The sequence below is a fragment of the Rhodococcus sp. T2V genome (assembly GCF_029269925.1).
Lineage (GTDB): Bacteria > Actinomycetota > Actinomycetes > Mycobacteriales > Mycobacteriaceae > Rhodococcus_F > Rhodococcus_F koreensis.
In genome coordinates, this window is record NZ_JARJBD010000006.1 from 55,454 (window position 1) to 112,412 (window position 56,959).

General features: G+C 68.6%; 56 protein-coding genes (2 of these 56 cut by a window edge). 30 read left to right on the plus strand and 26 right to left on the minus strand.

What is annotated here, in order from left to right:
* A protein-coding gene (locus P3H15_RS07775; protein ID WP_276136685.1) for a hypothetical protein crosses the window boundary here: on the plus strand, positions 1–205 show its 3' portion. It extends 143 nt beyond the left edge of the window; only the last 205 of its 348 coding nucleotides appear in the window; its start codon lies off the left edge, out of view; its stop codon occupies positions 203–205.
* Between the two features lies 1 nt (position 206).
* Here the strand turns inward: P3H15_RS07775 and P3H15_RS07780 are convergent, their stop codons facing one another.
* The 5 genes from P3H15_RS07780 to P3H15_RS07800 all read right to left on the minus strand — a co-directional run bounded on the left by P3H15_RS07780 (position 207) and on the right by P3H15_RS07800 (position 5,281).
* On the minus strand, positions 207–554 hold the full coding sequence (locus P3H15_RS07780; RefSeq protein ID WP_276136686.1) for a UBP-type zinc finger domain-containing protein: 348 nt from the start codon (positions 552–554) through the stop codon (positions 207–209).
* On the minus strand, positions 547–1,995 hold the full coding sequence (locus P3H15_RS07785; RefSeq protein ID WP_276136687.1) for an ATP-binding protein: 1,449 nt from the start codon (positions 1,993–1,995) through the stop codon (positions 547–549). The genes P3H15_RS07780 and P3H15_RS07785 overlap by 8 nt, the downstream gene beginning before the upstream one ends.
* Positions 1,996–2,008: 13 nt before the next feature.
* On the minus strand, positions 2,009–3,685 hold the full coding sequence (locus tag P3H15_RS07790) for an FAD-dependent oxidoreductase (protein WP_276136688.1): 1,677 nt from the start codon (positions 3,683–3,685) through the stop codon (positions 2,009–2,011).
* 82 nt (positions 3,686–3,767) lie between these two features.
* A complete protein-coding gene (locus P3H15_RS07795) occupies positions 3,768–4,472 on the minus strand; it encodes a TMEM165/GDT1 family protein (RefSeq protein ID WP_276136689.1) in 705 nt (234 codons plus the stop codon).
* Positions 4,473–4,753: 281 nt separating this feature from the next.
* Positions 4,754–5,281: a peptidase gene (locus tag P3H15_RS07800; protein ID WP_072938714.1), complete on the minus strand. Its 528-nt coding sequence runs from the start codon at positions 5,279–5,281 to the stop codon at positions 4,754–4,756.
* A gap of 201 nt (positions 5,282–5,482) precedes the next feature.
* On the opposite strand from P3H15_RS07800, the gene P3H15_RS07805 reads away from it, so the two are divergent.
* Positions 5,483–6,832 carry a hypothetical protein gene (locus P3H15_RS07805; RefSeq protein WP_276136690.1) on the plus strand — a complete coding sequence of 450 codons (1,350 nt, stop codon included), beginning with the start codon at positions 5,483–5,485 and terminating at the stop codon, positions 6,830–6,832.
* Between the two features lie 3 nt (positions 6,833–6,835).
* Here P3H15_RS07805 and P3H15_RS07810 read toward each other — a convergent pair whose 3' ends face one another.
* Entirely contained in the window at positions 6,836–8,275 is a 1,440-nt protein-coding gene (locus tag P3H15_RS07810) for an amidase (protein WP_276136691.1), read from the minus strand.
* 117 nt (positions 8,276–8,392) lie between these two features.
* Positions 8,393–9,016, minus strand: a complete 624-nt coding sequence (locus P3H15_RS07815; protein ID WP_012691075.1) for a superoxide dismutase — start codon at positions 9,014–9,016, stop codon at positions 8,393–8,395.
* A gap of 258 nt (positions 9,017–9,274) precedes the next feature.
* On the opposite strand from P3H15_RS07815, the gene P3H15_RS07820 reads away from it, so the two are divergent.
* Both P3H15_RS07820 and msrA read left to right on the plus strand, forming a co-directional pair.
* Positions 9,275–10,468 (plus strand): acyltransferase, encoded by a 1,194-nt coding sequence (locus P3H15_RS07820; protein ID WP_276136692.1) that lies wholly within the window; start codon positions 9,275–9,277, stop codon positions 10,466–10,468.
* Positions 10,428–11,138 carry a peptide-methionine (S)-S-oxide reductase MsrA gene (gene msrA / locus P3H15_RS07825; protein WP_276136693.1) on the plus strand — a complete coding sequence of 237 codons (711 nt, stop codon included), beginning with the start codon at positions 10,428–10,430 and terminating at the stop codon, positions 11,136–11,138. Before P3H15_RS07820 ends, msrA begins: the two co-directional genes overlap by 41 nt.
* Before the next feature lie 9 nt (positions 11,139–11,147).
* Here msrA and P3H15_RS07830 read toward each other — a convergent pair whose 3' ends face one another.
* Both P3H15_RS07830 and P3H15_RS07835 read right to left on the minus strand, forming a co-directional pair.
* Positions 11,148–11,615, minus strand: coding sequence for a DUF1772 domain-containing protein (locus tag P3H15_RS07830; protein WP_276136694.1), 468 nt, complete (start codon positions 11,613–11,615; stop codon positions 11,148–11,150).
* Between the two features lie 2 nt (positions 11,616–11,617).
* Complete coding sequence (locus P3H15_RS07835) at positions 11,618–12,448, minus strand: NmrA family transcriptional regulator (protein WP_276136695.1); 831 nt, start codon at positions 12,446–12,448, stop codon at positions 11,618–11,620.
* A gap of 80 nt (positions 12,449–12,528) precedes the next feature.
* Here P3H15_RS07835 and P3H15_RS07840 point away from each other — a divergent pair, with 80 nt between their 5' ends.
* Both P3H15_RS07840 and P3H15_RS07845 read left to right on the plus strand, forming a co-directional pair.
* Positions 12,529–13,470, plus strand: coding sequence for an AraC family transcriptional regulator (locus P3H15_RS07840; protein WP_276136696.1), 942 nt, complete (start codon positions 12,529–12,531; stop codon positions 13,468–13,470).
* A gap of 108 nt (positions 13,471–13,578) precedes the next feature.
* A complete protein-coding gene (locus P3H15_RS07845; protein WP_276136697.1) occupies positions 13,579–14,172 on the plus strand; it encodes a hypothetical protein in 594 nt (197 codons plus the stop codon).
* A gap of 7 nt (positions 14,173–14,179) precedes the next feature.
* Here the strand turns inward: P3H15_RS07845 and P3H15_RS07850 are convergent, their stop codons facing one another.
* The gene (locus P3H15_RS07850; RefSeq protein ID WP_072938686.1) at positions 14,180–14,491 is read right to left on the minus strand and encodes a DUF3303 domain-containing protein; all 312 of its coding nucleotides are present in this window, start codon (positions 14,489–14,491) and stop codon (positions 14,180–14,182) included.
* 141 nt (positions 14,492–14,632) lie between these two features.
* A complete protein-coding gene (locus P3H15_RS07855) occupies positions 14,633–15,562 on the minus strand; it encodes an LLM class F420-dependent oxidoreductase (RefSeq protein ID WP_276136698.1) in 930 nt (309 codons plus the stop codon).
* A gap of 41 nt (positions 15,563–15,603) precedes the next feature.
* Here P3H15_RS07855 and P3H15_RS07860 point away from each other — a divergent pair, with 41 nt between their 5' ends.
* Positions 15,604–16,470: a S49 family peptidase gene (locus P3H15_RS07860; protein WP_276136699.1), complete on the plus strand. Its 867-nt coding sequence runs from the start codon at positions 15,604–15,606 to the stop codon at positions 16,468–16,470.
* Here the strand turns inward: P3H15_RS07860 and P3H15_RS07865 are convergent, their stop codons facing one another.
* Positions 16,471–18,252: a hypothetical protein gene (locus P3H15_RS07865; protein WP_276136700.1), complete on the minus strand. Its 1,782-nt coding sequence runs from the start codon at positions 18,250–18,252 to the stop codon at positions 16,471–16,473. It lies immediately after the preceding gene.
* A 457-nt stretch (positions 18,253–18,709) separates the two neighbouring features.
* Here P3H15_RS07865 and P3H15_RS07870 point away from each other — a divergent pair, with 457 nt between their 5' ends.
* The 3 genes from P3H15_RS07870 to P3H15_RS07880 are packed head-to-tail and all read left to right on the plus strand — an operon-like array spanning position 18,710 to position 21,423.
* Complete coding sequence (locus P3H15_RS07870) at positions 18,710–19,714, plus strand: DUF4328 domain-containing protein (RefSeq protein WP_276136701.1); 1,005 nt, start codon at positions 18,710–18,712, stop codon at positions 19,712–19,714.
* The gene (locus P3H15_RS07875) at positions 19,711–20,475 is read left to right on the plus strand and encodes a glycerophosphodiester phosphodiesterase (protein ID WP_072938670.1); all 765 of its coding nucleotides are present in this window, start codon (positions 19,711–19,713) and stop codon (positions 20,473–20,475) included. The genes P3H15_RS07870 and P3H15_RS07875 overlap by 4 nt, the downstream gene beginning before the upstream one ends.
* A gap of 33 nt (positions 20,476–20,508) precedes the next feature.
* A complete protein-coding gene (locus tag P3H15_RS07880) occupies positions 20,509–21,423 on the plus strand; it encodes a DUF5926 family protein (RefSeq protein ID WP_276136702.1) in 915 nt (304 codons plus the stop codon).
* A gap of 68 nt (positions 21,424–21,491) precedes the next feature.
* Here the strand turns inward: P3H15_RS07880 and P3H15_RS07885 are convergent, their stop codons facing one another.
* On the minus strand, positions 21,492–22,037 hold the full coding sequence (locus tag P3H15_RS07885) for a ferritin (protein ID WP_124390723.1): 546 nt from the start codon (positions 22,035–22,037) through the stop codon (positions 21,492–21,494).
* A 224-nt stretch (positions 22,038–22,261) separates the two neighbouring features.
* Between P3H15_RS07885 and P3H15_RS07890 the strand changes: the two genes are divergently transcribed.
* Positions 22,262–23,452 carry a lipase family protein gene (locus P3H15_RS07890; RefSeq protein ID WP_276136703.1) on the plus strand — a complete coding sequence of 397 codons (1,191 nt, stop codon included), beginning with the start codon at positions 22,262–22,264 and terminating at the stop codon, positions 23,450–23,452.
* A gap of 9 nt (positions 23,453–23,461) precedes the next feature.
* On the opposite strand, the gene P3H15_RS07895 is transcribed toward P3H15_RS07890, so the two are convergent.
* The 4 genes from P3H15_RS07895 to P3H15_RS07910 form a co-directional block, all read right to left on the minus strand.
* Entirely contained in the window at positions 23,462–24,013 is a 552-nt protein-coding gene (locus P3H15_RS07895) for a ferritin (RefSeq protein WP_276136704.1), read from the minus strand.
* A gap of 23 nt (positions 24,014–24,036) precedes the next feature.
* Entirely contained in the window at positions 24,037–25,245 is a 1,209-nt protein-coding gene (locus P3H15_RS07900) for an LCP family protein (protein WP_276136830.1), read from the minus strand.
* A gap of 261 nt (positions 25,246–25,506) precedes the next feature.
* Complete coding sequence (locus P3H15_RS07905) at positions 25,507–26,325, minus strand: CPBP family intramembrane glutamic endopeptidase (RefSeq protein WP_072938656.1); 819 nt, start codon at positions 26,323–26,325, stop codon at positions 25,507–25,509.
* A 37-nt stretch (positions 26,326–26,362) separates the two neighbouring features.
* Positions 26,363–27,127, minus strand: a complete 765-nt coding sequence (locus P3H15_RS07910) for a DUF2470 domain-containing protein (protein WP_276136705.1) — start codon at positions 27,125–27,127, stop codon at positions 26,363–26,365.
* Between the two features lie 114 nt (positions 27,128–27,241).
* Between P3H15_RS07910 and P3H15_RS07915 the strand changes: the two genes are divergently transcribed.
* From P3H15_RS07915 to P3H15_RS07930, 4 genes are read left to right on the plus strand one after another with little or no spacing between them, the layout of a single operon-like run.
* Complete coding sequence (locus tag P3H15_RS07915) at positions 27,242–27,934, plus strand: hypothetical protein (protein WP_276136706.1); 693 nt, start codon at positions 27,242–27,244, stop codon at positions 27,932–27,934.
* Positions 27,935–27,989: 55 nt separating this feature from the next.
* Entirely contained in the window at positions 27,990–28,907 is a 918-nt protein-coding gene (gene pheA, locus P3H15_RS07920) for a prephenate dehydratase (protein WP_276136707.1), read from the plus strand.
* The gene (locus P3H15_RS07925) at positions 28,904–29,575 is read left to right on the plus strand and encodes a histidine phosphatase family protein (protein WP_276136708.1); all 672 of its coding nucleotides are present in this window, start codon (positions 28,904–28,906) and stop codon (positions 29,573–29,575) included. Before pheA ends, P3H15_RS07925 begins: the two co-directional genes overlap by 4 nt.
* A gap of 55 nt (positions 29,576–29,630) precedes the next feature.
* Positions 29,631–31,034: a lipase maturation factor family protein gene (locus tag P3H15_RS07930; RefSeq protein ID WP_276136709.1), complete on the plus strand. Its 1,404-nt coding sequence runs from the start codon at positions 29,631–29,633 to the stop codon at positions 31,032–31,034.
* Position 31,035: 1 nt separating this feature from the next.
* On the opposite strand, the gene P3H15_RS07935 is transcribed toward P3H15_RS07930, so the two are convergent.
* From P3H15_RS07935 to P3H15_RS07955, 5 genes are all read right to left on the minus strand, one after another.
* Complete coding sequence (locus tag P3H15_RS07935) at positions 31,036–31,830, minus strand: ESX secretion-associated protein EspG (protein WP_276136710.1); 795 nt, start codon at positions 31,828–31,830, stop codon at positions 31,036–31,038.
* Positions 31,827–33,023, minus strand: a complete 1,197-nt coding sequence (locus P3H15_RS07940) for a PPE family protein (protein WP_276136711.1) — start codon at positions 33,021–33,023, stop codon at positions 31,827–31,829. The genes P3H15_RS07935 and P3H15_RS07940 overlap by 4 nt, the downstream gene beginning before the upstream one ends.
* A 34-nt stretch (positions 33,024–33,057) precedes the next feature.
* Positions 33,058–33,363, minus strand: a complete 306-nt coding sequence (locus tag P3H15_RS07945) for a PE family protein (protein WP_276136712.1) — start codon at positions 33,361–33,363, stop codon at positions 33,058–33,060.
* A gap of 150 nt (positions 33,364–33,513) precedes the next feature.
* A complete protein-coding gene (locus tag P3H15_RS07950) occupies positions 33,514–33,864 on the minus strand; it encodes a metallopeptidase family protein (protein ID WP_009477115.1) in 351 nt (116 codons plus the stop codon).
* A 1-nt stretch (position 33,865) separates the two neighbouring features.
* Complete coding sequence (locus P3H15_RS07955) at positions 33,866–34,972, minus strand: septum formation family protein (protein WP_276136713.1); 1,107 nt, start codon at positions 34,970–34,972, stop codon at positions 33,866–33,868.
* Between the two features lie 81 nt (positions 34,973–35,053).
* Between P3H15_RS07955 and P3H15_RS07960 the strand changes: the two genes are divergently transcribed.
* The 4 genes from P3H15_RS07960 to bfr all read left to right on the plus strand — a co-directional run bounded on the left by P3H15_RS07960 (position 35,054) and on the right by bfr (position 37,616).
* Positions 35,054–35,473, plus strand: a complete 420-nt coding sequence (locus tag P3H15_RS07960; RefSeq protein WP_072938635.1) for an ankyrin repeat domain-containing protein — start codon at positions 35,054–35,056, stop codon at positions 35,471–35,473.
* A 33-nt stretch (positions 35,474–35,506) separates the two neighbouring features.
* On the plus strand, positions 35,507–36,763 hold the full coding sequence (gene serS / locus P3H15_RS07965) for a serine--tRNA ligase (protein WP_072938633.1): 1,257 nt from the start codon (positions 35,507–35,509) through the stop codon (positions 36,761–36,763).
* Between the two features lie 94 nt (positions 36,764–36,857).
* Positions 36,858–37,040, plus strand: a complete 183-nt coding sequence (locus P3H15_RS07970) for a bacterioferritin-associated ferredoxin (protein ID WP_012691106.1) — start codon at positions 36,858–36,860, stop codon at positions 37,038–37,040.
* A 90-nt stretch (positions 37,041–37,130) separates the two neighbouring features.
* Positions 37,131–37,616 (plus strand): bacterioferritin, encoded by a 486-nt coding sequence (bfr, locus tag P3H15_RS07975; RefSeq protein WP_072938629.1) that lies wholly within the window; start codon positions 37,131–37,133, stop codon positions 37,614–37,616.
* A gap of 91 nt (positions 37,617–37,707) precedes the next feature.
* Here bfr and P3H15_RS07980 read toward each other — a convergent pair whose 3' ends face one another.
* Positions 37,708–39,255: a Rieske 2Fe-2S domain-containing protein gene (locus P3H15_RS07980; RefSeq protein ID WP_276136714.1), complete on the minus strand. Its 1,548-nt coding sequence runs from the start codon at positions 39,253–39,255 to the stop codon at positions 37,708–37,710.
* A gap of 99 nt (positions 39,256–39,354) precedes the next feature.
* Positions 39,355–40,182 (minus strand): hypothetical protein, encoded by an 828-nt coding sequence (locus P3H15_RS07985; RefSeq protein WP_276136715.1) that lies wholly within the window; start codon positions 40,180–40,182, stop codon positions 39,355–39,357.
* A gap of 89 nt (positions 40,183–40,271) precedes the next feature.
* Here P3H15_RS07985 and P3H15_RS07990 point away from each other — a divergent pair, with 89 nt between their 5' ends.
* The 3 genes from P3H15_RS07990 to P3H15_RS08000 are packed head-to-tail and all read left to right on the plus strand — an operon-like array spanning position 40,272 to position 42,636.
* Complete coding sequence (locus P3H15_RS07990; RefSeq protein ID WP_276136716.1) at positions 40,272–41,027, plus strand: 1-acyl-sn-glycerol-3-phosphate acyltransferase; 756 nt, start codon at positions 40,272–40,274, stop codon at positions 41,025–41,027.
* An 11-nt stretch (positions 41,028–41,038) separates the two neighbouring features.
* Positions 41,039–41,770: a 1-acyl-sn-glycerol-3-phosphate acyltransferase gene (locus P3H15_RS07995; protein WP_276136717.1), complete on the plus strand. Its 732-nt coding sequence runs from the start codon at positions 41,039–41,041 to the stop codon at positions 41,768–41,770.
* Between the two features lie 44 nt (positions 41,771–41,814).
* Positions 41,815–42,636: an HAD family hydrolase gene (locus P3H15_RS08000; RefSeq protein WP_276136718.1), complete on the plus strand. Its 822-nt coding sequence runs from the start codon at positions 41,815–41,817 to the stop codon at positions 42,634–42,636.
* A 31-nt stretch (positions 42,637–42,667) separates the two neighbouring features.
* Here the strand turns inward: P3H15_RS08000 and P3H15_RS08005 are convergent, their stop codons facing one another.
* A complete protein-coding gene (locus P3H15_RS08005) occupies positions 42,668–44,809 on the minus strand; it encodes an N-acetylmuramoyl-L-alanine amidase (RefSeq protein WP_276136719.1) in 2,142 nt (713 codons plus the stop codon).
* A gap of 234 nt (positions 44,810–45,043) precedes the next feature.
* Between P3H15_RS08005 and P3H15_RS08010 the strand changes: the two genes are divergently transcribed.
* Positions 45,044–46,624, plus strand: a complete 1,581-nt coding sequence (locus P3H15_RS08010) for a SpoIID/LytB domain-containing protein (RefSeq protein ID WP_276136720.1) — start codon at positions 45,044–45,046, stop codon at positions 46,622–46,624.
* On the opposite strand, the gene P3H15_RS08015 is transcribed toward P3H15_RS08010, so the two are convergent.
* Positions 46,621–47,745 (minus strand): glycosyltransferase, encoded by a 1,125-nt coding sequence (locus tag P3H15_RS08015; protein WP_276136721.1) that lies wholly within the window; start codon positions 47,743–47,745, stop codon positions 46,621–46,623. The two genes, P3H15_RS08010 and P3H15_RS08015, sit on opposite strands and share 4 nt — an antisense overlap.
* Before the next feature lie 147 nt (positions 47,746–47,892).
* Here P3H15_RS08015 and glf point away from each other — a divergent pair, with 147 nt between their 5' ends.
* The 7 genes from glf to P3H15_RS08050 form a co-directional block, all read left to right on the plus strand.
* A complete protein-coding gene (glf, locus tag P3H15_RS08020; RefSeq protein WP_276136722.1) occupies positions 47,893–49,110 on the plus strand; it encodes a UDP-galactopyranose mutase in 1,218 nt (405 codons plus the stop codon).
* Complete coding sequence (locus P3H15_RS08025; RefSeq protein ID WP_276136723.1) at positions 49,107–51,023, plus strand: glycosyltransferase; 1,917 nt, start codon at positions 49,107–49,109, stop codon at positions 51,021–51,023. Before glf ends, P3H15_RS08025 begins: the two co-directional genes overlap by 4 nt.
* Positions 51,004–51,522, plus strand: a complete 519-nt coding sequence (locus P3H15_RS08030; protein ID WP_012691118.1) for a phosphatase PAP2 family protein — start codon at positions 51,004–51,006, stop codon at positions 51,520–51,522. The genes P3H15_RS08025 and P3H15_RS08030 overlap by 20 nt, the downstream gene beginning before the upstream one ends.
* On the plus strand, positions 51,519–52,424 hold the full coding sequence (locus P3H15_RS08035; RefSeq protein ID WP_012691119.1) for a decaprenyl-phosphate phosphoribosyltransferase: 906 nt from the start codon (positions 51,519–51,521) through the stop codon (positions 52,422–52,424). Before P3H15_RS08030 ends, P3H15_RS08035 begins: the two co-directional genes overlap by 4 nt.
* Position 52,425: 1 nt before the next feature.
* Positions 52,426–54,345, plus strand: a complete 1,920-nt coding sequence (zomB, locus tag P3H15_RS08040; protein WP_276136831.1) for a flagellar motor control protein ZomB — start codon at positions 52,426–52,428, stop codon at positions 54,343–54,345.
* Between the two features lie 337 nt (positions 54,346–54,682).
* Positions 54,683–55,693, plus strand: a complete 1,011-nt coding sequence (locus tag P3H15_RS08045; protein ID WP_276136724.1) for an alpha/beta hydrolase family protein — start codon at positions 54,683–54,685, stop codon at positions 55,691–55,693.
* A 291-nt stretch (positions 55,694–55,984) separates the two neighbouring features.
* Positions 55,985–56,959: the 5' portion of an alpha/beta hydrolase family protein gene (locus P3H15_RS08050; protein WP_276136725.1), read on the plus strand. It continues 21 nt past the right edge of the window; 975 of the gene's 996 nt are visible here — the first part of the coding sequence; the start codon lies at positions 55,985–55,987; its stop codon lies off the right edge, out of view.

The window sequence follows — 56,959 nt, forward strand, 5'->3', positions numbered from 1 at the left end:
CCACCTGCCGTCGGCGGCGGAACTGGCCGCGCGGTTCCGGGCGACGGCGATCGGCGGCCCGGGCGTCGCGGAAGAGAATTCGGCGGTCGGGACGTTCGCCGCGCACGAGCGTTACGCCCTGGATCTGAAGGCGAAGTTCGAAGCGGCGCTGGCCCGGTACGACGAGCGGGACGCGGCGACGGCACAGCGTTTCGCGCAACTCTGAGTCAGTGAATGTGAGCCTGCCAGTCCGATGGAACCCGGGGGCCCGGACCTGGGACGGTCTGGTCGATCGGATGATGTTGCGGCGGCGCCAGTTCGGGACCTTCGAACGCCGTCTCGGTGGCGTAGTTCCAGAACCAGGCCTCGCCCGGTTCGAAGCTCCGCACGACGGGGTGCCCGGTGTCGGCGGCGTGTTTGGTGGCGTGCTGTTCCGGGGAGGAGTCGCAGCACCCGATGTGACCGCACTGCGCGCAGCGGCGCAGGTGCACCCACCACCCGCCGGCGCTGTCGCATTCGGCGCATCCGTCTCCGCTCGGCGGCACGCTCGGGTCGATTCCGTCCAGCTCACCCATCGGTGACTCCTTCTGCTGCTGCGACTTCGGGTTCGATCGGAATGCGGACCTGGAACCGGGTGTCGCCCGGTTCGGATTCCACACGCAGGTCGCCGCGATGCTTCTTCACGACGATGCGCCAGGAGATGTCGAGGCCGAGCCCGGTTCCCTCGCCCACGGGTTTCGTGGTGAAGAACGGTTCGAAGATGCGTGACCGGATCTCTTCGGGCACACCCGGTCCGGTGTCGCCGATCTCGATGAGCGCCATGTCGCCGTCGCGCCGGGTGCGAACGGTGAGGGTGCCGTGGCCGTCCATGGCGGCGACCGCGTTGTCGATGAGGTTTGTCCACACCTGATTGAGTTCCGCGGCGTACGCGGGGATCTGCGGCAGCGTGGGATCGTATTCCTTGACCACCGCGATCGAGTCGCCGATCTTGCGGGCGAGCATCACCAGCGAGCTGTCGAGCAGTTCCCGCAGGTCGATGCGCTGGTAGGGGGCACGGTCCATCTGCGAGTACTGCTTCGCGGCGTTCACGAGCGTGGAGACCCGGGCGGTGGAGTCGGCGATCTCGTTCATCAGCAGTTCGGTCTCGATGGTGTAGTTGAGCCAGCGGATCGCGCTCTCGACCATCGCTGCGTCGTCGACACTGGCGACGATCCGCTCCAGCCACGGCACGTCGAGCCCGGCCTGCACGAACGTGGGCGCCAGGTCCCAGCCCCCGGAGACGCCGTGGTCGTCGAACCAGTCGCCGAGCTCGTCCTCGCGGTCGGACGCCTCGAGGGGAGTGAGCGTCGGCGCCTTCGCCACGAGTTCGGCGGTCTCCTCCTGCAACCGGATCAACGTGGCCAGCGCCTGCCGGTCGTACACCCCCGACGCGATGACACCGAGTTTCTGCCGCATGTGCGACACCCGGTCGCGTAGCGACGCCGTCGCCCGGACCGCGGCCGCCGCCGGGTTGTTCAGCTCGTGCGTGAGCCCCGCCGACAGCGACCCCAGCGCCAGGAGGCGCTCCCGCTGGTCGACGACCTGCTTCGCGTTCTGGTTGCCGAAGAACAGCCCCTCCAGCAGGTGCACGGCCATCGGGAACCATTCGCGCATCAGCTGCCCGAACCGGTCGGCGTCGAGGACGAAGAACTTCGACGGCGCGGTGACGCGCATCGACGCGGTGTACGTCTGGGGTGCGCGGTCGCCGAGGTACGACTGCCAGGCCCCGGAGTACACGCCGCGCTGCGACGTCCGGTTGAACTCGATCTCCTCGCCGCCCGACAGCTTGCTCAGCACGAGTTCGCCCTCGATCAGCACGTAGAAGCACGTCGCGATCTCACCCTCCGCGAACACCGGGCCGGGTTCGATCAGCTCGACGTGCCCCTTCTCGCAGAGCTGTTCGAGCTGGTGGTCGGTGAGCTTCTCGAAGAGGAACAGCGTCCTCAGCTCGGGGGGATCGCACGGAAGTCGGCTCATGGTCTGCCTCTGGTCATGGTTGGCCGATGTAGCGGTGGACGAGCATCACGGCCATGGCGCCTTCGCCGACCGCCGACGCCACCCGCTTCGCCGACTCCGAGCGCACGTCCCCGGCGGCGAAGATCCCCGGAATACTGGTCTCGAGGTGGTGCGGGAGGCGGTCGAGGGGCCAGCCGCGCGGCGGCTTGCCGTCGACGACGAGGTCGGGGCCGGACACGACGAACCCGTTCTCGTCCCGCGCGACGACGCCGTCGAGCCAGTCGGTCCGCGGGGCGGCGCCGATGAACAGGAACAGGAATCCGGCGTCGACGGTCTGCTCGTCGCCGGTCGCGTTGTTGCGCAGCCGGATCTTCTCGAGGTGCGCGTCGCCCTCGACGCCGATCACCTCGGTGCACGGTCGCACGCGGATGCGCGGGTTCCGTTCGATCTGCTGGACGAGGTAGTACGACATCGAATCCTCGAGCGACTGTGCCCGCACGACGATGGTGACCGTCCGGGCGCCCCGTGACAGGTAGACGGCGGCCTGTCCGGCGGAGTTGGCCCCGCCGACGATGTACACGTCCTGGTCGGTGCAGCGGGCCGCCTCGGTGACGGCGGAACCGTAGTAGACGCCGCGGCCGGTGAGGTCGTCGACGCCGGGCGCGGGATGACGGCGGTACGAGACACCGGTCGCCAGGATGATCGTGTGCGCGTCGACGGTGTCGCCGTCCGCGAACCGGACCGTCCGCGCCGAGCCGTTGACCTCGAGCGCCACGACGTCGCGGGTGGTGATCAGTTCGGCCCCGAACCGGGTGGCCTGCCGACGGGCCCGTTCGGCGAGTTGCGCGCCGGACACGCCGTCGGGGAACCCGAGGTAGTTCTCGATGCGCGAACTCTGCCCCGCCTGGCCACCGGTGGCCGTCCGCTCGATCAGCGCGGTGCGCAGCCCCTCCGAGGCGCCGTACACGGCGGCGCCGAGACCGGCCGGGCCGCCGCCGACGACGACGAGGTCGTAGAAGTTCTCCGACGGGTCGGTCCGCAGTCCGAGATGCCGGCCCAGTTCGGTGTCCGACGGTTCCACCAGGCATTCGCCGTCGGCGCAGATCACGACCGGCAGGCGACGGCCGTCCAAGCCGGCGGCGCTGAGCAACCGCCCGCCCTCCGGCTCGTCCGACATGTACCAGCGGTACGACAGCTGGTTGCGGGCCAGGAACTCGCGCACCTCCGAAGACCGCGGCGCCCAGCGATGCCCCACGACCTTCGTCTCCTCGGCGGGGTGGTGATCGGACGACGCCCACGCCTCGAGCAGGGCGTCGACCACCGGGTACAGCTTCTCTTCGGGCGGATCCCACGGTTTGAGCAGGTAGTGGTCGAGGTCGATGACGTTGATCGCCTCGATGGCCGCGTCCGTGTCGGCGTACGCGGTGAGCAGCACCCGGCGCGCGACCGGGTACAGGTCCATGGCCTTCTCCAGGAACTCGATCCCGCTCATCGCCGGCATGCGGTAGTCCGCGAGGATGGCCGCGACGGGATCGCCGCGCAGCTTCATCTGCTTCATCGCGTCGAGCGCGGACTCGCCGGATTCGGCGCGGATGATCCGGTATTTCTCACCGTATCGGCGCCGCAGATCGCGGGCGACGGCGCGCGACACCCCGGGGTCGTCGTCGACGGTGAGAATCGCAGGCTTGCCGCTCGCTACGGGATGGTTCACACACGCCCTCTCGTCCGTGAGAACTGCGAGGTACTCCAAGGACTCCGAGTATTGCCCCGGGGCGCGTCTTTGTCGACCGGGTTCAGTCCTGGTGCTGCATCTGTTCGGGCTCTGCCGCGGCCGCGCGGCGGCGCCGCGACCACACGGTGCGTCCGGCGGCACCGGCCAGCGCCAGAACGACGACGGCGGCCCCGGCGATCGGACCGGCGATGTTGCCGGGGAACAGGCCCTCGAGCAGCAGCCAGGCGCCGAACGCGAAGAACAGCACGGCCGCGCCGATGCGGATGACGGCCTCGGGCAGATGCTTGCCCAGGACGGCGCCGACGACGATGGCCAGGGCATCGGCCGCCACCATGCCGACGGTCGAGCCGATCCACACGCCGATCGTGTCGTGGTCGGTGGCGAGGGTGATGGTGGCGAGCATGGTCTTGTCGCCGAGTTCGGCGAGGAAGAACGCGGAGGTGACGGCCAGGAACGCGGAGCGGGTGGCGCGGCCCGCCTTGAGTTGCTCGTCTTCGCTGAGGTTGTCGCCGCGCAGCGTCCACGCGCCGAAGATCAGGAAGGCGATACCGCCGACGACGCTGATCGCCGCGGTCGGCAGCGCGACGCCGAGGTAGTGGCCGACGGCCACGGACACCAGGTGGACCACGGTGGTCGCGACGGTGATGCCGGCGATGACGACCCACCAGCGGTAGCGCAGGGCGAACGTCATCGCCATCAGCTGGGACTTGTCTCCCAGTTCGGCGACGAAGATCACGCCGAAACTCAGCAGCGCGGCGGTCAGCACGGCACATCCTCCTCCAGTAGTGGGTCGGAGGATGGAATGGATTCCTCCGGCCTGGCAGACGCGGCGATGCGTCTGTCGGCCGAAGGTCTCGCCCACCGGTGTGGACACCGGTCCGCCAGGCCGGGCCCGGAACCTCGCAGTGCGAGATTGCCGCGCCAGTATGTCGACACAGGCGATTGGGGGCTACTCCCCTTCGTTGCGACCCACGTTAGCGAGGGCGGAACGAAAAGGCAAAAGCGACAAGAAGTTTGGGGTCCCGGGGGCTCAAACTTCGGGTACCCTCACGAGGCCAGCAGCATGGCCAAAACAGCGGTGTCGGGATCGCTGATCGGGTCGATGCCGACCCGGCTGACCATGGACGTCACCGTCCCGTCCGCCTCCGCCTCCACCCACGCCGCCCGGTGTTCGAGCCCGAGATGGGGGAGACCCGGGAGCAGAACACAGCCCGAGGCCGCGCCCGCGCACTCGGGGAGCGACGGGGTGGTCTCCGACGGCGGGTGCAGCATCATCAGTGCCGGCGGCAGATGATCCGCGAACCGGCCCGGAGCGAGCGCGAACTCCCCGAGGACCGTGCCCTCGGCCACCACGAGACCGACCGTCTCGGGCTCGGGTTCCTCGGGCAGGTCCTCGTGCGCGCCGAAGACCGTGGTGGTGCGGAGCAACCCCGGAACGCACGCCACCCGCACGGCGAGCGCGAGGAGCTGAGCCCACTCCTTGGTGGTGTCGGGCCAGCGCCCGGAAATGACGAATCCCCGCAAGGTACCCGCGGCCTGGAAGGGCGAGATGCCGATGTAGCCGTCCCTGTTCATCTCTGCCTCCTCGGTGTGTGATGACACGCTTCGAACATGATTCGTTCTGCACACCTCGTTGGGTACTTGAAGAATGCGCCCGACAGTGCCTGGCACACAAGAGCATGGGAGTGCTAACTGCCTCAGGTGAACCCGGACGTCTCAGAGAATCCTCAGAATCGTCACAATCTGCCGCTACGAAAGCCACCTACCCTCACCGGAATGACCTCTGAGCGCACACGGAATCCCGCGAATCACGCCCGAACCGAGTCGACGCGAAAGGTCCTCACGCCGCGGCGGGTCGCCGCGGCCGCCACGGCAGGTCTGGTCCTGGCATCCGCAGGCGGGCTCGGATACGTGTTCCTCGGCGACGGCTCGGCCGACAGCCGGACCGTGGCGATCGTCAACACCGACGCCGGCGCGACCGTGGACGGAAAACCGGTGCGGGCGAGCGACACCCTGATCGCGAAGCTCGAGGCGAACGAGGCGTTCGACTGGCAGGTGGTCGACGCGGGCGCGGCGGCGGGCGGCGACTGGTTCGCCACGGTGACCGTGCCCGAGGACTTCAGCGAGGCCGTCTCCTCGGTGTGGGGTGCGAAGCCGCGGCAGGCGACCCTCGACCTCGACGTCGCGGGTTCCGACTCCGCGGCGTCCGAGGAACTGTCCGGGGTGGTGTCTTCCCAGATCGGCGCGGACGGCATCACGGATCTGCTGGCGGACATGTCCTCGTCGCGGACGCGGTTCCAGCAGGCGGGAATGACGGCCGGGTTCCTCGCGGCCGGGACCGCCGCGGCGGACGATGCGGCGCAACAGCTCACCGAGGGCGCCGACACCCTGCTCCCGTATCTCGAGACGGCCCGAGCCGGCTCGGTGCAACTGCTGGAGGTGGCCGATCAGGTGGCGGGCGTGGTCGGTGAGACGTCGGGAACGGCCAACGGCCTCGCGGACCGGCTGAGCGCGCTGGGGCTGACCCTGGGCGAGGCGAACGACAGCGCCACCCGGATGCGTACCAGGATCGACGACGCGATCCGCGTCCTCGACGGCACACCCGTTGCACCGGACGTGGTCCCGTCGCTCCGGCAGGTCGGCGCCGACCTCGACCTGCTCTCCGCTCAGCTGGGTTCGGTGCCCGGTCTGCTCGGCGGACAGGTCGACCCGGACACCGACCTCGGCGAACTCGTCCGGGTGGCGATGGGTCAGCTCACCGACGCCAGTGATCAGCTGAGCAGCGGGGCGCGGCAGTTGAACGACGGCATCGTCCCGATCGCCGATCAGGCGCCGGAGATGCTCGAGGGCGCCACCGCGCAGATCGTCGACGGGTTCGCGAAGCTGAAGACGCTGTCCGGGCAGCTGTCCACGGACCTCAACAACGGGGTCGCGGCGATGCCGGTGCGCACGGCGGCCCAGCAGAACCAGCTGGCGACGGTGCTCGCCGAACCGGTCGCGGTGACACGCACGCTGTCCGGGCCCTCGCCGATCCTCACCGCCGAGCACCTCGCCGTCGGCTTCGGGATCACCACCGTGCTGCTCGCCGGCGCCGTCGTGTGGATGGGCCTGCGCCGCAGGGCCTGACCGTCAGCCGGCGTCCTGGATCCGACGCCACGGAGCCGCCTGCTCGAGTTCGAACGCCAACTCGAGCAGGGTCCGCTCGTCGCCGTGGTCGGCCGAGAAGTGCGACGCCAGCGGCAGACCGCGGGACGTCTCGTGCATCGGCAGCGAGATGGCGGGCCCGCCCGACGCGTTGTTCAGCGGCGTGAACGCCGTGTAGGTGATCAGCTTGTCGAACAGTTCCTCGAAACTCTGTGCCGGCGAAAGATATCCGAGCTCCGGAGTGGTGTGGGCCAGGGTCGGGGACAGGATCACGTCGTACCTCTGGAAGATCTGTGAATACTCGCGGTACGTGCGCCGCAACCGGTACAGCACCCGCGGCGTCTTCGCGATGTTCTTGCGGTACATCGCGGCGAGTCCGCGCGTCAGGTTGTCCGTGGCGTCGCGGTCGAAGTCCGGTCCGAGCATCCGTTTGCCGTTGTTGGAGATGACGAACGCCAGGAAGCCCCAGTAGATGCAGAAGTCCTCGACGAACGAGGTGCCCACCGGCATCGGGCACTCCTCGACGTGGTGGCCGAGGTCCGCGAGCAGATCGGCGGTCGCGTGGACCGACTTACGGGTCTCGTCGTCCGTGCGGGACGCGGTGACCGAATCGACCACCACCCCGACCTTCAGGCGGGTGCTGCTCGGCCCCTCGACCAACCGGATGGGCGGCAGCGTGGGATTGCGGTAGAAGCGTTCGGCGGCCGCCATCCACCGTGCGGTGTCTCGCACCGACCGGGTGACGGCGCCCTGCGCGATGATCCGGATCGGCAGGGTCTTGTCCATGGCGTCGGGGACCGTCCGTCCGCGGGACGGTTTCAGGCCGACGAGACCACAGGCGGCGGCGGGGATGCGGATGGATCCGCCGCCGTCATTGGCGTGCGCGATGGGCACCACACCCGAGGCGACGAGTGCCGCCGAACCACCCGAGGACGCACCCGGGGAGAACGCGGGGTTCCACGGATTGTGCACGGCCTCGGCGTCCATGAACTCGGTGGACGCGCTGAACCCGAACTCGGGCAGCCGGCTCTTGCCCAGCGAGAGCATACCCGTGGACCGGTACTGCGTGACGAAGTCGCTGTCCACCCGGGCGGGTTTCGCGGCGAACGCGACGCTGCCGTGCTGGGTGGGCACTCCGGCGACGTCCACGTTGTCCTTGACGACGGTCGGCACTCCCGCGAACACGCCCTCGTGCGGGCGGCCCGCCTCCGTCAGTGCACGATCGAAGTCGGCGAATGCCAGGGCGTTCAGGGCCGGCCCGACCGACTCGGCGCGCGCGATCGCCGCTTCCGTCACCTCGCGGACCGACACTTCCCCGGCGGCGATCCGGGCCGCGAGGCCGGTGGCGTCGAGGTCGCCGAGCGCGTCGTCGCGGAAGGCGTGGACGACGGCGTCGTCCCTGGCAGGGGTGCTGGACTCGGTCACTCGAGAAGCCTATTGGACGCTCGGCCTGCTCGGACGGGATTTCGCACCCGAAACGAGCACGGGCGCCCGGAACACCGAGACGGTGTTCCGGGCGCCCGTGGCCGCGAAAAGCGAGAACTAGACGATCAGACCCGCGGTCTGGGTGCGTGCCTTCTCGAAGCGAGCGGCGACGTCGGCCCAGTTCACGATGTTCCAGAAGGCCTTGACGTAGTCGCCCTTGACGTTCTGGTAGTCGAGGTAGAAGGCGTGCTCCCACATGTCGAGGAGCAGCAGCGGCGTGAGGCCGATCGGGATGTTGCCCTGCTGGTCGTACAGCTGCACGATGAGCAGGCGCTGACCGATGGAATCCCAGGCCAGGATGGACCAGCCGGAGCCCTGGATGGCGTTGGCGTTGGCCGAGAAGTGGTTGCGGAAAGCGTCGAAGCCGCCGAACTGGTCGTCGATCGCGGCCGCGAGCTCACCGGTCGGCTTGTCGCCGCCGTCCGGGGAGAGGTTGTTCCAGAAGACGGTGTGGTTCGTGTGGCCGCCCAGGTGGAAGGCGAGGTTCTTCTCGTGCAGGTTGACCACGGCGGGCAGGGTGTCCGACTCGCGGAGCTCGGCCAGCTTGTCGAGCGCCGTGTTGGCACCGGTCACGTACGCGGCGTGATGCTTGTCGTGGTGCAGTTCCATGATCTTGCCGGAGATGTGCGGCTCGAGAGCTGCATAGTCGTACGGGAGTTCCGGCAGCGTGTAAACAGACACGAGGGTCCCTTCATCAACGGGCTGTGAGCCCTGGTGTGTTCCGGGTGTCGGCGGCACGTGGGGACGCGCCTGACACCCGCCTTTGGCGAATCGTTCTCGGGTGTATACCCAATCTCATTGGTACACCCTGCGCAACAGTTGGGGTCACGGAGCGATTCCCGGAACAGAAAGTTCGGGCACCCGAAAAAAGGCTGGCGCGGCGACACTGAATGTCGTGAGAATTCGTCCGAGCGGTGAACGGAACCTTAAGCTGACGCGATGCCTTCGCTGACACCTGTTGCAGATTCGCATGCGGCCGCGCCGCGTGTGGAGCTCACGGGCGCGAATCTGCTCCGCTTTTTCGCTGTTCTGGCCGTGATCTACTCACACATCTCGTTCTATCTGATCGACGACCTCGGAACCGGATGGTGGTTCATCGACGTCGTCTATCAGATCTTCATCGAGCGGGGCGGACTCAACCAGCATCTGTCGTTTCTCGGGGTCGCCGTCTTCATGATGCTGACCGGTTTGTTGATCACCCGTTCGGCCATTCGCCATGAACCCGGGCCGTTCCTGTTCAATCGGCTCGGCCGCATCCTGCCCGCATTCTGGGTGGCCGTCCTCGCCGCGATCGTGCTGGTCCGCCTCGGCATCAACGGCATGTTCAGCGGCCAGGACGGGGTGTCGAACGTCGACGCCGCGCTGAGTTTCGTGCTCGGCGGTTTCTTCCTCAAACCGGAGGTCGCGGTGCTGGGGGTCACATGGACCCTCGCCGTGCAGATCCTGTTCTACTTCGCCTGCGTCGCCGCGCGTCCCGTGCTGCGGACCCTGCCCATCGCGATGCCGATGGCCGGCGCCTCGATCTGCGCCCTGATCCTGCTCTACAACCTGTACGTGCCGCAGCCGTACACGGTCCCGATGCTGTCGAAGATCGCCGCGACGCTGCCCGCCGTGTTCCTCGGGCAGATCATCTACCTCGGCTGGGCGCGGCTCGCGGACTGCCGGTGGATCGTCGTCGCCGGGCTGGCGCAGGTCGAGGTGATCCGCCTCGCCACCGACTTCCGCGTGTACTGGGCGGGCGATCACTACCTCTGGACGTTCGCCGTCGTCACCGCGTGCGTCGTGCTGGTGGGCCGGTACGACGGACCCGCGGCGCACTGGGCCGTCGTGCGGTGGACCGCGACCCGCAGTTACGCGATCTACCTCGTCCACACGCTGATCCTCTACCGGGTGTACGAGCACACGGTCGGCTCGTTCGGCGAGACCGGGGCCGTCATCGCATTTCTGGTGGTGACGGCGCTGGTGTCGGAGGCGCTCTACCGGTGGGTGGAGGTGCCCGCGACGGGCTGGGTCACCGCCCGCGCCGAACGGATGCGCACGCAGTCGGCGCTCGCCCGGGAGACCACTCCGGCACCGCGCGTAGCATCGAACCATGTCTTGGTACGACGAGCTTCTGGGTCGAGCAGCCGCTAAGTCCGTGATGGTCACCGCCGAGGACGCCCTCCCCGGACGTAGTCAGCCGATCCCGGTTCCGGCGACGCACTACGTCAACGGTCACCCCCTGAAACCCCCGTTCCCCGAGGGCATGCAGACCGCGGTACTGGGCATGGGATGTTTCTGGGGCGCCGAGAAGGAGTTCTGGCAACTCGACGGCGTCTACACCACCGCGGTGGGGTACGCCGGCGGTTACACACCGAACCCCACCTACGAGGAGACCTGCACGGGACGCACCGGGCACACCGAGGTGGTGCTCGTGGTCTTCGATCCGACGGTGATCTCCTACGCCGAGATCCTCAAGGAGTTCTGGGAGAACCACGATCCCACGCAGGGCATGCGGCAGGGCAACGATCAGGGAACGCAGTACCGTTCGGCCATCTACACCATCGACGAACAGCAGGTGGAGATCGCCGAGGCCACCGGTGAGGCCTTCGAGAAGCGGCTCGCCGACGCCGGGTACGGCGCGATCACCACGGAGATCGCGCCGCTCACGCAGTTCTACTACGCCGAGGACTACCACCAGCAGTACCTCGCGAAGAACCCCGGCGGCTACTGCCCCGTGCACGCGACCGGCGTCAGCTGCCCGGTCGGCCTGTTGAAGCAGGACGAGGTCCCGGCGCAGACCGACATCCTGCCGCCCTCGTAGGCCCCGGACTCAACCACGGGTCGCGGACCACGTGAGCACTGCGGACGCCGCGATGGCGCTGACGGTGCGCACGTGGTTCCATCCGGTCCAGCCCGACACGTAGTCGCGCCAGTAGTCCGCCGAGCCCGCCGCGTGGGGATCGATCGCGTCCAGCGCGTTGTTGTGCGGCACGTGGTAGACGATGGTCAGGACGATTCCCACGAGATAGAGCGCGCACGCGATCACCGCGTACACGGCGGAGCCGTCGTGCCGCACCACACTGACGATCGCGAGCGCGATCGACGTCACGGCGGTGCCGAACAGCGCCGTCATGAACCAGAAGTTCGGCGCCTCGCGATTGATCGCCTGCATCGCCGAGATGCCCTGGGCCGGATCCAGGCGACCGAGCCCGGTCATGATGAATGTGGAGAACGCGAACATCACGCCGCCCACCACACCGGCGCCGACCGCCGTGACGATCGTCAGATAGCGCTCCATGATCACACCCTCCAGACCCCGGCCGCGGCTGCGGCGCGGACGTAGTCGGTGAAGTCGCGGGGCGCGCGCCCCAGTGCGCGTTCCACCCCGTCGGTGAGTGAGGCGTTGCGTCCGTCCAGCACCTCGTCGAACAGGTAGGTGAGCAGGCCGATCGCGTCGGACGGTACCCCCTGGCCTGCCAGTGCCGTCGAATACTCTTCCGAAGTGACTGGCGTGTACCGGATTTCGCGGCCGGTCGCCTCCGCGATCTCGGCGACGGCGTCGCCGAACGACAACAACCGCGGTCCGGTCAGTTCGTAGAGTTCGCCGGCGTGACCGTCCTCGGTCAATGCGGCGACGGCGATCTCGGCGAGATCGTCCGCGTCGACGAACGGTTCGAGCACGTGCCCGTCGACGGGCAGCGCGAGGTCGCCGGCGAGCAGCGAGTCGAGCATGAAACTTTCGCCGAAATTCTGGCCGAACCAACTGGACCGCAGGATCGTCCACTCGGCGCCCGCCTTGCGGATCGCGAGTTCGCCACGCTCCGCCTCGGTTTCACCGCGACCGGACAGCAGGACGAGGCGACGCGCCCCGTTCGCGACGGCGAGACCCGCGAACTCCTCGACGGCCTCCGCCGCTCCCGGCACCGCGAGATCCGGGTAGTACGCGATGTACACCGAGGTGATGCCGTCGAGCGCCGGAAGCCAGGTGTCCCGGTTCTCCCAGTCGAACGGGGGAGTACCGGAGCGGGAGGCGCCGCGGGCGGGCACGCCTGCGGCGGTGAGCCGGGCGAGGACGCGGCTGCCGACCTTGCCGGTGGCGGTGAGGACGAGGGTGTGCGGAGGCGTTGTCATGTCTTCAGTCAAGACGGCGGCAGCGAGACTTTCCATGGTTAAAAAGCGCTGTTCCATACGCGAGCGTCTACGCTGAACGTGTGGATCCCCTCGCCGGTCTCATCAGTGGTCCCCGTGCCGCCGGAGCGTTCGTGCTCCGATCGATCATGGAACCGCCGTGGTCGCTGCAGATCGACGACCACGCGCCGCTCAGCCTCGTCGCGATGGGCCGCGGCGAAGCCTGGATTCTCCCGCACACCGGCGAACCGGTGCAGCTCAGCGAAGGCGACGTCGCGATCATCCGCGGCCCCGAGCGGTACGTCGTCGCCGACCACCCGGACACCCCGCCGCACGTGATCATCAACCCCGACCAGAGTTGCACGACACTCCGCGGCGAACCGCTCGCCGAGGCGATGCACCTCGGCGTGCGCACCTGGGGCAACAGCGCGAACGGCCGCACGGTCATGCTGACCGGCACCTATCAGACCCCCGGCGAGATCAGCCGGCGACTGCTGTCCGCGCTCCCCGAACTCGTCGTGCAGCGCCGCGCCGACTGGGACTCCCGGCTCGTCACGCTCATGCACGACGAAGTGGTGCGCGACGAGCCCGGGCAGGAAGCGGTCCTCGACCGCCTCCTCGACCTGCTGCTGATCGCCGTGCTGCGCGCCTGGTTCGCGAGGCCGGCGGCCGAAGCGCCGTCCTGGGTGCGGGCGCAGGGCGACCCGGTGGTCGGCAAGGCGATGCGCATCCTGCAGAACAACCCCTCACACCAGTGGACGGTGGAGTCGCTCGCCGCGGAAACCGGACTGTCGCGGGCGGCCCTCGCACGCCGGTTCACGGAACTCGTCGGCGAACCGCCCATGACCTTCCTCGCAGGCTGGCGGCTGTCACTCGCCGCGGATCTTCTCCGCGAACCCGACGCCACGGTCGCGTCGGTGGCGCAGCGGGTGGGGTACGGAAGCGCATTCGCGCTGAGTGCGGCGTTCAAACGCGTGCGCGGAATGAGCCCCAAGGAACATCGTGAGATGGCGGGCAGCCGATGAGTGTATTACGGCACAGTGCCCAATAACACACCGGATCGACTTGATCTTGTTTGCCTTGCGTACGACCCTGGATGGTAGGGAATTGTCGGCGAGAGGACCGGATCCGGAATGTGGAACAACTCTCAACCACGAGGGCTGCGCAAGCGGTCGGCTCGTCAGCGGCACAACCCGCTTCTCCGGCGCTCGGACCGGATCGAGAACATGCTCACTCTCGCGGTCGTGGTGCTCGCCTTCGCGATGCTGCCGCTCGCCATCCTCGTGGGCGCCCGGACCATCGACAGTCAGCTGACGCTGGCGGAGAAGCAGGTCGCGGACTACCGCACCGTCACCGCCACCACGCTCGCCGACTCCACCGGCGTGTCCGTCACCTCCGACGTCGCACCGTCGGGCGTCGACACCGCCCCCGCCAAGTGGACCTGGGGTGACGAAACCCGGCACGCCGACATCACGGTCGACCCCGCCACTCCCTCGGGAACGAAGCAGGACATCTGGGTCAACGCCGACGGCAACCTCACCACCGAACCGATGTCGTCGTCCGCCGCCCGCGTGGCCGGCGTGATCGCCGGACTGTTCACCTGGTTCGCGGTGATGATGATCGCGCTGTCCGGCTTCCTCATCTGCCGCGCCTCCCTGAACCGCTCCCGCGACGCGCAGTGGGACCGCGACCTCCGGCAGTTCCTGGATTCGACCACCCGGCACTGAGCCGGGATCAGCTGATCGCCCCCCGGAACTCGACCGCGTGCTGCGCGGCCTGCGTGGTGACGGCGATGTCGGCGACCGGGTAGACGTGGAACTCGAAGAAGGGCCCGAACTTCGTCGGACCGTCCAGGATGTCGTTCGGATCGTCCGCCTCGACGAACGCGAATCCGCCGGTGCCGTCCAGGCGGCCGAGGAACTGATGGAAGTTCGCCCCTTCGGCCGGCGTCCATCTTGCGAACACTTCGAGGCTCCGCCGTGCGGCCTCCTCGTTCTCGGCGGCGGAACCGCCCTCACGCACCGTCCACGTAATCACGTACTTCATCGCACCTGTTCATCTCCTCGTGGAGTCGACGCACGGCCGTTCCGGACGTACCTCGAGCATTCCACCGCCGGAGAGGGAACGGAACGTTGCTGAGCCCGCCGAACGAACCTGACGGTCTCGAACGGGCGGTTCCGCCTCCGCCTAGCTCAGCTGCGGGACGACCTCACCGGCGACCAGTTCCAGGTGGTCGAGGTCGCCGAGGTCGAGGGTCTGCAGGTAGATCCGCTGCGACCCGGCCTCCGCGTAGCGGCCGATCTTGTCGACGAGTTCGGCGGGCGACCCGGCGAGGCCGTTCTCCCGCAGTTCGCTGACCTCACGTCCGATGTTGAGGGCGCGCTTCGCGATCTCCTCCTCCGTCCGCCCGCAGCACAGGACGAGCGCGTTGGAGTACACCAGTTCCTCGGGGTCCCGGTCGATCGTCTTGCACGCGAGCCGGACCCGTTCGAACACGTCCCGCGTCTCGTCGATCGACTGGAACGGGACGTTGAACTCGTCCGCATACTTCGCGGCCAGCGCGGGGGTCTTCTTCTTACCGGTGCCGCCGATCAGGACGGGCGGACCCTGCGGCTGCCGCGGCTTCGGGAGTGCCGGCGAATTCTTGACCGCCAGGTGCGTCCCGTCGTAGGAGAACGCCTCCCCGAGCGGAGTGCGCCACAGTCCGGTGATCACGGCGAGGGACTCCTCGAGCCGCTCGAACCGCTCCTTCAGCGGCGGGAACGGGATGCCGTACGCCTGGTGCTCCTCCTCGTACCAGCCGGCGCCGATGCCGAGGTCGACGCGACCGCCGCTCATCTGATCCACCTGCGCCACCGAGATCGCCAGCGGCCCCGGGTGCCGGAACGTCGCGGACGTGACGAGGGTGCCGAGGCGGATCGTGGACGTCTCCCGGGCGATGCCCGCCAACGTGATCCAGGCATCCGTCGGCCCGGGCAGACCCTCGGTGTTCATCGCGAGGTAGTGATCCGAGCGGAAGAACGCGCCGTACCCGAAACGTTCGGCGGCCTGCGCCACCGCCAGAAGATCGTCGTAGGTGGCACCCTGCTGGGGTTCGGTAAAGATTCGCAACTCCATGTGAACCACTCTGCCCGATCCCTGATCGGTACGCTGATTTCATGGCGAAGATCCCACTGAACCTGCCGAAACCGCTGGCCGACAAGCTGCCCGACGCGTTCGGGGGCTCCGCCGCCGGGGTGGTCCCGGTGGTGCGGCTGCAGGGGATGATCGCGTCCGGCGGAGCGGGTTTCGGGCGCGTGCTGAGCGCCGAGTCCGTCGAGGAACCGTTGCGGCGCGCGTTCACCACGCACGGTGCGAAGGCGGTGGCGCTGCTGATCAACAGTCCCGGCGGATCTCCGACGCAGAGCGAATACATCGCCGCCCGCATCCGCCAGCTCGCCACCGAACACGACCTGCCCGTGCTCGCGTTCTGCGAGGACGTCGTCGCGTCCGGCGGCTACTGGCTGGCCTGCGCGGCCGACGAGATCTACGCGACCGCCACCTCGGTGGTCGGCTCCGTCGGCGTCATCTCCGCGGGCTTCGGGTTCTCCGAACTGATCGACCGCCTGGGCATCGAACGACGGCTGCATTCGGCAGGCGAGGCGAAGGCCCGCCTCGACCCGTTCTTCGCGGAGAAGTCCGAGGACGTGCAGTGGCTCGAACAGATCCAGGAAGGCATCCACGACGAGTTCCGCGACTGGGTCGTCGGCCGCCGCGGGGACAAGCTGAAGGCGGCCGAGGCGGAACTCTTCGACGGCGACGTCTGGCTGGGGCGCCGAGCCGTCGAACTCGGCATCGTCGACGGGATCGGCACACTGCGCGAGGTGGTGGAGAAGCGGTTCCCCGACGCCACGATCGAGATGACCGGGCCGCGCCGCTCCCTGTTCGCGAAACTCGGGCTGCCCGCCGCGAGCTGGGACGACGTGGCCGCCGCGATCGTCGGTGCGGCGAACACCCGCGTCGCCTGGTCGCGGTACGGGCGGTAGCTACTTCGGGACCACCACCCCGACCGGGCCCACCCCGATGCACACGGACAGGTCCGGGGTCAGGGTGCTCACACGCAGGCTCTGACCGCCGCCGGTGAGCCGCACGAACACCGAGTTCGGGCCGCGGTGCACCGGCACCCGCACCGGGCTGCCGTCTTCCATCGCGACGGCGATCTCACCGTCCGCCGTGGCCAGGTAGTTGAGCTGCGCCGTCCACTCCCAGCCGGTCAGCGGCCCGTCGAGGGGAATCGGTTCGAAACTGCGCCGGTCCACCAGGTGCCCGCAGTCCGGGACCGGTCCCGGCTCGATCGCGCGGACCCACGTGACCTGGGCGTCGACCACCGAACCGGCGTCGTCGATCATCCGGAGGTCCGGGGTGCTGTCGGAGAACGCGGGGCGGTCGCGGAGTGGGGCGAAGACACGGCTCACCAGGTTGTTCGGGTACGCCACCGGCAACAGCACCCAGATGGACGTGGGCTGCTGGAGGATCGGCGCGTCGTCCCGGTCGGCGAGCGACGCCCGCGCGGTCGCGAGGTAGTCGGTGGTCGGGTTCTCCTCCCAGCTGCGGGTGAACGTGTACGTCGACCACAGGCTGCTCGCGACGAACGCGACCACGGCACCGGCCGCCACCAGCGGCCGCAACCGGACCGGCTCGGCTCGGCGTCGGGGTGCACGGGCGATCACGGCGACGGCGACGGCGAGGATCACCGCGGTGTCGGTGAAGTAGCGCAGGGTCTGCGCGAGTTCGTACGTGGTGTCGGCGCCCCACCGGGTGACGACCATCGCCGTCACCGACAGCAGGAAGTACGCGGCGGTGAGGACCCACACCCAGCCGATCCGGCGCTTCAGCCGGACCGTCGCGACGACCGCCGCGACGAGAACGACCCAGCCGACCACCTCCAGCGACGTCGACGGGGACGCCCACGGGGGACTCGGAATCCACCGCTCCCACGTCCACGGCCCACCCACGAACGTGGGCAGCAGTCCGAGCGACGTGCCGTGGTGGAGCAACTCCAACGCGCGCGACGCCCCCGCCCACTCCCACTGCGACGCGACGGTGGAGAAGTAGACCCCGGCCCACACCGCGAGCACCGCCGCCGACGGGATCCACAGGGCCGCGCCCCGCCGCAGCGTCGACCGCACCGGCCGCTCCCGTTCGCCGACGTGCGCGAGCAGCGCGACGGTCGCGAACGCGGCGAACGGGACGACCACGGACTTCTCGAAGAACAGCAGCGACGCGATCAGCACGAGCGTGCCCGACACCGCGTACCGCCGCCGTCCGGTGCGGCACAGTTCGAGGGCGTCGCCCGCCACCCACGCGAGCGCGATCTGCAGGGGCAGCGCGTTGAGCGCCGCCGCCCACCACGCGAACGCCGGCACGGTCAGCGGAGAGAACAGATACAGCGCCAGCGGAACCAGCAGCACGGGCCGCGGCCCGAGGATCGTGCGCAGCAACCGGAACACCGCGTACGACGCCCCCGCCTGCAGCGCGACCATCGTCAGCATCGGCAGGATCCACTGATACGGCGCGATCCGCGTCGCGATACCCGCCACCAGGAAAGCCCCCGGCATGAGGTGACCGTCGTGGTCGTAGAGCAGGAGGTCGCCCGAGAGCAGGGGGAGGCTGCCGCCGCGCCCGGCGAGGATCAGATCGTCCCAGTAGAAGTCGCTGTTCGCGGCCACCCACGTCCGCACGAGAAGTTGCACCACGATCAGGGCGGCGGCCACCCGGAGGACACGGGCGGGCCCGAGGTGCCACCGCGATCCGGCGTCTTCCGTCATCGGTTTCCGAGATTACAGATTGGGTGGAACCAAACCGTGCCGGGCTGCGTCAGATCAAGTGTCGGGACATTTTCGCCCGGCACAGGTGGGGGAGACGACGGCCGGTCCGGAGTTCTCGGATCGCTTCGCGGGCGATCCGAACTGGAGGGGTAATTCCGGGCCGAGCCGTCGGTCACCCGAAACCGATTGTTCACCGAGCTGCGATGTCAAATTCATCCACCGCTGTGGACCGTTCACCCGAAGCTGTCAACAATCCCGGATTCACATGCGCTCTGACCTGTGTATAAGCACTACTCACACTGTCCATAACTGTGTATGAACCTGTGGAAACTGTGGATAACTCGGCATTTCCGGTGGTGCAGCTCACACATTCTCCCCAAAAAGGACGATTCGGTCGTGGGCTGCCCGTATTCGCGGGCCGTGACAGAATCGGCAATGTGAAGTGGGTGCGGAGGGCATGAGCGTCGTCGTTCAGGTGTGCGCGCGGTGCGCGGCCCGGTGGCCGGTCCTCGGCGCCCCGGCGCAGTGGTGCCCGCGCTGCCACGGTGTGCTGCTCGCGCCCGTCCGGACCGATCACAACCAGCCGCCCGCGAGCCGGGGATTCCGCTGGATCGCGCGGTCCCCACTGCAGCGCAGCGGTCTCGCGGCCGCGCCGCCGACGCCGAGCCCCACCCCGCACTACACCGAGATCCCTCGCTGGGGACTCCACGATCACGTCGAAGCCCCCTCCACCCGCCGCGACTGGCCGGAACTGCTCGCAAACAAGGCCGCGCTCTTCCTCACCGTCACCACCGGCCTGTACGCATTCGGAGTGCTCGCCGAACTGGGCCGGTACGCCGTCCTCCTCCGCAACCGGACCCGGCTGATCGACCCCACCGTGCTCGCCGTGTCCGACATCGCCGTGTTCCTCGGCCAGGCCGGCGGGATGCTCTTCGCGCTGCTGTCGGGAATCGCCGGAGTGTGCTGGCTGCTGCGCATGCGTCGCCGCACGTTCGCCCGGGCGAAGAAGTCCGACCCCCGCACGCCGACCGACGTCGTCGTCGGGTGCGCGGTGCCGGGCCTGAACCTGGTGATGCCGGGAGTCTTCCTGCTCGAGGTGATCCGCCGCGACCCCCGCGCCGTCCTGCTGGTCCGCGCCTGGTGGAGTCTGTGGGTCTTCGGCGCAGTGCTCGTTCTCTTCAACTGGTTCTGGCGGTCCAGGCCGGGCCTGCAGGCCATGGCGGACGGCGTTCTGCTGGCCGCGTTCACGGCGCTGGTCGCCTCGGCGACCGCCCTCCTCGCGCTGATGGTGCTCCGGCGGCTCGAGGGCCGGACGCTGAAGGGCACGAAGGAACCCGTCACCCGCTGGGTGATCGCCACCGATCCGCTGCCGCGGACCGATGCGGACAAGCCCGCCGCGAAGTCGGCCGAGAAGACCGAGAAGACGTCCGGCAACGCCGACCGGGAAGCCGTCGCGTCGTGAGCCCCGACCGGCGCGGGCCCCTCGTGGTGGCCCACCGAGGCGCATCCGCGGCCATGCCGGAACACACGCTCGCCGCCTACGAACTGGCCCTGGAAGAAGGCGCGGACGGACTCGAATGCGACGTGCGGCTCACCCGGGACGGCCACCTCGTGTGCGTCCACGACCGCACCGTCGACCGAACGTCCACCGGCACCGGCGTCGTCAGCGAGATGACGCTCGAGGAACTGGCGGAGTTCAACTACGGGACCGAGGAGGAGCCCGCCGAACTTCTCGAGCTGAGCGCGCTGATCGCGCTCACCCTGGACTGGACGGCGCGCCCGGTGAAACTCTTCATCGAAACCAAGCACCCCGTGCGCTTCGGCGGGCTGGTCGAGAGCAAGGTCCTCGCCGAACTGCAACGTTTCGGCATCGCCGCACCCCCGTCCGCCGACCACTCCCGCGCCGTCGTGATGTCGTTCTCCGCCGGAGCGGTGTGGCGGATCCGCCGGTCGGCGCCGATGCTCCCGACCGTGCTGCTCGGCGAATCCGCCCGGTACCTCGGCGGGGGAGCCGCGACCACCGTCGGCGCCACCGCGGTCGGTCCGTCGGTGAAAACGCTGCATGAACACCCGGACATCGTCGACAAGGCCGCCGCCGCGGGACGGGCCACGTACTGCTGGACCGTCGACAACCGCAGCGACGTCGAACTGTGCCGCGAACTCGGGGTCAGCTGGGTGGCCACCAACCACCCCGGGCGCACCAAGAAATGGCTGGCCTCCTGACCGGACCGGCGTCGGCGTGTAGGTTTTGGCGTCGTGGCAAAGAAGAGCAAGAGAAACAGTGGTCCGAAGCCGGGTAGTGCCCGCGCCGAGAAGCTCGCGCAGCGGCAGGCGGAACGGGAGAGCGCCGCGGCGGCCGTGACCCGGCCGTTCGAAGGTCTCGCCGCCGAATGCGATCTGGTGGCGCTGCGTGAGTTCGTCCCGTCGGCGACCGCCCCGCTTCCGGTCAAGGATTCGTCCCGTCCGGTGACCCTCGCGACCGTGCTGCCCGGAGCCGTCGCGGCGCTGGTCCGCGACGAGGGGGACAGTGCCACCGGGTTCGTCGGTGTGCAGGTCCAGGCGCACGCCGCCGACCTCGGCGCCGACCTGGCCGCGTCCGTCGCCTGGGTCCGTGACGCCGCCGCCGGCGAATCGCTGGCCTCCGCGAACCCGGGATCCGAGACCCCGGCACTGGCCGACGTGATCGACGCGGACGCCCCTCTCGACATCACCGTGCACCAGGATTTCAACTGGTGGATTCCCGAAGGCGTGGAGCCGGCACCCGAGGTCGCGACGACCGTGCAGCACGCGAATGCGGCGATCATGCCGTCCGCGCGGGTCGAGGCCGAGGGTGTTGTCGCCGCGTGGTGGGTCGACGCGGGCGAGAAGGCGCACATCCGCTGGGTGCGCCCGGAGAACGAGGACGATCTGATGCTGGCCCTGGCGCGCGTGCACGCGACCGGTGGCCTGCACCTCGGTGAGGGTTCGCGCTACGCCGGGTCGTTCCGGACGCACGGACTGCTGGTCCCGGTGTTCGACCTGGACCGCGAGAAGCACGCGAACGAATGGGCCGCCGCCACCGTCGAACTCGGTCAGCGACTGGCCGAGGCCTTGGCCGTCGACTCGCCCCTCACCACCGAGGAGCGACGCGCCCGCGACGGACTGCGGGGCCGGCAGGTCACCCTGCGGTAGGCGCTTCGCGCCCGTGAGTGGTTGACGAGTCTCTGCACTCGTCAACCACGCACGGGCGGCGGAGCCGCCTAGATGGAACCGCCCGCCGCGTGCGGTGCGCCGGACGTGTCTGCCGGGCCGCTCATCTCGCGTGCGACGAATTCCTCGAGGTCGAACAGGTTGCTGCCCGCGCGGTCGGCGATGGTCAGCAGCGTCGTCATGCTCGCGACCTCCTCGACCTGCTCCTTGAGGAACCACTGCATGAACTGCTCGCCGAGGTAGTCACCCTCCTCGCGGGCGGTGCTCGCCAGCTGCACGATCTGCTCGGTGACCGTCTTCTCCTGGGTCAGAGCGAGTGCGATCGGCTCGCGTGCGTTTTCGAACTGGCCCTTCGCCGCGTCGACACCCGACAGTTCCACCGAAATGTCGCGGTCGAGGAAGTACTGGACGATCATCATGGCGTGGTTGCGCTCTTCGACGGCCTGCTTGTAGAAGTGCTTGGCCAGCTGCGGCAGGTCCGAGTTGTCGAAATAGACGGCAGTCGCGATGTACTGGTGTGACGCGTTGAATTCGTTGCGAATCTGGTCGTGGAGCAGAGCGTGGAATTTCGTCTTGTGCGCGTCAGTGGAAGTCATGAAACGGATAATATCGCTGGTCAGGACACGTGTCATCCAAGTTCGGCCTAATATTGGCAAGCGTTCCCAAACTAAAGTCAACCTAATTTCGGGACCATTCTGATGTCATTTTCCTAACGTGAACTGGCGACGAACGGTTGGGCGTGAACGGGGCAATCTGCGTCGCCGGGCCCCGGCCTCTGTATAAGATTCACACCGTTCCGACGGTGCGGAGGGGCAGGCACATGTTGAGACGACCCGGTGCGTGGATTGCATTTATTCTCGGTGCTCTTTTCCTGGGCGCGACGATTCCGGCTCCCGTGCAGGCCGACCCGTTGTATCCCTGGCCGGACCCCGACCCCTTCTATTCGGCCCCCACCGACCTCGGGGTCCTGAATCCCGGCGACGTCGTGAGGACGCGGCGGATCGACACCTGGATGTACGCGAACTCCGACGGGTGGCAGATCGCGTTCCGGTCGACGAACTCTGCGGGACATCCGATCCTGGCCGTCACCACCGTGCTGCTTCCCCGCGGTGTCGCGAATCCTCCGCTCGTGTCGTATCAGGCGATCGTGAATTCGCTCGGAACCAAATGTGCCCCGTCGCACTCGCTGTTCAATCTGGAACTGCAGGAGTCGCCGGGCCTGTATTTGGGGCTGCAGCGCGGCTGGGCGGTGTCGGTGCCCGATCATCTCGGCCCGACCGGCGCGTACGGTGCCGCGAAGCTCGGGGGAATGATCACCCTCGACAGCGTCCGGGCGGTCCAGCGGGTGGCCGAACTGGGCTTGACGCACAGCCCGGTGGCGCTGGCCGGATATTCCGGCGGCGGGATGGCCAGTGCGTGGGCCGCTGCGCTGGCGCCGACTTATGCGCCGGAACTGAAACTCGACGCCGTGGTGGCCGGTGGAATTCCGGCGGATCTCGAGCAGATGGCGCTGGGTCTGGGATTCAATCCGCATCCGGGGTTCGGGCTCGCGTTCGCCGCCGCGATCGGTTTGGAACGCGAATACCCGGAGCAGCTGCCGATCTCGTCGCAGCTGAACGCGACCGGGCTGTGGCTGCGCGAGTGGATGTCGAACGAATGCCGCCGGTTCCTGCTGTTCCACGGCGCCTTCCGCAGCGCCGGACAGCTGGCCGCGTCCACCAGCCTCATGGCGAGTTCGGGTGCGCACCAAGTGTTGCGCGAGAACAGTTTGCGGTACTACGAGGGTGTCCCGACCGCGCCGCTCTACCTGTGGCACGGCACCCTCGACGGGCTGACGCCGTTCGATTCGGTCGCGGAGACCGCGCACCGCTACTGCGCGGCCGGCGCCCGGTTGACGTTCGTCCCGTACGAGATTTCCGAGCACATGACGACGGCAGTGGTGGGCTTTCCGGACGCGTACGAATACGTGGCCGCGCGATTCCGCGGCGAACCGGCGCCCACCCGCTGCTGACCGGACAGGTCAGACGCCGCCGCCCGCCCTCTTCGGCGCACCCGGCCGGACCGGCGTGTTGCCGCTCATTTCGCGGGCGATGAAATCCTCGATGTCGAACAGGTTGTCGCCGGCACGCTCGACGATCGTCAGGAGCGTGTGCATGTCCGCGACCTCCTCGACCTGTTCCTCGAGGAACCACTGGATGAACCGCTCACCGAGGTAGTCGCCGGTGTCGCGGGCCGTGCGGGCGAGTGCGGTGATCTGCTCGGTGACGACGCGTTCCCGTTCCACCGCGAGTGCGACGGGGGCGCGCACCGAGTCGAAATCGGTGACCACGTCGTCGATGCCGGGGACGGTCACCTGGAGGTTGTTGTCGATCAGGTACTGGATCATCATCAGCGCATGGCCGCGCTCCTCAGCGGCCTGCGAATAGAACCGGCGAGCCAGTTGCGGGAGATCGTGCGAGTCGAAATACACGGCCACCGCGATGTACTGCTGGGATGCGGTGAACTCGTTGCGGATCTGCTGTTGCAGGAGGGCATGGAACTCGCTGGGTGCCTTCGGCGCCGGTTGCGTCATGGGTGTCAGTTTACGGCCGAGCGTCACGGTCCGGTGGTGACAAGTTCGGCCGGAACCTGACGGTCGTTGGCCAGCGCGTCGAAGAACTGCGATGCCCGTTCGTGATCCCAGAGCAACACGTTCCCGGAGCCGTCGACGTCCTCGAAACCGCCGACGGGGACGGTCGTCGTGACCATGTCGCCGCGAACCGCCCAGGCGAGTGCGGCGAGGTTCCAGATGTGGTCGCTCTCGTCGACGCGCAGCGATGCGGCGGTGTCGGTGACGAGCGGCCACACGCGGAACGGGTTGAGCCATGTCGCCGGACTGGTCGCCTTCGACATCAACGCCGCCATGAACATCCGCTGATGGTTCATCCGGTCGATGTCGGCGAGCGCGGTCGCGCGGCTGCGAACGAAGCCGAGGGCCTGCGCCCCCGACAGTTCCTGGCAGCCGGGCGCGAGGTTGATCCCCGCGAGCGGGTCGTCGATGGCGGTGTCCAGGCACATGTCGACGCCGCCGATCGCGTCGACGATGCCGGCGAATCCGCCGAATCCGATCTCCGCGTAGTGGTCGATGTGCAGACCGGACGCCTCCTCGACCGTTTGGGTCAGCAGTTGCGGACCACCGAACGCGAACGACGCGTTGATCTTGTCCTCGCCGTAGCCGGGGATCGACACGTACGAGTCGCGCGGGATGCTCACCATCGTCGCCGGGCCGCCGCCGCTGGGGACGTGTACCACGATGATGGTGTCGGTGCGGTCGGGACCGCTGTTGCCGCCGGTCGACAGCTGCTGTTCCTGCTCGGGGGTCAGCCCGGTGCGGCTGTCGGAACCGACCAGCAGCCAGTTCGTGCCGGGGGTGTCGCCGATCCGGCCGGGGTAGTCGGCCAGCGCGTCGATCCGGTTCAGCGAACTGTCGAGGTAATAGGTCATGCCCGCGAGCGCCAGGACCAGCACCAGGAACAGGATGCCGATGCGACGCCCCCAGTGCCGTGGCCGCCTGGGCCTGCGCTGTTGCGGCGGCTCCGGGGCCCGCGACGGTGCGGGCGGCGGAGGTGGTGGCGTGCGCGGGGGACGCCGGTCGGGCACCTGCGGCGGCGGTGGCGGTGGTGCGTCGCGGTACGGCTGCGGCGTCTGGGTGGGTGCGTAGCCGCGCGGACCCTGCGGCGGGGCCGAGCGGGACAGTTGCGGTTCCGGGGCCTGGGACCAGGCCTGCTGGGGCGGCGGCGGGGCGCCCCGGCCGTCGCGGCGGATGACCTGGGTGCCCTCCTGCGGCGGCGGACCCTGACGCGGCGCGGGGTGTCGCGGGCGAGGCGCAGGAGGCCCCTGTTGCGGCGGACCCTGCGGCGGCACCCGCCGCGTCTGCGGAGGAACTCGCTGGTCGGGAGGCGGGATTCGGCGGTTCGGGGGTGGCGGCACCTGCTGCCCGCCCGGCGTCCGCCGAGGCGGACGGGGCGGCAGCGGAGGATAGGGGGCGTCGCCGGTCACCCGCACGACTTTACTGGTCCGGCCGGATTACGGAATCCAGCCGACGTGCCCGCGCAGCGCGGCGTAGCCGACGAACGCGACCGAATCGATGGTGGCGTGCGCGATCACGAGAGGCCACAACCGTCCGGTCTTCTGCCAGTACCGGCCGAACACCAGACCCATCGCGACGTTGCCCAGCCCGCCGCCGAAGCCCTGGTAGAGGTGGTACGTCCCCCGCAGCAGCGCCGACGCGAGCAGCGAGGAATTCTCGCTCCACCCGAGTTGCCGCAGCCGGGTGATCAGATACGCGACGACGAGCACTTCCTCCGCGCCGGAATTCGCGATCGCCCACAGGATCAGCGCGGGCAGACGCCACCAGTGGTCCCCGATCGTGCTGGGGACGACGGTGAGGTTGGCGCCGATCGCGCGGGCCAGCAGGTAGAAGCCGAGCCCGGGCAGACCGATCAGCGCGGCGAGCCCGACACCGTGCGTCGCGTCGGGTCGCCAGCGGAATCGGCCGAGCCCGACGTCGCGCGGGCCGGCACCGCTCCGCCACAGGAGATACAGCCCCAGGGCGCCCCACGCGAGGAGTTTCACGACGCCGAGCAGTTGCCGGGCGACGTCGATGATCTGGTTCTCGGCGCGGGCGACGTTGAGGGCGACGGCCTGGTCGGCCAGGTTGCCGGGTGTGAGCAGCGATTCGGTCAGCGACAGCAGTCCCGACAGCCCGCTCGTCCCGAACGTGACGAGCAGGACGATCGTGATCTCGATCCACAGGGCCCGGCGCTCGGTGCCTGCGGCCACCGGGGCGGCCGGTTCGGGTGAGGCCGGCTGTAGCCAGGAGGTGAGCGTTGCGCGCGAGATCACGCCGCACACGCTAGCGTGCGGCGAACCGGAAGGCCGGTCAGCCGCGCGCGCGGAGTCCGTTCACGAACGGGCATCCCACCAGCAGCCGGATCGCCCTGCTCAGGGCGACGGTGTCGTCGACCGGAGCGGAGAACGGCATCCAGATGTCGCGGTCGCCGTGATCGTTCTCGACGCGCAGCCGCAGTCCGTACCGGTCGATGCCGAGGGGGCGGACGCGTCCGCGCCGCATGTGGGGCGGAAGTTTGCGCGACAGCATGTCGATGAGGTCGCGATGGTCTTCGTCGAGGTGCTGGAGCCAGGCGGTCTCCATCTCCCAGAACGGGTCGGGCCGGGCGGCGAGCAGATCGCCCAGGGCGACGGGTTCGGCGCCACTCGAATCGGCGACCACCGCCGATTCGAGCCGCAGTTGCAGCAGCGTCGCATCGTGTCCGACGTCGAGAAGTCCGGGGTGCGGGTATTCGGAGGCCACCTCGTCGGCGAGGGTGCGGGTGTGTGCCTCGCACAGCGCGTGCAGGTTGCCACGCAGCCAGACGAGCGACCGCACGGGCTCGCGTAGCGCGAGCGGTGAGTTGTCGGTCAGTTCGAGCACGGCCGGGATTCCGCCGCCGCCGGCGAGCCAGGACAGCGTGGCGGCCGCCGACTCGCTGGGCACCGCGACGACGACGTCGCCGCTGGACCGCAGGTGGTGGACCGACGTGACGGTCGGTGCGCTGCCTTCGACGGCGAGTACCGCGTCCTGGGTCCGTGCGCACGAACTACGCACACGCTCGGCGGTGGACGGACCGGTGGTCGTGACGGGCATGGAGCCTCCTTCAGGGTTCCGCGATACTGAGGTAACCCTAACCTAATGTGACGGAACCGGCGAGGGCAAGACCCGAAAAGATTCCGGTCCACGAGGCGGGCATACGGTGGGACGGTGGCCATACCTCTCTCCCTCGGCGTCCCGCGCTCGCGCGGACCGCAGTCGTTGCTCGCGGATCTGCTCAGCGGGACCCGGGACACGAGCCCGGCCGCCGGTGGCGCATTCGGACCGCGGGTGGTCGCGGCGTCCGCGCTGCTCGACGCCGTCGGCACCGACGCGGGCCGTGTGATCGTGGGGCTCGACGTCGACCCGGCCGTTCTCCGCACCAGCGAGCAGGCGTCCTACGAGGCGGTCCGCTTCCACCTCGACTGCCCGGCGGGCCAGCTCGCCGACGCGGTCGCGCTGCGGCTGCCGTCTCCGCTCGCGGTGTTCGTCGTCGCGGACGGCAGCGACGACGCAGGCCTGGCCGAGACGGCGCAGCACCTCGCGGACGCAGGCCGCATCCCGGGACTCGCGAGCGGGCACTCCATCGGCGAGGTCGCCGACTTCCTCGCCGTCCTCGCGCACGCCGACGTCGGATACGTGGCGCGGGCCCGTGACACCGCCGAGGTGCTCGCGCTGCTGTCGGGGACGGTCGCGTCCCTCCGCGGCGACGACGTGCGGGCGGCGCTCGCGACCCCGGATCCCACGAGACTCACGTCGCTGATCCCCGAGGCCGCGGAGGCCGTCCGCGAGGTCCTGCTCGGGGTCGAGGTCGACGACCCGGTGCTCGTCGCCCGTGAGCTGGCGGACGCGGGTCTGCGGTAAAACATTCACCGTCAATGCGCCGGACCGTCAACGCTCGGTGCGTAATCTCGTAGTCGTGCCAAAGATCGCGTATTTCGGACCGTCGGGAACCTTCACGGAGATGGCGCTCGCCCAGCTCGAGGCCGAGGGTGCCTTCGACGGGCCGGTCGAGCGGGTGGCCGCGACGAGTCCGCCCGCCACCCTGGCCATGGTGCGTGACGGCGTCGTCGACGGCGCCGTCGTTCCCATCGAGAGTTCCGTCGAGGGCGCCGTGGTGCCCACCCTCGACTCGCTCGCGCTGGGCGACCGCCTGCAGATCGTGGCCGAGACCGAACTCGACGTGGCGTTCACGATCCTCGGCGGGGCGGGCGTCGAGCGGCTCGACCAGGTGCGCACCGTGCGGGCCTACCCGGTGGCGGCCGGGCAGGTGCGAATCTGGCTGGAGGAGAACTGCCCCGGCGCCCAACTCCAGACGGCGTCCTCCAACGCGGGCGCCGCCGAGGACGTGGCGAACGGCCTCGCCGACGCCGCCGTGTCCACCGCCCTCGCCGGCGAACGGCTCGGGCTCCGCAGCCTCGCCGACGGGGTCGCCGACGAGAAGAGCGCCCGTACCCGATTCGTTCTGGTCACCGCGCCCACCCGGGTGCCCGCCCGCACCGGCGGCGACCGCACGTCCGCCGTCCTCGAACCCCACAACACCCCCGGCTCACTCGTCGGTGTGCTCTCCGAGTTCGCGACGCGCGGAATCGATCTCATCCGCATCGAATCACGCCCGGTGCGCACCACCCCCGGCCTGTACCGCTTCTTCGTCGACTGCATCGGGCACATCGACGACCCGCTCGTCGCCGAGGCGTTCCGTGCGCTGCACCGGAAGTCGCACGTGCGGTTCCTCGGGTCCTGGCCCGCCGCCAACCCGAGTGGCCCGCCCCCGCCGTCCGACGGAGACGCGGCGGACTGGATCGAACGAATCCGTCAGGGAGAGAGGGAATCGTGAGCGGCAAGCTGATCCTGGTCCGGCACGGGCAGACCGAGGCGAACGTCGAGCGCAGGCTCGACACGAGGCTGCCCGGCGCCCGGCTGACACCCGAAGGACTCTCCCAGGCGGAGCGGCTCGGCAACGACCTCGCCGCACGCGCGACGACGACCGCACTCGTGTCCTCGCAGGCACTGCGCGCCCGGCAGACGGCGCGGTTCGTGGAACTGGCGTCGGGCATCGCCGTCCAGGTGCGGGAAGGACTGCACGAGGCACAGGCCGGTGAACTCGAGGACCGCAGCGACGAGGAGTCGCACAAGCTGTTCATGAAGACGTTCCACCTGTGGCACACCGGCGAACTGGACGCCCGGGTTCCCGGCGGGGAATCCGCCAACGACATCCTCGACCGGTACGTCCCGGTCGTGGACTCCCTGCGCGAGCAGTACCTCGACGACCCGGCGGCCTCGGGCGACGTCGTACTGGTCAGCCACGGCGCCGCCATCCGGCTCGTGGCAGCACAACTGGCCGGGGTGCCGGGGCTGTTCGCCGCCAACAATCACCTGGCCAACACCCAAACGGTGGAGTTGACCCCGCTCGCGGGCGGCGGCTGGGAGTGCGTGCGCTGGGGAACCGTGGAGCCGCCGTTCGAGCACCGGGTGATCCCCGGCGCCGACGACCCGATGGGGTGACGCCGTTGCGCGCACCCTGGGGTTGCGCGACGATGGAGGAAACCGTCCTCGAGGAGTGACGGCGTTGGATTGGTTCGTTGGCGAAAACTATTCGCTCGGTCGGCTGCTCGTCACCGAGGGGCTCGCCGCGATCTACTTCGTCGCGTTCCTGGCCGCGAGAAACCAGTTCAGGCCGCTCGTCGGCAGCACCGGGATGCTGCCCATCCCGAAGTTTCTCCGCGCCGTCCCGTTCACGCGTTCGCCGAGCATCTTCCACCTGCACTACTCGGACCGGTTCTTCGAGGGGATCTGCTGGACCGGCGCCGGACTGTCGCTCGCCGCGCTGCTCGGTCTGACGCAGGTGGTCCCGCTCGCCGTGTGCATGCTGCTGTGGTTCGCCCTGTGGGTGCTGTACCTCTCGATCGTCAACGTCTCCCAGCTCTGGTACAGCTTCGGCTGGGAGTCGCTGCTGCTCGAGGCGGGTTTCCTGGCGATCTTCCTGGGCAACGCGTCGGTCGGGCCGCCGATCCTGGTGCTGCTGATGCTGAGATGGTTGCTGTTCCGGCTCGAATTCGGGGCCGGGCTGATCAAGATGCGCGGCGACCGATGCTGGAAGAACCTCACCTGCCTGTACTACCACCACGAAACCCAGCCCATGCCCGGACCGTTCAGCTGGTACTTCCACCGGCTGCCGAAGCCGCTGCACCGGGTCGAGGTGCTCGGCAACCACTTCGCTCAGCTGGTGGTGCCGTTCGGGCTGTTCGCGCCGCAACCGGTCGCGGCCGTCGCCGCGACGATCATGATCGTCACCCAGCTGTGGCTGGTGGCGAGCGGCAACTTCTCGTGGCTGAACTGGACGACCATCGTGCTCGGTCTGTCCGTCATCCCCGACAACGTGTACGAGACGGTGCTGCCCGTCGACGTCCCGGCGGGCAGCGACTCGGCGCCTCTCCCGTTCGCTGCGCTGGTGATCGCGGTGACCGCGCTCGTCGTCGTGTTGAGCTACTGGCCCATCCGCAACCTGATCTCCCACGGCCAGCGCATGAATGCGTCGTTCAACAAATGGCACTTCGTCAACACGTACGGCGCGTTCGGCAGCATCACCCGGGTGCGGTACGAGGTGATCGTGGAGGGCACGTCCGACGCTCATCGCGGCCTGCATTCCGAGTGGAAGGAGTACGGCTTCAAGGGGAAACCGGGTGACGTCAACCGGCGGCCGCGCCAGTTCGCGCCGTATCACCTGCGGCTCGACTGGTTGCTCTGGTTCACGGCGATCTCGCCCGGCTACGCCGAACCGTGGTTCCGGGGTTTCGTCGAGCGGCTGCTCCGCAACGACCCGGACACCCTGAAGTTGTTGCAGTACAACCCGTTCCCGGATCAGCCGCCGAAACATGTGCGTGCGCGCATGTACCGGTACGAATTCACCACCTGGAAGGAGCGCCGCGAGACCGGTGCGTGGTGGAAGCGGCAACCCGTGTAGGTCAGCGGAGCCGTTCGGCCAGCGACTCCAGCGCCTGCCGCAGCCGTTGCGGGGTGCCGGGGCTGAGCGACGACCACGCCACCCCGTGCGCGGACACACTGGACGTGCCGACGATGCGCCCGGCCCCCGTGTCGAACACCGTGACGGGCCCGCCGACCGGATCGTATTGCCCGTCGCCGTAGACGATTCCGACGATCTCGGCGTAGGTGGTGCAGCCGGCCATCGCGTTGCCCAGAACCGTCGCGTCGACCGCGGGCACGCCGAGCGCGGCGAGCGCGGCCGCGAGCGACTTGCCGTCCCCGCCCTGATCGAACGCCTCGCCGAGCGAGGCCGTGGGTGCGTTGACGACGCCGACGTTCAACGGTTCCACCGCCCCCAGCGCACCGATCACGGGCGCGAAGATGTCGGCGCCCGCATCCTGGACGACGTACGTGTCGCCGGCCCGCAGCGCCAGCACCGACAGTGCTTCGCCCTGGGAGACGCACAGTCTCGAGATGCTGCCGTCGACGTACCAGCGCAGGGCGATCTCCCACACCGGCCGGGCCAGAACCCGTAGGCGGTCGGCGAGTTCGGGGTGGACCCCGCCGCCCGGGAGCAGATCCCGGGCGGCGAGGGCGCCGGCGGCGCCGCGGAACGCGGCGTCCCTGGCGTCGTACGTGTCGTACCGCGGGGTGGCGTCGAGCACCACCGGCAGCACGTCGAGCGCGAGCGTGTCGACGAGATAATCCATTTCGTCGAGGCTCAGGGTCACCGCCGGCAGGGTCGGTACGTCCGGCTGGGTGCCCAGGTCGATCACCGTCCCGACTCCCGGTGGTCGGGGTTCGCGCCGATGACCGAGGGAATGACCGTGCGCCCGTCCGAGAAGTGCTCGAAGTTCTTCAGGTAGTCGGGGGTCTCCCGCTCGTCGTCGTCCTGTGAACCGGCCGCGCCCGCGCCGCGACCGACCGACATCGGTCCGCTACCGGTGCCGCCGCGCGTCGCCGCGGCCGGATTCACGTCGGCGCGAACGTCTCCGATCACCCCGCCGGGTGCGGCTGCCGGTGCGCCGGGCCGTGCCCCCTGCCCGCCGTCGGTCCTTCCCCAGCCCTCGGGCAGCGTCGCCCCGCCTGCCGCGCCGGCGCCGATGCCACCGACGGAGGTGCGGGCCGCCGCGGCACTGGTCGCCGCGGAACCGCCACCGTACGAGCCACCGGACAGCATCGGCGCGCCGACCGTCATCGGGGCGGCGCCGCCACCGGTGACCGCGGACAACGCCGCGCCGCCGATGTTGCTCGCCGCCGAGGTGGCGGTGGAGACGGTGGTGCCCGCGATGCTGCCGACCTGTGACGCGGCCGTGGTGACGGCCGGGTTCTGGCCCGCGGCCATCACAGCGGCCGCGGCGGCACGTGTCGGATCGAATTCACCGTCGGACGGGATTTCGTCGAAACTCCCGACCTCCTTCGAATCGGCCTTGGTGACGATCCGCGGCGGCTGCCGGTACGCGCGCTTCAGTGCCAGGATGTTCGACGCGGCCTCGTAACCTTCCATCACGAGCCCCGCGCGGATGTCCATCGCACGGTCCGCGGCCTCCGCGGCCGCGGCGGTGCCGTTGAGCGCACCACCCGTCGTGTACGCGGTGGCCTTCGCGGTCTTCACGGCGACGATCTCGGGGATGCTGGGCATGATGAGCGCGGCGGTGGTGTACGCGCCCGCTTCGAGCCCCGCCTTCGCGGCCGTGTCCGCGGCGAGTTCCGCGCATTCGGCCGTCCACACCGTGAACGGCGTGATCTTCGCGAGTGCCGCGACCGCGGACACCCCCTGCCAGCCGGCCGCGAGTTCGGCCATCACACGCACCAGCGTGAGGTTGGCGTCGACGAAGCTGGTGGACAGCGCCGTCCACGCAGCGCTCGCCACGCTCAGCGGCACCGGTCCCGCGCCCGCGACGAGGGTGGTCGAGTTGACGGTCGCCCCTCGGGGCAACCAGATGACACCTGTCAGTCCCATGGTCATGTCTGATCTCCTGGTGGTTTCGAGGCGCCCGCCGTCACATGCCCGCAGCGAGGGTCGCGCCGAGCGCGACGTCCTCGGCGACATACAACGCGGCCTGGGTGCGGAGCGTGTTCGCGGTCTCGCGCATCTCGAGAATGCCCTGCGCGACAGCGGGGGTGAACGTGCTCGCGACGGTGTTGAAGTAACCGGCGGCGTGCAGGGAGACCTCTTCGCTCCCGGAGGGGAGCACACGGATGGCCGCGGAGTTGAGAGCGACCGCTGCCTCGAGACGCGCGGCGAGCGCGTCGAGTTCCACGGCGGCGGCGACGAGAGCTTCAGGTGCGACGTGCAGATCCGGCATGTGCGTCGAACTCCTTCTTGACCTAGGCAGGCGGAAGGCAGTTGCCCCCCGGCAAACGAACTGCATGTGCAGCTGTCCCTACACACTTGGACGCTGCACCGCGCTCTTCGGTTCCCCCCGATCCCGAGAAATTCTTCTCGGGAAAACCGTTCATCCCCAGCCGAGCTCGTGCAAGCGATCTTCTTCTATCCCGAAGTAGTGCGCAACCTCGTGTATCACGGTGACGGCGACCTCGTGGACGACTTCCTCCTCCGAACTGCAGATTTCGAGGAGGGCGTCGCGATAGACGGTAATCGTATCGGGCAGCGATCCGCCGTAATGACTGTCCCGCTCCGTCAGGGCGATCCCGTGATACAGGCCCAGAAGATACGGATCCTCGTCGTTGCGGTCGTCGACCAGCACCACGACGTTGTCGATCGCTGCCGCGAGCTGGGGTGGAATCAGATCGAGTGCGTCGCCTACCAATTCCTCGAATCGGTCGGGCGTCATGCTCACTGCCACATCAGTTCCCGGAGGGTGGGGCCGCGCCGGGGAGCGGCGTCGGCATCGACCTGCCCTCCGGGACCGGCGGCGGAGGCACGGGCGCGGCGCCGTTGATGAGGATCTCGCCCTTCGCCGAACCGGTGATGGTCGAGAAACCGCCCGCGTCGGTCTCCTTACCCACCGAGCAGTTCACCCGTCTGCTGCCCGCGAGCCAGCTGTCGAGTTCCAGATTGTCCCAGAACAGCGTGAGCGTCTTGTTCCGCAGCGCGTCCGCGGAACCGAGGTATTCGTTGGCGGCCTGCGTGCACACGCCTTCGAGATACTTGTCCTGATCCTCGACGGACGGCATCGACGACGGGAACTGGGTGGCCAGGTCGACGACGGAGATCACTTCGAAGGCATGGGGTTGCGCGCAGTCGACGGGATCGGTCGGCACGTTCTGGTTGATGCCGATGCAGGTGCCCGGGTCCCAGATGTTGGATTGGTCCTGCTCGGCCACCTTCCCGGTGAACGGCAGCAACGTTCCTGCCGTGCTGGAGAATTGGAGGCCGCACCGCAGGGTGCGTTCGCCCGCGGCCCAACCGGACTCGCTGGGGAACATCAGGCCCACACTGAACTTGCCGTACGGATCGAACTTCGCGCCGAGATAGGAGTCGACGGCGGGCACGCAGTGCTCGTCCCGCAGTGCGGCGAACCGCAACGCACCCGGGTAACGCGAACCGGGACCGAACTCGGCGCCGGGATACACGCTGAGATCCAGCGGCGCCGCCACCTCGAACCGGTGCTCGTCCGCACAGTCGACCTTCGCGACGTCCTTCCGGTCTTCCTGGGGGTCGTTCGACGGCGTCCAGTCGAGGCAGTCGCCCGCCGTCGCCGAAGAGAACGCGTCGCCCTCCGCCGAACCCGTAACCTGCGGTCCGGCACCCGTCGAGTGCGTGGGGAGGTTCTCGCTGCGGTTGAAACCGCCGGCGATCGCGACCGTGGCGATCGCCGCCACCACGGCACCTGCCGCGACGGCCGCGAGCGCGCGACGCGTCGTGGTCGCGGACATGCTGCGGGGAGCCTTCTCCGGTTGCCCGCCATTCTGCGGCTGGGGGTCGGCGCCGTTCGACTGATCTGAGGACATCGATTTCCATAATGCCCGTTCCGATCGAGGAAGCAGAACAACTCCCGCAATCGGCTCGAACCCGGCGTACCTTCGACAACCATGAGCGACGACTCTCAGCGCTCCGCCGAGCCGGTGGATCCCGAACTGCAGGAACTCGCCGGGCGCGTGTTCGATACGGCACGATCCGGCGACGCCGTGTCCCTCGCCACGTACCTCGACGCGGGCGTCCCGGTGAACCTCGCCAATCAGAACGGCGACACGCTGGTGATGCTGGCCGCCTACCACGGTCACGCCGAGGCCGTTCAGGTTCTGATCGACCGCGGGGCAGACGTCGACCGGCTCAACGACAAGGGGCAGTCTCCGCTGGCAGGGGCGCTGTTCAAGGGCGAGGACGCCGTGGTGCGAGCCCTCGTCGCCGGTGGTGCCGACGCCACCGCGGGCCACCCGACCGCCGTCGACGCCGCCCGGATGTTCGGCCGCGAGGACCTCCTGACCCTGCTGGAACCGAAACCGGAGTGAGCCGCTCGGAGGCGCCCGGTAGGGTTTGAAGCCGTGATTGACCTGAAGTTCCTCCGCGAGAACCCCGACGCCGTCCGCGAGTCGCAGCGCACCCGTGGCGAAGATCCCGCCCTGGTCGACGCGTTGCTCGAGGCCGACGCGTCCCGTCGCGCCGCCGTTCTCGCCGGCGACAACCTGCGTGCCGAGCAGAAGGCATTCGGCAAGAAAGTCGGTCAGGCGTCCCCGGAGGAGCGTCCGGCGCTGCTCGAGGGATCCAAGGAACTCGCGGCCAAGGTGAAGCAGGCCGAGGCCGAGCAGCACGAGGCGCAGGCCGCGCTCGACGCCGCGCACCGGGCGATCTCCAACGTCGTCCAGGACGGCGCCCCCGCGGGCGGTGAGGACGACTTCGTCACCCTCGAGACGGTCGGGGAGATTCCGGCGTTCGACTTCGAACCCAAGGACCACCTCGAGCTGGGTGAGTCGCTGGGGCTGATCGACATGGAGCGCGGGGCCAAGGTCTCGGGCGCCCGCTTCTACTTCCTCACCGGCTTCGGCGCCATGCTGCAGCTGGGAATGCTGCAGCTGGCCGCGCAGAAGGCGATGGCCAACGGCTTCCAGATGATGATCCCGCCGGTGCTGGTGCGGCCGGAGATCATGGCGGGAACCGGGTTCCTCGGCGCCCACGCGGACGAGATCTACCACCTCGCCGACGACGACCTCTACCTCGTCGGCACGTCCGAGGTCCCGCTGGCCGGGTACCACTCGGGGGAGATCCTCGACCTCGCCGACGGCCCCAAGCGGTACGCCGGCTGGTCGACGTGCTTCCGCCGCGAGGCGGGCAGCTACGGCAAGGACACCCGCGGCATCATCCGGGTGCACCAGTTCGACAAGGTGGAGATGTTCACCTACTGCAAGCCCGAGGACGCCGACGCCGAGCACCAGCGCCTGCTCGCGTGGGAGCGCGACATGCTCGCCGCCATCGACGTGCCGTACCGCGTGATCGACGTGGCCGGCGGCGACCTGGGGTCGTCGGCGGCCCGCAAGTTCGACTGCGAGGCCTGGGTGCCGACGCAGCAGGCGTACCGCGAGCTCACGTCGACGTCCAACTGCACGACGTTCCAGGCGCGTCGCCTCGGCGTGCGGTACCGCGACGAGAACGGGAAGCCGCAGACGGCCGCAACCCTCAACGGCACCCTCGCCACCACCCGGTGGATCGTCGCCATCCTGGAGAACCACCAGCAGTCCGACGGCACCGTGCGGGTGCCCGAGGCGCTCGTGCCGTTCGTCGGGACGGATGTTTTGAAACCGTGATGCGCCGCACCGAGATTTTGGGAAGGCTACCCTTGCGCGATCGCGAGAATGATGTAACCCTTACCTAATCCAGTTGGTTGGTGAGGAGCTCCACATGTTCGTGTGCATCTGCAAGGCCGTGACGGAAGACGAAGTGCACGAGCACTGTGCCGCCGGGGCTGACAGCGCGGACGCGATCGGTGAGCGATGCGGTGCCGGCTGGGGATGTGGAACGTGCGTAGATCGGTTGAAGGAGATTCTGGGCGAGCGGACGGTCGTCGGTAGCACGGCCGCGTGACAAAACTGCAGCACAACTGAATCCCGCGATTCGCCGCACAGTGGTATCGCCAGTGGTACGTTCGCCACAACCGGGGCGAACGGAGAAGTCATGCGTGGCGACGACGAGATCATTGCTCTTCTCAACGAACAGTTGACCAGCGAGCTGACCGCGATCAATCAGTACTTCCTGCACTCGAAGATGCAAGCCAATTGGGGATTCACCAAACTTGCGGACAAGACCCGGGCGGAGTCCATCGAGGAGATGACTCACGCCGAGATCCTCACCGACCGGATCCTGTTCCTCGAAGCGCTTCCGAACTATCAGAAGCTGCTGCCGCTGCGCATCGGGCAGGACCTGCGCGAGCAGTTCCACTCCGACCTCTCCATCGAAGTCGAGGTCGTCGAGCGTCTGCGTCCGGGCATCCAGATGTGCCGAGAGAAGGGCGATGCCACGTCGGCGAAACTGCTCGAGGGGATCCTCAAGGAAGAAGAGGACCACATCGACTACCTCGAGACTCAGATCGAGTTGATGGACAAGATGGGCGACCAGCTCTACATGGCCCAGCTCGTCGATCAACCGCCGACCGTCGGCTGAACGTACCCTTCGACGCCTGGCTGCCGCCGGTCGTGCACGAACGGGACGCTCGTTCGATCTGACCGAACGAGCGTCCCGTTCGTCCGACGGATCAGAGCTTGGTGGACCGCAGTTCGTGGCCCTTCGACGTCTTGCAGCGCCCCGACTCGAGGTCCCACTGCCAGCCGTGCAGGTTGCAGGTGAGGTTGGTGCCGTCGACGACGCCGAACTTCGACAGGTCGGCCTTCAGGTGCGGGCAGCGCCGCTGGATCTCGTAACCGCCGAGTTCGATCGACGCGGAGTCGTCGTGGGCCTCGGCGAACCAGCCGTCGGCGTACGCGATGCGCTCGTCGGTGAGGCACTTGAAGAACGTGTAGAGGAACTCGTTGTACCCGCCGACGCGCCACGCCTCGAAGCGGGTGGACAGGAAGATGGTGTTCACCCAGTCGGGCTCGTCGTCGCGCAGCACCGTGCGCACCAGTTCGGGCGCGATGCGGAAGCCGTACCGGTACTTGCCGTCCTTCTCGCCGCGCGGGCGGACGGTGCGCTGCGGGAAGTCGAGGACGACGGTCTCGTCGCCCATCACCAGCCCGACGGGGTAGCCGATGCCGTCGCAGATCAGGTCGGACTGCTTCATGATCGGCTCGAACTTCGCCTTCAGCGCCTCGAGCAGCGGCTCGCCCTCGGCGGGGGCCCAGGTGGCCTTCTCGGCGGCGAGGACCGGGGCCATCCGCTGCGCCATGCTCTCGATGTACGAGGCCTTGTCGGAGAAGATCCTGTCGACGTCGGCGTCCGGGATCGGGTGCGTGAGCGTCAGCTCGCCGCCCTTCAGGTCGGCGGTGGACCCCGGAATCATGAGGATGCCGCCGTCGTTGCCGTGGATCCGCATCTGCTCGAGGAACGTGATCTGGTCGGGGAAGATGTTGCCCTCGTCGCCCCGGTCGTCGTTGAGGTAGCGCAGTGCGTCGTCGAGGAACACCGGCGGTCCGGCGGACGGCACCACCCACGTGGCCGCGACCTGCTCGATGTAGCTGCGGCAGCGGTCCATGCCGCGCTGACGCTTCTGCTTGCCGAAGTTGGCCTTCGTCTTGGTCGGAATGTCGTAGACCATCGGGTACCAGATGGCGCCCGAGTACTGCAGCAGGTGGATGTCGATCGTGCCGAACTCGTCGTGCAGGACGTCCATGTCGACGGGCCGGGCGTCGTTCATGTTGAAACAGGTGGTTTCGCCGTCGGACACCACGAGACCCGAGTCGCCGATCGGACCGTCGGCGGGCGCGCGCAGCGCGATGATCATGATGTCCAAGTCACCTTTGGGTCCGGTGACCTTGTGCTTGACCGAGTCCTCGGTCTCGAAGAACTTGTGGAAGCCCAGCGCCTCGAGCTCACGCTTGAGGTCCGGAACCGGGTAGTCGGGGAGCAGCACGGTCGCGTCTTTGTTGACGTGCTTGGCCAGGTTCTCCGGGTCGAAGTGGTCCTTGTGCAGGTGCGACACGTACAGGTAGTCGCAGTTGCCGAGGGTGTCCCAGTCGAGCTGCGTGTTGTCCGGGAACGGGAACCAGGACCCGAAGTACGCGGGGTTGACCCACGGGTCGCACAGGATCGAGCCTGCCTCGGTCTGGATGTGGAATCCGGCGTGTCCGACGCTGGTGACCTGCACTGGTATGCCTCCTGGGAGCTGAGCGACTGTTCCAGGGTAGGCGTTCCCCCCAGGTGAGTGACAATGCGCGCTCCAGCACACCGTGCCACTCACGTGCGGTCAGGTCACTTCACCCAGGCAATATCCGTCGGGTCCGATGGACAGCGTGACCTGCTTGGTGACGGTCACACCGGACACGTCGGTGACCGGAACGGACACGTCCAGGTAGTCACCGCGGACGGGTGTGGCGGTCATCGCGTCGGCGGCGAACGCGGTGGTCCCGGCCAGGACGTCGGGGTCGAGCCGGAGCGGCGGCCGGCCGCCTGCGCCCGTGCCCGCCGGATCCCACGGGCTCAGGCCCGGGCAGATCAGCGGGTAGGCGGCCTCGGTGTCCGCCCGGTTCACCGGCGCGCCGGACTCCCGCGACAGGAACCGGGTGACGGCGTACTCGGCGTCGGCGGGCGTGTAGAAGTCGACGGTCCCGGCGGGGTGGACGTGGGGGCAGGCGTAGCCGGATGCGATCTCGCTGCGTTTGACGGACACCGTGGTGCCGCCGCCCGTCCACGACACCGCGAACTGCCCGTCGACTCCGGGTTGCGCGAGCGCCCCGAGGATCGCGGCCGTGTCGGCGTACTGGTCGGCGGCCTGAGCGGGCGGCAGCGTCCAGCATGTCGCGGGGACGGCGGCGGGCCGGGTGACCAGGTCGGTGGCCCAGGCTCTGACCGCGTCCACCGCCGCGGGGTTGCCGGGCACCTCACCGACGACCACCTGCGGCACGGGGGCGGGCGGTGTGGTGGTCGTGGGCTCGGCCGCGGAGGTGGGCGCGGACACGGCGTCGACCGGGGGCTCCTCCGTCGGGATGCCGGACTGCGAATCGCACGCCACCCCCGCCCCGAGGATCACCGCGACGACCGGCGCGATGAGCGCCCTCCTGCCCGTGCCACCCATGTCCAGCGCGCCCTTTCTGTCGACTCCCCACCGAATGTCCGTCCCCGACGGCGGGCCAGATCGCGGATACCCGGCTACGCTAGCCGATTGTGGAACCCGTCTACCGAACCGTCATCGGCATCGCCCGCACCGTATTCGCCCTCGAGGGGCTGAAGTTCACGGTCAAGGGTGATCAGCACATTCCGGCGACGGGTGGGGCGGTGATCGCGATCAATCACACCGGCTACATGGACTTCACCTACGCCGGACTTCCGGCCCGCAGGGTGAAGCGGTACGTCCGCTTCATGGCGAAGAAGGAAGTGTTCGACAACAAGATCTCGGGCCCGATCATGCGCGCGCTCAAGCACATTCCGGTCGACCGGGCCGCCGGCTCGGATTCGTACAAGGCGGCCGTCGACTTCCTGCGCCGTGGTGAACTGGTCGGCGTCTACCCGGAGGCCACCATCAGCCGGAGCTTCGAGATCAAGGAATTCAAGTCGGGTGCCGCGCGGATGGCGATCGAGGCGAACGTGCCGATCGTCCCGATGGTCATCTGGGGTGCGCAGCGGGTGTGGACCAAGGGGTTCCCGAAGCGGCTGGGCCGCACGAACACTCCCATCTCGATCGCCGTCGGTGAGCCGATCCAGCCGTTCGAGCCGGCGTCCGAGCTGACGGAGAAGCTGCACTCCACCATGACGACGATGCTCGCGGACCTTCAGCAGGGGTACGACCACCCGGCAGGGGAGTACTGGGTGCCCGCGCGGCTCGGTGGCAGTGCGCCGACGCTCGACGAGGCGAACAAGATGGACGCCGCCGACGCCGAGGCGAAGGCGCAGGCCCGCCGGTCCCGGGAGACCGGTAGCTAGAGAAGGTGGCGGTGGAGCCGGTCTACGCGGCTGTCGAGTCGACGGCCAGGGCGTTGTCCCTGTTCCAGGGATTGAGGATGACGCGAGTCGGCCTCGACAACATCCCCGCCGAGGGCGGTGCGGTCCTCGCGGTCAATCACACCGGGTACCTGGACTTCGTCCAGCTGGCACTCGCGGTCGGTGCGGTGGACCGCAAACTGCGGCTCATGGCCAAGGTCGAACTCGCGAACAGCAAGGTGATGGCGTTCCTGATGCGCGGGTGCGGGGTCATCCCGGTCGACCGGACCGCCGGCGCCGGCGCGTACCTCACCGCGGTGGAGCGGTTGCGCGAGGGCGAACTGGTGGGGGTGTACCCGGAGGCGACCATCAGCCGCAGCTTCGAGATCAAAGAACTGAAGTCGGGTGCGGCGCGCATGGCGATCGATGCCGGGGTGCCGATCGTGCCCGTCATCGTGTGGGGTGCGCAGCGGATCGCCACCAAAGGTCGGCCGAGACAACTCGGGCGGCATCGGTTCCCGGTGACCGTCGAGGTGGGACGGCCGATCGAGCCGCGCGAACCGGCGGACGCCCTCACCGAGACCCTGCACGCGGAGATGGACGTGATCCTGCGCCGGGTGCAGGACGGATTCGACCATCCGGCGGGCGCGTACTGGGTGCCGCGACGTCTCGGTGGCAGTGCGCCGACCATCGAGGAAGCCACCGAGCTGGACCGCCGCGAGGCGGAGGAACGCCGGTCCCGGTAACGGCCGCCCGGTGGCGTCGCGGGCCCGGCAGGCAGAATGGCTGGGTGAGCCCAGACCGACCGAGCCTTGTAGCGTCCGATGTCGACGGCACCCTGATCGGGGACGACGAGCGCATCAGCGCCCGTACCCGGGACGCCGTCGCGTCGGTCGTCGCGTCGGGGACACCCTTCGTGCTGGCCACCGGCAGGCCCCCGCGCTGGATCCATCCCGTGGTCGAGGGCCTCGGCTACGCGCCGCTCGCCGTCTGCGCCAACGGCGCCGTCATCTACGACAGCGACAGCGACCGCGTGCTCAGCGCCGCGACCCTGGACGTGGACACCCTCACCTGGCTGTCGGCGATCGCGCTCGACGTGCTGCCCGGCGCCGGCCTCGCGGCCGAGCGGGTCGGGGTCAGCGCCCACGACGCCGCCACGCCGCAGTTCGTCAGTTCCCCCGGTTACCAGCACGCGTGGCTCAACCCCGACAACACCGAGATGTCCGAGAACGAGGTCGTCGCGGCCCCCGCGGTGAAGTTGCTGATCCGGGTGCCGGAAATGTCCAGTCAGGCGATGGTCGACGCGCTGGCGCCGCACATCGGGCGCCGCGCCGACGTCACGTTCTCCACGGACAACGGGTTGATCGAACTGTCGGCGGCGGGCATCACGAAGGCGTCGGGTCTCGCGTTGGTCGCGGAGCGGCTCGGGGTGACGGCGTCGCAGATCGTGGCGTTCGGCGACATGCCCAATGACATCCCGATGCTGAACCTCGCGGGCCGCGGTGTCGCCGTCGAGAACGCGCATCCCGACGCCAAGGCCGCCGCCGACGAGGTCACGGCCACCAACTGGGACGACGGGGTCGCGAAAGTACTCGAGCGCTGGTGGTCCTGAGACCACCAGCGCCCGAGAGGGGGTAACCCGGTCAGCCGGCCGGAACCGGTGCCGGCTCGACGGGCGCGGGCGCGGGAACCGGTTCGGGTGCCGGTGCCGGAGCGGGCTCGGCGGGGGCAGGCGGAATCTGTGCCGGGTCCGCGGGCGGTGCGACGGGAGCCGCGGCATCGACCCGGGCGCCGTTCTTGTAGGCCTCCGCGTAGGTGTCGTTGTACGTCTTCAACACCTTGGTCACGATGCCGGTGAGCTCGTTGAAGATCAGCGAGCCGTTCTCGAAGTCGGTGCGCAGACCGCCCGGAATCGAGTACTCGTCACTGGTCGGCAGGCCCAGTTCACCGTTGTCGGCCCCGAGGCTCTGCCACGTCTTGAAGATCTGGCCGAGGACCGCCCACACGCCGCCGTTGGGCGAGGTGAAGATGGCGCCGTTGGCGAAATTTGCGCCCGAGTTCCCGGCCTTGGCCTGCAATAGTCCCGTGACGGCCTGGCCGAGCCTGCCGGTGTCGCCGCCTTCCGCGACCCACTTCTGGGCGACCGGCGACGGATCGGTGAGCCGCAGCAGTTCGGTGACCAGGGCGGGGATCCCGGCGCCGAGGCGGCCGCTGGCATCCGTGCCCGGACCGCCGGACGGCGCCGGAGCCTCACCGGCGGGTGCGTCCGAGGCCAGCGAGGCGTTGCCGCCGCCGCCAAGGTTGGCGGCCGCGATCTGCCGGATCTCGTCCATGTGCGAGTACGCCGCGTCGCCCGGGCAGGACGTGTTGCCGACATCGCGGTGCGCGAAGATCACCGGCAGGTCGACGGCCTCACCCTCCGCGTACGGGGTGAACTCGGTGCCCTCGGAGTACATCGTCGTCTCGCCGAGCGGGTCGAGTCCGGCCTTGCCGAGCTTCCAGCCGAGGAACTTGCCGACGGCGTCGAGCGTGGCCTGCGGCGGATCCTCGGACGAGAAGTCGCCCATCATCGCGACGCCGGTGGTGTTCTCGTTGAACCCGCCCGCGTGTGCGCCCTGGACGGGACGGTCGAGACCGCCTGCGCGGCCCTCGAAGATCTGGCCGTATTTGTCGACCAGCGCGTTGTAACCGATGTCGCACCAGCCGAGCGTCTGCGCGTGGTACGCGTAGATCGCCCGGACGATCTCGGCCGATTCGGCTTTCGAGTAGTCGTTGGCGCCCGCGGTGTGGTGCACGGTGGCACCGCCGATGAAGTCGTCGTAGTCGGGGTCCTGGCAGCGGATGGACTCGTCCGCGCCCCACTGCTGGCGGCTGATGACCTTGGGGCCGCCGCTGTCGAGCGGGCTCGCGATGTCGCTGAGCGTGGCGTCGCCGGGGCCGCTGCCCGGTTCGATGAGCACGGCGGTGACGTCGTCGGCGCCCGCTCGTGCCGGCTGCTGTCGCAGCGGCGTGTTGACGGCGGCGGGGGTGTACCCGAGCGGCGCGGCCCCGTCGGCGGCGGGCGCCGGTGCGGGAGCGGGTGCCCCGGGTGCGGGAACCGCGTCCGGTGCGGGTGCGGGTGCGCCCGCCTGGGCGGGCGCGGAGGTGGGGGTGAGGATCTGGATCGCCTTCGTCAGCCCGACGTAGACGGGTTCGGTGGCGACCTTGCCGTCCGACGCGGTCTTGTCGGTGCGACGGGTGTCGATCATGTCGGGGGAGACCCATTGTCCCCACGTTCCGTCGGCCTGCAGCGCACGGACCTTCGACTCCGCGGACGCGAGGGTTTCGGACGTGAGCGCCACCATGCTGAACGGGGTGTCGCGGGACAGTTCCTTGACGATCGCGCCGGGTTGCTGATCGGCCGGGGGCAGGATCGCGGGGTCGGAGACGTCGCCCGGGGCGGGGATTTTCAGCGGGATCTGCAGGCTCGGGATCTGGATTCCGCCGGGGAGTTGCACGTTGCTGGGGATGTGGAGGTACGGCGGGATCTTCAGGTTCCGGAGGTCGCCGATGTTGACGTCCGGAAGGTTCAGCCCGGTCAGTTCCTTGAGCGGGATCACGATGTCGGGGATCTGCGACAGCACTACCTGCGCGATCTCGGTGGACACGGCGGAGTTGGAGGTTTCGTTCGTGGATCGGACGTCCGAGGGTGCGCTACTGATGCCGTAGACCGCAACGGGACTTGCGACAGCCAGCGCGGCGACAGCCCCGAGGACGATCGAGGGCTTCGGTCGACGGTGCGGCAAGGGGGACTCTCCTCAGTTGTAGTTTCCTGCGAGCGACCTCGCGTGTCTGCAACTCGTGATGCTGTGTGACGGAAGAGACTGTTGTTGCTAACTCCAATCACTCTTGCCACACTAGTCACACAGGTCCATAACGCTCAACCTTACATTGAGACTTTATCCCGAATTTCTCGGACCCGCTGAGACGAGTCGCACACCCGTCTCAGCGCTCGTTGTTCAGCGATGAGGAGTGCAGTGATGGCGAAGACCGAATTCGGGGTTCGTGCAGGTAGACCTGCCTGGACTCGCAGGAGGCGGTACATCGCGGGCCCTCCCGCCCCGCGCGGGTTCAGGGCCAGACTTCTGCGCGCGTCGGCGCTCGGCATCGCACCCGTCCTCGTCGTCGGCGCCGTCACCGGCGTGGTCGTGCAGGTGCGCTCCTCCGGCCAGGACGTCCGGGAAACCGTCGCCTCCGACACACCGTTCACGCTGTCCGGGCACGGCAACGGCCACGGCCGCGGGATGGGCCAGTGGGGCGCCTACGGATACGCGAAGGATCAGGGGTGGGCGGCAGAGCGCATCCTCGGCCACTACTACGGCGGCACCACACTCGGCACCCTCGCCGACGCGCAGATCAGCGTCCGGCTGCAGGCGCGTGACGACCAGCCGCTCGACGTCTACTCCGACGCCGGCGCCGTCGTCGCCGGCAAGCCCGTCGGACCGGGCGAGGCCGTCCACCTGACACCGACCGCGGACGGCGGCGCCAACGTCGTCGTCACCCGTGGATGTGCCGGCGACGTCCTGTGGCAGGACGCCACCGACCACCCGTGGGTCGACCCGGTCGACCTCGCCCCGGACCGTCCCGCGAACGAACACCTCAAGCTGTGCGCCGGTGACACCCCCTACCGCGGCGCCCTCGGGGTCGCGCTCGACGGCGCCGCCGTGCGCACCGTCAACGTCGTCGACATGGACGACTACCTGCTGGGTGTGGTGCCCGCCGAGGCGAAGGCGGGCTGGGCCGACACCGGTGGTGCCGAGGCGCTTCGGGCGCAGGCCGTCGCGGCCCGCTCCTACGCCGCCGCCGAGAACCGGGAGGAATACGCGAAGACCTGCGACACCCAGAGCTGCCAGGTCTACGGCGGTTCCTCGAAGGAGGACCCGCGGACCACGGACGCCGTCCGTTCCACCAAGGGTATGATCCTGACGAAGGACAACAAGCCGGTTGCGGCCGAATTCTCCTCGTCCACAGGCGGATACACCGCCGGCGGCGAGTTCCCGGCCGTCGAGGACCAGGGCGACACAGTGTCGCCGAACCACGACTGGGTGGTGACCCTCACCGCGGGCGACATCGCGTCCGCGTTCAACGTCGGCGAGCTCGAATCGTTCGAGGTGGTCACCCGCAACAACTTCGGGGTCGACGGCGGACGCGTCACCGGTGTGAAGGTCGTCGGAACGTCGGGGACCGCCGAGGCGACCGGCGTCGAGGCGAGAGCGAAGCTGAAGCTCAAGTCCGACTGGTTCACCCTCGGTGACGGACTCGCGGTCCCGGCTCCGCCTGCCGCCCCCGGCGAACCCGACCCGTCCATCCTCGCCTCCGCCGGCGAGGACGAGGACACCGTCGGCACCACCGAGGGTTCCCCGATCGCCGAGAAGTACAAGGAACTCGGCGGCGTCAACAGCACACTCGGCGCGCCGATCGGTCCCGAGATGATGCTGCCGTCGGAGGCGGGGAAGTTCCGCATGTTCACCAACGGCACCATCATCTGGACGAAGAAACTGGGGGCGCAGGTGATCGACGCCAGCGTGCTCCGCGAGTGGCTCCCGACCGGCGGCAGCTAAACGGAGGACAGAGGAGCGGCCCCCTCGAGCACGGCGAGCATCCCGTCGACCGACTCGGCCCAGCCGAAGTCCTCGGCCCGCCGCCGGGCCGACGCCCGGCGGGTGCAGGAGGGGATCTCGAGGATGCCGCTCACCGCGTCGGCGAACGCCGGACCCCGGTCCCGGGCCAGGGCGCCGCAGCCGGGTGTGATGATCTCGGCGAGAGCCGAAGACTGTGACGCGACCACCGGTGTGCCCGCCGCCAGCGACTCGAGCGCCGACAGGCAGAACGTCTCGTGCGGTCCGGGCGCCAGCGACACGTCCGCCGACGCGAACAGCGACGCCAGGCGGCCCTTGTCGCTGATGAACCCGGTGAAGTGCACGGGAAGCCCCCGGGCCCGGTACTGCAGCGCCTCCCGCCGGGGGCCGTCGCCTGCGATGACCAGCCGGGCGTCGTGCCCCTGCCGCCGCAACAGCCGGACGGCGTCGATGCTCCGTTCGACCTGCTTCTCCACCGACAACCGGCCGCAGTGCAGAAGGAAACGCTGCGCCGGATCGGCGAAGGAGTCGCGCATCTCCTGGTCGTGTTTGCCGGGGTGGAACATCGCGAGGTCGACACCGAGCGGGACCCGGTGCAGGTTGGGGGCCCCGATCCGGGTGAACTCCTCGCTCGCGAAGTCCGTCGTGCAGACCACGGCGTCGTAGTTGCGTGCCATCCGGCGGTTCGCGACGTCGGCCCAGCCGCGGGCCACGCGCCGGGGAGCGAACTGGCCGAGCAGCCGGTCGAGGCGCTCGTGTGACACGACGACACTGCGCACCCCGCGGGCGCGGGCCCAGCCCCCGAAACCGCGCAGCGTCAGCCGGTCGGACACCTCCAGGACGTCCGGTCCGAGCCCGGTGACGACGTCGGCCACCCGGCGCGGATCGACGACGCGATAACCCCCGGTCCAGGGGATGGTCGGAGCGGACCGGGTGATCCGCACAACCCCGCTCGGGAGCAGCTCCTCGCAATCCCGCTGACCTGGGACGACGAGGATCACCTCGTGTCCGCGTTCGACGTACCCCTGACCCCAGTTGTGGAGGGCGGTGCGGAGCCCGCCCGACCGCGGTCCGTAGAAGTTCGCCAGCTGGACGATGCGCACCCGCTCATGAAGCGCGATCGCCGCGTCGGCGCGAACAACGAGGTCTGCAGAACCGGTGAATACAGGGAGAACTCCTCGTGCGTGCCGAAGGGGTCCCTGCACCCCTTGGCCGCGCACAGGTCGCGGAGTCGCTTACCCTGGTTCATCGTGACCGCTGCAACCCCAGAGACAACCGCCCCTGGCCGGTACGACCTCATCGTCGTCGGCTCCGGATTTTTCGGACTGACCGTCGCCGAGCGTGCAGCAACACAGCTGGGTAAGCGTGTGCTGGTGCTCGACCGTCGTCATCACCTGGGCGGAAACGCCTATTCGGAGGCCGAACCCGAGACCGGCATCGAGATCCACAAGTACGGAGCGCACCTGTTCCACACCTCGAACAAGAGGGTGTGGGACTACGTCACCCAGTTCACCGAATTCACGAACTACCAGCACCGCGTGTTCGCGCTGCACAAGGGCCAGGCGTACCAGTTCCCGATGGGCCTGGGTCTGGTGTCGCAGTTCTTCGGGCGCTACTTCACCCCGGACGAGGCGCGGAAGCTGATCGCCGACCAATCCTCCGAGATCGACTCCAAGGAGGCGTCGAACCTGGAGGAGAAGGCGATCTCCCTGATCGGGCGGCCGCTGTACGAGGCGTTCGTGCGGGACTACACCGCCAAGCAGTGGCAGACGGATCCGAAGAATCTGCCCGCGGGCAACATCACCCGCCTGCCGGTGCGGTACACGTTCGACAACCGCTACTTCAACGACACGTACGAGGGCCTGCCCGTCGACGGCTATACCGCGTGGCTCGAGAACATGGCGAAGGACCCGAAGATCGAGGTCCGCCTCGAGACCGACTGGTTCGACGTCCGCGACGACCTGCGCGCGGAGAGCCCCGACGCCCCCGTCGTCTACACGGGCCCCCTCGACCGCTACTTCGACTACTCCGAGGGCGAGCTGGGCTGGCGCACCCTCGACTTCGAGACCGAGGTGCTGGAGACGGGTGACTTCCAGGGAACGCCGGTCATGAACTACAACGACGCCGACGTGCCCTTCACCCGGATCCACGAGTTCCGCCACTTCCACCCGGAGCGGGACTACCCGAAGGACAAGACGGTCATCATGCGGGAGTTCTCCCGGTTCGCGGAGAGCAAGGACGAGCCGTACTACCCGATCAACACCCCGGACGACCGTGCCATGCTCGCCGCCTACCGTGACCGTGCCAAGGAGGAGATGTCCGCGAACAAGGTCCTGTTCGGCGGCCGTCTCGGCACCTACCAGTACCTGGACATGCACATGGCGATCGCCAGCGCGCTGTCGATGTTCGACAACTCCCTGCGTCCGCACTTCGAATCCGGTGCGGACCTGGTGGGGGAGGGCGAATGAGCGCCCGGCATCTGCTCGAATCGGAGAAGGTCACCGAGGACGCGCCGCTTCTCGGCAAGTCGCTGCTGCAGCGGGTGATCCTGCCGCGCGCCGGTGAGCCCCTGGACGTCCGCACCCTCTACCTGGAGGAGGCGAAGACCAACAGTCGCCGCGCGCATTCGCTGTCGCGGACGTCGCTGTCGGTCGGCGCCGAGTCCGAGACGTCGTTCTGCACCTACTTCAACGCGTTCCCGGCCAGCTACTGGCGCCGGTGGAGCACGCTGAACTCCGTGGTGCTGCGGCTCGAGCTGTCGGGGCACTGCCGCATCGACGTGTACCGGTCGAAGGCCGATTCCTCGCGCATCCACGTCGAGGGCCGCGAGTTCCAGGACGGCGACACCGCCCTCGAGTTCGAGGTCGAGCTGGCGCCGTTCGAGGACGGCGGCTGGATCTGGTTCGACATCACCAGCGACACCGAGGTCGTGCTGGAGAGCGCAGGCTGGTACGCACCGGTCGACGCCCCCGGTGAGGCCACCGTCGCCGTCGGCATCCCCACGTTCAACCGGCCCACGGACTGCGTCAAGGCACTGACGGCGCTGGCGTCCGACGAACTCGTCATGGACGTCGTCAAGGCCGTCATCATCCCGGACCAGGGCACCCGCAAGGTCAAGGACGAGCCCGGCTTCGCGGAGGCCGCGGAGGCGCTCGGCGACCGGCTGGCCATGCACGACCAGGCGAACCTCGGCGGGTCCGGCGGCTACAGCCGCATCATGTACGAGGCGCTGAAGACCACCGACTGCCAGCACATCCTGTTCATGGACGACGACATCGAGATCGAGCCCGACTCGATCCTCCGCGCGCTCGCCATGTCCCGGTTCGCGAAGTCGCCGATGCTCGTCGGCGGGCAGATGCTCAACCTCCAGGAGCGCAGCCACCTGCACTCGATGGGCGAGGTCGTCGACCGCAGCATCTTCATGTGGACGGCCGCCCCGAACGTCGAGTACGACCACGACTTCTCCCGCTACCCGCTGAGCGACCGCGAGAACTCCCGCCTGCTGCACCGCCGCATCGACGTCGACTACAACGGCTGGTGGATGTGCATGATCCCCCGGCAGGCCGCCGAGGAACTCGGTCAGCCGCTGCCGCTGTTCATCAAATGGGACGACGCCGAATACGGTCTGCGGGCCCGCGAGGCCGGCTACCCGACCGTCACCATGCCCGGTGCCGCGATCTGGCACATGGCGTGGAGCGACAAGGACGATGCCATCGACTGGCAGGCGTACTTCCACCTGCGGAACCGTCTCGTCGTCGCGTCCCTGCACATGCCCGGCAACGGCCGCGGCCTCGTGATCAACACGGTCAAGGCCACGATCAAGCACCTGCTGTGCCTCGAGTACTCGACGGTCGCGATCCAGAACCAGGCCATCGCCGACTTCCTGCAGGGTCCCGAGCACATCTTCGAACTGCTCCCCACCGCGCTCGGCAACGTCCACGCGATGCGCAAGGAGTACCCGGATGCCGTGGTCCTGCCGTCGTCGACGAGCCTGCCGCTGCCCTCGGGCGCCGAGGTCGGCGCCGTCGGTGAGCCCCGCAACCCGCTCGCGAAGATCGTGCGACTCGGCAAGGGCCTCGTCCACAACGTCAAGCCGGCCCACGAGGAACACCACGAGCGTCCCCAGCTCAACGTGCCCACCCTCGACGCGCGGTGGTTCCTGCTGTCCCAGGTGGACGGTGTCACCGTCACCACCGCGGACGGGCGTGGAGTCGTCTACCGCAAGCGCAACCCCAAGCTGGCGCTCGCGCTGCTGAAGGAAGCGATCCGGCTGCGCCGCGAACTGGCGCAGCGATTCCCCGAACTCAAGCGCGAGTACCAGGACGCCGTTCCTGCCCTGACCAGCAAGGAGAGGTGGGAACGTGTCTTCGGCATCCAGTGAGATCCAGATCCTGCAGACAGTCCAGTCGACGATCGCGAGCCGTCCCGGCGTCGTCTCGACCGCACGGGGCATGTCCCACTTCGGTGAGCACGCCCTCGGGTGGGTGGCCGTCGCCGGCATCGGCGCGGCGCTCGACAAGCCCCGCCGCCGGCAGTGGGCGGGCGTCGCCGTGGGCGCCGTCGGAGCCCATGCGGCCTCGATCGTGATCAAACGCATCGTCCGCCGCCCGCGGCCGAACGACCCGTCGATCCAGGTCAACGTGTCGACGCCCAGCAAATTGAGCTTCCCGTCCTCGCATGCGACATCCACCACAGCGGCTGCCGTGCTGCTCGGCCGACTCACCGGGCTACCCTTGCCTGCGTTGTTGGTACCGCCGATGCTGCTTTCCCGGCTCGTTCTGGGAGTGCACTACCCGACCGATGTGCTCGCCGGATCTGCCCTGGGGGCCGCCTCCGCGGTCGCGGTGCTGAAGGCCGAGCAGAAGTTTGGAGAAAAATGAGCGAGGAACCGGCCGTCGTCACCGGACCCCCGACATCCCTGGCGGCTGGCATCGTCAAGGCCGTCCGCCCGCGTCAGTGGGTCAAGAACGTCCTGGTCCTCGCAGCTCCCGTCGCCGCGGGCACGGCGACGGAATCCGCCGTCCTGCTTCCCGTCGCGCTCGCCTTCGTGGTGTTCTGCATGGCAGCGTCCGGCATCTACCTCGTCAACGACGCGATGGACGTCGAAGCGGACCGCGCGCACCCCACCAAGCGATTCCGGCCCATCGCGGCCGGTGTGCTGCCCGTCAACCTGGCGTTCGCGATGGCCGTCGTGCTGCTCGGCGGCTCGATCGCCCTGTCGTTCCTCGCCAACTGGCAGCTGGCGGTCGTGATGGCCGTCTACATCGGCATCCAGCTGGCGTACTGCTTCGGCCTCAAACACCAGGCCGTCCTCGACATCTGCATCGTCTCGTCCGGGTTCCTGCTGCGCGCCATCGCCGGTGGTGTGGCCGCCGAGATCGCACTGTCGCAGTGGTTCCTGCTCGTCATGGCATTCGGTTCGCTGTTCATGGCGGCCGGTAAGCGGTACGCCGAACTACAGCTCGCCGAGCGCACCGGCGCGAAGATCCGCAAGTCCCTCGAGAACTACACCACGACGTACCTGCGGTTCGTCTGGACGCTGAGCGCCACCGCGGTCGTGCTCTGCTACGGGCTGTGGGCCTTCCAGCAGGACGACCTGAAGGCCACCAACTGGTACGCCATCTCCATGGTGCCGTTCACGATCGCGATCCTGCGTTACGCCGTCGACGTCGACGGCGGCGAGGCGGGGGAGCCCGAGGAGATCGCGCTGGGCGACCGCGTGCTCCAACTTCTCGCGATTGCCTGGATCGGAGTGGTGGGTGTCGCTGTCTACCTCGTCTGACTTGGTAGGCGACGCCGAGGAATCGGGCGCCGCCGCGGAGCGGACCACCGAACGCCACCGGAAGGCCATCCTCTCGAGGGTGGTCTTCCTCGGGGGTGTGGCCGTCTCGGCTCTCCTGATGTTCTGGGGCGCCTGGGAGCGGCGATGGATTGCCGACGACGGTCTGATCGTGCTGCGCACGGTCCGGAACCTGCTCGCGGGCAACGGTCCGGTCTTCAACTCGGGCGAGCGGGTCGAGGCCAACACCAGCACCGCGTGGACGTACATCGTCTACGCGTTCAGCTGGCTGTCCCAGGCCCGGCTCGAATACGTCGTTCTGACGATCGCGCTGATCCTGTCCACGGCGGCGATCGTGCTCGCCATGTTCGGCACCGCACGCCTGTACCGCGGTGGATCCTTCGCCGGCGGCGGCACGCTGTTCCTGATGCCCGCCGGTGTGCTCGTCTACATCGCGGTGCCCCCGGCCCGCGACTTCGCGACGTCGGGCCTCGAAAGCTGCCTCGTCATCTTCTGGATCGCGCTGCTCTGGCTGCTGCTGGTCCGGTGGAGCCAGGCGGCCTCCCCGTCCACCACGTCGGTGCTGACGCTGGCGTTCGTCGCCGGCATGGGCCCGCTCGTGCGTCCCGAACTGGCGATCCTGGGTGTGCTGTCGCTGGCCATGATCTTCCTGGCGCCCGGCCTCACGTGGGTGGTGCGGGTGGCGATGGTGTTCGTCGCCGGCATCGTCCCGGTGGGCTACCAGATCTGGCGCATGGGCTACTACGCCCTCCCGTACCCCAACACCGCGGTGTCGAAGGATGCAGGCGGCGCGAAGTGGTCGCAGGGTTTCGCGTACCTCTGGAACCTGCTCGGCCCGTACCTGCTGTGGCTGCCGCTGGTCTTCCTGTTCGCCGGCGCCGTGATCGCCTGGCGCGGCCGGGACAAGGACATCGAGCATGGTGTTCATCACACCGAAGGGAATCGGCTGACGCGCCTTCGCGGATGGCTGCGCACGCAGAATGCCGTGGTCGTCTTCGTTCTCGCGAGCGGCCTGATCCTCGGTCTGTACTCGTTGCGCGTCGGCGGCGACTTCATGCACGGCCGCGTTCTTCTTCCCGTTCTGTTCTGTTTCATCGTTCCCGTCGCGGTAATTCCGGTGCGAATTCCGGACCGCGCATCATGGGGCCGTAACAGGGAATCATCGATTTTCCTGGCAACGGCTTTTCTGTGGGTCGGCACCGTCGTGTGGGCATTTTTCGCGTCGAACACGACAGGAATGCCGGAAGGTGTCGTTATCGGACGTTCCGGAATTGTCGACGAACGCGCCTTCTACGTTCTCAACACCGGTCATGCGCACCCGATTCGCGCGGACGACTACCTGGACTATCCGCGCATGCGCGCCATGGTCCAGACCATTTCGGACACCCCCGACGGCGGCCTGCTCATCCCGTCCGCCGACTACACGTACTGGTTCGTCGTTCCACCGCCCCTTCCGATCCCGGAGGACGGCGCAGGCCACACCGTGTACTTCCTGAACCTCGGCATGACGAGCATGAACGTCGGCCTCGACGTGCGGGTGCTGGACCAGATGGGTCTCGCCTACCCGCTTGCGGCGCACACCGAGCGGTTGGACGACGGCCGTATCGGGCACGACAAGGCTCTGTACCCCGACTGGGTCGTGGTGGACACCGGAATGATCGACAAGCACCCGTGGATGCCCGGATTCCTCGACGAGGATTGGGTGACCGAGGCGCGGGTCGCGCTCACGTGCCCCGAGACCCAGGACCTGCTGACGTCGTACCGGTCGGAACTGACGTGGCCGCGATTCAAACAGAATTTCAAGGATGCGCTGCATTTCGCGAGTTATCGAATCGAGCGAGTGCCCGCATATGAAATTCAGCGATGCAATCTCGAGCCGCCCTTCCCGGAACCGGCCAAATAGGGCGTACCGGGCGGGGGCTGTGTCACCGCGGCGTCCCGGCCAGATCTCGATGTCGGAACATCAGATCTCGTTTGTGTAACGCTGGAACTGTCGGCGACGATGTACGTCGATGATGAGTCATCGTGACGGTGGTCTGGAAGTTCCCCGAAAAGCGCTCCGCGAGCGTTTGTCAGGGAAGTTCGTGTGACATACAGTCCACCAAGCGCAGTGTGACTCGGAAGAGGTCCGCTGCCGGCCCGGCCACGTGCCCGGGGCGGCAGGTCGCCTGTTCCCCGACGGAATCCGCCGGAGCCGCCCAGTTGGCGGAGTCCGCAGACGAAGAGAGTGAGCAGTATTCATGCGTTTTGCCAGACCGAGGTTGTCTCAGCGCCTCAAGCAGCGTGCGATGGCCATCGGCGCCGTCGCACTGGTACTGCCTGTAGGCGCAGGAATCGCTGGTGGAGCCGTTGCTGCAGCAGCACCGACGCACGCGGGGCCCGCCAAGACCGCGCCGGCCGGTGGCTACGAGGAACTGTGGGTTCCCTCTTCCATGGGGCCGATCAAGGTCCAGGTCCAATGGGCGGCCCGCGGCGGTAGCTCCGCGCTGTACCTGCTCGACGGACTGCGCGCCCGCAACGACCGCAACGCATGGAGCTTCGAGACCAACGCGTTCGACCAGTACCGCAACGACAACGTGACCCTGGTCATGCCCGTCGGTGGCGAGTCCAGCTTCTACTCGGACTGGTACTCGGCGAGCAACTTCAACGGTCAGCCCGTCACCTACAAGTGGGAGACGTTCCTGACCCAGGAACTGCCCGACTTCCTGGCCAATTACGGTGTCTCGCGCACCAACAACGCCGTCCTCGGCCTGTCGATGGGTGGCAGCGCCGCCCTGACGCTCGCCGCGTACCACCGCGACCAGTTCAAGTTCGCCGGTTCGCTGTCGGGCTACCTGAACATCTCGGCTCCCGGCATGCGTGAGGCGATCCGCGTCGCGATGCTCGACGCCGGCCGCTACAACGTCGACGCCATGTGGGGCCCGCCGTGGAACCCGGCGTGGCTGCGCAACGACCCGTTCGTCTTCGCCCCGCGCCTGAACGGCCTGTCGATGTTCATCTCGGCCGCCAGCGGCCTGCCCGGTGAATTCGATCACCCGCGCGCGCCGATCGACTACTACAACACCGCGAACGGCATGGGTCTCGAGGCCCTCGCCCTGGCCAACACCCGCGCCTTCCAGGTGCGTCTGGCCAGCCTCGGTGTGCCGGCCACCTTCGACTTCCCGGCCAACGGCACGCACTCGTGGCCGTACTGGGGTGCCGAGCTGTGGAAGGCCCGCGGCCAGATCCTGGACACGCTGGGCGCCTGGTGATCTAGACGCCACCACATTCGTGGCGAATGCCGCCCCGCCTCACCGGCGGGGCGGCGCTCGTGCGTTCTGAAGTGCACGGTCCCGGATCGGAGGGTGAGAGGAAAACCTCGGAATCCGTTCCCCCCGGGAGTGCACAACGGGTCCTTTTGTCAGTAAGGTGATCCCGTCGAGACGCCACCCGCGCAGCGAGCGCTGCGCGGGTGGCGTCTGTACGTGAGATTTTCACGAAAGTTATCGAGAGGTTGCCGCGGCCGCGGCGCGAGACGCATCAAGCGGAGGGAAGACGAGTTCATGCGAGTTGGGGGTTCGACGAGAACAAGCGGATGGGCCAGGCGTACCGCCGCCGCAATTGCTCTGGCGGTCGCACTGCCACTGGGCGTGACCATGGTGGGCGGCGGCGCAACCGCATCCGCAGCCTTCGACCCCGCGGCGCAGGACTTCTGGGTCGACTCCTCCATGGGTCCGATCAAGAGCCGCATCTGGCGGGCCGCTGACGGCAACACCAACCGGGTCGTCTACCTCCTCGACGGTCTGCGCGCGCAGGACGACCTGAGCGGCTGGGAAGTCAACACCGACGCGGGCCCGTTCCTCGCCTCGCAGAACATCAACGTCGTCCAGCCGGTCGGCGGACAGTCCAGCTTCTACTCCGACTGGTTGTCGAACTCGAACTTCAACGGCCAGAAGACCCCGTACAAGTGGGAGACGTTCCTCACCGAGGAACTGCGCGACGCACTGGCGAACCGCCTCGGCTTCCAGCCCACCCGCAACGGCGTCATCGGCCTGTCGATGGGTGGCAGCGCCGCCCTGACGCTCGCCGCCTACCACCCGGAGCAGTTCAACTACGCGGGCTCGCTGTCGGGCTACCTGAACATCTCGGCTCCCGGCATGCGTGAGGCGATCCGCGTCGCGATGCTCGACGCCGGCCGCTACAACGTCGACGCCATGTGGGGCCCGCCGTGGAACCCGGCGTGGCTGCGCAACGACCCGTTCGTGTTCGCGAACAAGCTTCGCGACAACAACACCCGCCTGTGGGTGTCGGCCGCCAACGGCATCCCCGCCCCCGGCGGAGCCGCACCGACCGGTGTCATGGACGTGTTCAACGCGAGCACCGGCGCGAGCCTCGAGGCGCTGTCGCTGGCGAACACGCGTGCCTTCCAGGTCAAGATGGCGACCCTCGGCGCGAAGAACGTCACCTACAGCTTCCCGCCGCGCGGCATCCACACGTGGCGCTACTGGCAGCAGCAGATCCACGATCTGGCCGGGGAT

Excerpts from the sequence above, each read along its gene's own strand:
- P3H15_RS07780 (WP_276136686.1), bottom strand. The coding sequence starts at position 554 with ATGGGTGAGCTGGACGGAATCGACCCGAGCGTGCCGCCGAGCGGAGAC.
- P3H15_RS07785 (WP_276136687.1), bottom strand. The coding sequence starts at position 1,995 with ATGAGCCGACTTCCGTGCGATCCCCCCGAGCTGAGGACGCTGTTCCTC.
- P3H15_RS07800 (WP_072938714.1), bottom strand. The coding sequence starts at position 5,281 with ATGAACAGGGACGGCTACATCGGCATCTCGCCCTTCCAGGCCGCGGGT.
- P3H15_RS07805 (WP_276136690.1), top strand. The coding sequence starts at position 5,483 with ATGACCTCTGAGCGCACACGGAATCCCGCGAATCACGCCCGAACCGAG.
- P3H15_RS07820 (WP_276136692.1), top strand. The coding sequence starts at position 9,275 with ATGCCTTCGCTGACACCTGTTGCAGATTCGCATGCGGCCGCGCCGCGT.
- msrA (WP_276136693.1), top strand. The coding sequence starts at position 10,428 with ATGTCTTGGTACGACGAGCTTCTGGGTCGAGCAGCCGCTAAGTCCGTG.
- P3H15_RS07830 (WP_276136694.1), bottom strand. The coding sequence starts at position 11,615 with ATGGAGCGCTATCTGACGATCGTCACGGCGGTCGGCGCCGGTGTGGTG.
- P3H15_RS07835 (WP_276136695.1), bottom strand. The coding sequence starts at position 12,448 with ATGACAACGCCTCCGCACACCCTCGTCCTCACCGCCACCGGCAAGGTC.
- P3H15_RS07845 (WP_276136697.1), top strand. The coding sequence starts at position 13,579 with ATGTGGAACAACTCTCAACCACGAGGGCTGCGCAAGCGGTCGGCTCGT.
- P3H15_RS07850 (WP_072938686.1), bottom strand. The coding sequence starts at position 14,491 with ATGAAGTACGTGATTACGTGGACGGTGCGTGAGGGCGGTTCCGCCGCC.
- P3H15_RS07855 (WP_276136698.1), bottom strand. The coding sequence starts at position 15,562 with ATGGAGTTGCGAATCTTTACCGAACCCCAGCAGGGTGCCACCTACGAC.
- P3H15_RS07860 (WP_276136699.1), top strand. The coding sequence starts at position 15,604 with ATGGCGAAGATCCCACTGAACCTGCCGAAACCGCTGGCCGACAAGCTG.
- P3H15_RS07865 (WP_276136700.1), bottom strand. The coding sequence starts at position 18,252 with ATGACGGAAGACGCCGGATCGCGGTGGCACCTCGGGCCCGCCCGTGTC.
- P3H15_RS07870 (WP_276136701.1), top strand. The coding sequence starts at position 18,710 with ATGAGCGTCGTCGTTCAGGTGTGCGCGCGGTGCGCGGCCCGGTGGCCG.
- P3H15_RS07885 (WP_124390723.1), bottom strand. The coding sequence starts at position 22,037 with ATGACTTCCACTGACGCGCACAAGACGAAATTCCACGCTCTGCTCCAC.
- P3H15_RS07890 (WP_276136703.1), top strand. The coding sequence starts at position 22,262 with ATGTTGAGACGACCCGGTGCGTGGATTGCATTTATTCTCGGTGCTCTT.
- P3H15_RS07895 (WP_276136704.1), bottom strand. The coding sequence starts at position 24,013 with ATGACGCAACCGGCGCCGAAGGCACCCAGCGAGTTCCATGCCCTCCTG.
- P3H15_RS07910 (WP_276136705.1), bottom strand. The coding sequence starts at position 27,127 with ATGCCCGTCACGACCACCGGTCCGTCCACCGCCGAGCGTGTGCGTAGT.
- P3H15_RS07940 (WP_276136711.1), bottom strand. The coding sequence starts at position 33,023 with ATGACCATGGGACTGACAGGTGTCATCTGGTTGCCCCGAGGGGCGACC.
- P3H15_RS07945 (WP_276136712.1), bottom strand. The coding sequence starts at position 33,363 with ATGCCGGATCTGCACGTCGCACCTGAAGCTCTCGTCGCCGCCGCCGTG.
- P3H15_RS07955 (WP_276136713.1), bottom strand. The coding sequence starts at position 34,972 with ATGTCCTCAGATCAGTCGAACGGCGCCGACCCCCAGCCGCAGAATGGC.
- P3H15_RS07960 (WP_072938635.1), top strand. The coding sequence starts at position 35,054 with ATGAGCGACGACTCTCAGCGCTCCGCCGAGCCGGTGGATCCCGAACTG.
- P3H15_RS07970 (WP_012691106.1), top strand. The coding sequence starts at position 36,858 with ATGTTCGTGTGCATCTGCAAGGCCGTGACGGAAGACGAAGTGCACGAG.
- bfr (WP_072938629.1), top strand. The coding sequence starts at position 37,131 with ATGCGTGGCGACGACGAGATCATTGCTCTTCTCAACGAACAGTTGACC.
- P3H15_RS07985 (WP_276136715.1), bottom strand. The coding sequence starts at position 40,182 with ATGGGTGGCACGGGCAGGAGGGCGCTCATCGCGCCGGTCGTCGCGGTG.
- P3H15_RS08010 (WP_276136720.1), top strand. The coding sequence starts at position 45,044 with ATGGCGAAGACCGAATTCGGGGTTCGTGCAGGTAGACCTGCCTGGACT.
- P3H15_RS08025 (WP_276136723.1), top strand. The coding sequence starts at position 49,107 with ATGAGCGCCCGGCATCTGCTCGAATCGGAGAAGGTCACCGAGGACGCG.
- P3H15_RS08035 (WP_012691119.1), top strand. The coding sequence starts at position 51,519 with ATGAGCGAGGAACCGGCCGTCGTCACCGGACCCCCGACATCCCTGGCG.
- P3H15_RS08045 (WP_276136724.1), top strand. The coding sequence starts at position 54,683 with ATGCGTTTTGCCAGACCGAGGTTGTCTCAGCGCCTCAAGCAGCGTGCG.